The 49,496-nt window shown below is 64.4% G+C and carries 49 protein-coding genes, 1 tRNA gene and 1 pseudogene; 18 read left to right on the top strand and 33 right to left on the bottom strand.

Translation table 11 applies throughout. The annotated features are described in order from the left end of the window. Nucleotides 1-590: 590 nt before the first annotated feature. On the top strand, nucleotides 591-2,444 hold the full coding sequence (locus IVA92_RS27115) for a nucleotide pyrophosphatase/phosphodiesterase family protein (RefSeq protein ID WP_247276238.1): 1,854 nt from the start codon (nucleotides 591-593) through the stop codon (nucleotides 2,442-2,444). Nucleotides 2,445-2,499: 55 nt separating this feature from the next. Here the strand turns inward: IVA92_RS27115 and IVA92_RS27110 are convergent, their stop codons facing one another. After that, on the bottom strand, nucleotides 2,500-3,072 hold the full coding sequence (locus tag IVA92_RS27110; protein WP_247276237.1) for a hypothetical protein: 573 nt from the start codon (nucleotides 3,070-3,072) through the stop codon (nucleotides 2,500-2,502). A 382-nt stretch (nucleotides 3,073-3,454) separates the two neighbouring features. On the opposite strand from IVA92_RS27110, the gene IVA92_RS27105 reads away from it, so the two are divergent. After that, a complete protein-coding gene (locus IVA92_RS27105; protein ID WP_247276236.1) occupies nucleotides 3,455-4,114 on the top strand; it encodes a peroxiredoxin in 660 nt (219 codons plus the stop codon). A 138-nt stretch (nucleotides 4,115-4,252) separates the two neighbouring features. Here the strand turns inward: IVA92_RS27105 and IVA92_RS27100 are convergent, their stop codons facing one another. Beyond that, nucleotides 4,253-5,983, bottom strand: a complete 1,731-nt coding sequence (locus IVA92_RS27100; RefSeq protein WP_247416858.1) for a Cache 3/Cache 2 fusion domain-containing protein — start codon at nucleotides 5,981-5,983, stop codon at nucleotides 4,253-4,255. Between the two features lie 323 nt (nucleotides 5,984-6,306). Between IVA92_RS27100 and IVA92_RS27095 the strand changes: the two genes are divergently transcribed. Continuing rightward, a complete protein-coding gene (locus IVA92_RS27095; RefSeq protein ID WP_247276234.1) occupies nucleotides 6,307-6,600 on the top strand; it encodes a hypothetical protein in 294 nt (97 codons plus the stop codon). Nucleotides 6,601-6,619: 19 nt separating this feature from the next. On the opposite strand, the gene IVA92_RS27090 is transcribed toward IVA92_RS27095, so the two are convergent. After that, nucleotides 6,620-7,492: a DMT family transporter gene (locus IVA92_RS27090; protein WP_247276233.1), complete on the bottom strand. Its 873-nt coding sequence runs from the start codon at nucleotides 7,490-7,492 to the stop codon at nucleotides 6,620-6,622. A 97-nt stretch (nucleotides 7,493-7,589) separates the two neighbouring features. After that, on the bottom strand, nucleotides 7,590-8,036 hold the full coding sequence (locus IVA92_RS27085) for a hypothetical protein (protein WP_247276232.1): 447 nt from the start codon (nucleotides 8,034-8,036) through the stop codon (nucleotides 7,590-7,592). A gap of 288 nt (nucleotides 8,037-8,324) precedes the next feature. On the opposite strand from IVA92_RS27085, the gene IVA92_RS27080 reads away from it, so the two are divergent. Further along, on the top strand, nucleotides 8,325-8,588 hold the full coding sequence (locus IVA92_RS27080; protein ID WP_247276231.1) for a hypothetical protein: 264 nt from the start codon (nucleotides 8,325-8,327) through the stop codon (nucleotides 8,586-8,588). A gap of 417 nt (nucleotides 8,589-9,005) precedes the next feature. Then, nucleotides 9,006-9,278, top strand: a complete 273-nt coding sequence (locus IVA92_RS27075) for a hypothetical protein (RefSeq protein WP_247276230.1) — start codon at nucleotides 9,006-9,008, stop codon at nucleotides 9,276-9,278. A gap of 240 nt (nucleotides 9,279-9,518) precedes the next feature. Here the strand turns inward: IVA92_RS27075 and IVA92_RS27070 are convergent. The 3 genes from IVA92_RS27070 to IVA92_RS27060 all read right to left on the bottom strand — a co-directional run bounded on the left by IVA92_RS27070 (nucleotide 9,519) and on the right by IVA92_RS27060 (nucleotide 10,708). Further along, nucleotides 9,519-9,595 (bottom strand) — tRNA-Arg (locus tag IVA92_RS27070). 152 nt (nucleotides 9,596-9,747) lie between these two features. Continuing rightward, on the bottom strand, nucleotides 9,748-10,251 hold the full coding sequence (locus IVA92_RS27065; protein WP_247276229.1) for a hypothetical protein: 504 nt from the start codon (nucleotides 10,249-10,251) through the stop codon (nucleotides 9,748-9,750). 160 nt (nucleotides 10,252-10,411) lie between these two features. Beyond that, nucleotides 10,412-10,708 carry a hypothetical protein gene (locus tag IVA92_RS27060; protein WP_247276228.1) on the bottom strand — a complete coding sequence of 99 codons (297 nt, stop codon included), beginning with the start codon at nucleotides 10,706-10,708 and terminating at the stop codon, nucleotides 10,412-10,414. A 457-nt stretch (nucleotides 10,709-11,165) separates the two neighbouring features. On the opposite strand from IVA92_RS27060, the gene IVA92_RS27055 reads away from it, so the two are divergent. Beyond that, complete coding sequence (locus IVA92_RS27055; protein WP_247276227.1) at nucleotides 11,166-11,549, top strand: VOC family protein; 384 nt, start codon at nucleotides 11,166-11,168, stop codon at nucleotides 11,547-11,549. 55 nt (nucleotides 11,550-11,604) lie between these two features. Here IVA92_RS27055 and IVA92_RS27050 read toward each other — a convergent pair whose 3' ends face one another. After that, nucleotides 11,605-12,102 (bottom strand): hypothetical protein, encoded by a 498-nt coding sequence (locus IVA92_RS27050; RefSeq protein WP_247276226.1) that lies wholly within the window; start codon nucleotides 12,100-12,102, stop codon nucleotides 11,605-11,607. A gap of 259 nt (nucleotides 12,103-12,361) precedes the next feature. Between IVA92_RS27050 and IVA92_RS27045 the strand changes: the two genes are divergently transcribed. The 3 genes from IVA92_RS27045 (at nucleotide 12,362) to IVA92_RS27035 (ending at nucleotide 14,018) form a co-directional block, all read left to right on the top strand. Further along, entirely contained in the window at nucleotides 12,362-12,712 is a 351-nt protein-coding gene (locus IVA92_RS27045; protein ID WP_247276239.1) for a GrlR family regulatory protein, read from the top strand. A 234-nt stretch (nucleotides 12,713-12,946) separates the two neighbouring features. Then, nucleotides 12,947-13,498, top strand: coding sequence for an AraC family transcriptional regulator (locus tag IVA92_RS27040; RefSeq protein WP_247276225.1), 552 nt, complete (start codon nucleotides 12,947-12,949; stop codon nucleotides 13,496-13,498). A 79-nt stretch (nucleotides 13,499-13,577) separates the two neighbouring features. Beyond that, on the top strand, nucleotides 13,578-14,018 hold the full coding sequence (locus IVA92_RS27035; RefSeq protein ID WP_247276224.1) for a DMT family transporter: 441 nt from the start codon (nucleotides 13,578-13,580) through the stop codon (nucleotides 14,016-14,018). 42 nt (nucleotides 14,019-14,060) lie between these two features. On the opposite strand, the gene IVA92_RS27030 is transcribed toward IVA92_RS27035, so the two are convergent. The 9 genes from IVA92_RS27030 to IVA92_RS26990 form a co-directional block, all read right to left on the bottom strand. Next, nucleotides 14,061-16,748, bottom strand: coding sequence for a PAS domain S-box protein (locus tag IVA92_RS27030; protein ID WP_247276223.1), 2,688 nt, complete (start codon nucleotides 16,746-16,748; stop codon nucleotides 14,061-14,063). A 125-nt stretch (nucleotides 16,749-16,873) separates the two neighbouring features. Next, nucleotides 16,874-17,788 (bottom strand): EamA family transporter, encoded by a 915-nt coding sequence (locus IVA92_RS27025; RefSeq protein WP_247276222.1) that lies wholly within the window; start codon nucleotides 17,786-17,788, stop codon nucleotides 16,874-16,876. 79 nt (nucleotides 17,789-17,867) lie between these two features. Further along, nucleotides 17,868-18,683: an NUDIX hydrolase gene (locus tag IVA92_RS27020; RefSeq protein WP_247276221.1), complete on the bottom strand. Its 816-nt coding sequence runs from the start codon at nucleotides 18,681-18,683 to the stop codon at nucleotides 17,868-17,870. Between the two features lie 4 nt (nucleotides 18,684-18,687). Then, nucleotides 18,688-19,641 carry a dihydrodipicolinate synthase family protein gene (locus IVA92_RS27015; protein ID WP_247276220.1) on the bottom strand — a complete coding sequence of 318 codons (954 nt, stop codon included), beginning with the start codon at nucleotides 19,639-19,641 and terminating at the stop codon, nucleotides 18,688-18,690. Between the two features lie 112 nt (nucleotides 19,642-19,753). Then, on the bottom strand, nucleotides 19,754-20,632 hold the full coding sequence (locus IVA92_RS27010) for an SDR family oxidoreductase (RefSeq protein WP_247276219.1): 879 nt from the start codon (nucleotides 20,630-20,632) through the stop codon (nucleotides 19,754-19,756). 155 nt (nucleotides 20,633-20,787) lie between these two features. Beyond that, the gene (locus tag IVA92_RS27005) at nucleotides 20,788-21,648 is read right to left on the bottom strand and encodes a MaoC/PaaZ C-terminal domain-containing protein (protein ID WP_247276218.1); all 861 of its coding nucleotides are present in this window, start codon (nucleotides 21,646-21,648) and stop codon (nucleotides 20,788-20,790) included. A 252-nt stretch (nucleotides 21,649-21,900) separates the two neighbouring features. After that, nucleotides 21,901-22,290 carry a Zn-ribbon domain-containing OB-fold protein gene (locus tag IVA92_RS27000; protein WP_247276217.1) on the bottom strand — a complete coding sequence of 130 codons (390 nt, stop codon included), beginning with the start codon at nucleotides 22,288-22,290 and terminating at the stop codon, nucleotides 21,901-21,903. Continuing rightward, the gene (locus IVA92_RS26995; protein WP_247276216.1) at nucleotides 22,290-23,447 is read right to left on the bottom strand and encodes a thiolase domain-containing protein; all 1,158 of its coding nucleotides are present in this window, start codon (nucleotides 23,445-23,447) and stop codon (nucleotides 22,290-22,292) included. The genes IVA92_RS27000 and IVA92_RS26995 overlap by 1 nt, the downstream gene beginning before the upstream one ends. Nucleotides 23,448-23,743: 296 nt before the next feature. Next, nucleotides 23,744-27,235, bottom strand: a complete 3,492-nt coding sequence (locus tag IVA92_RS26990; RefSeq protein WP_247276215.1) for an indolepyruvate ferredoxin oxidoreductase family protein — start codon at nucleotides 27,233-27,235, stop codon at nucleotides 23,744-23,746. Between the two features lie 281 nt (nucleotides 27,236-27,516). Between IVA92_RS26990 and IVA92_RS26985 the strand changes: the two genes are divergently transcribed. After that, nucleotides 27,517-28,743 carry a c-type cytochrome gene (locus tag IVA92_RS26985; RefSeq protein ID WP_247276214.1) on the top strand — a complete coding sequence of 409 codons (1,227 nt, stop codon included), beginning with the start codon at nucleotides 27,517-27,519 and terminating at the stop codon, nucleotides 28,741-28,743. Between the two features lie 145 nt (nucleotides 28,744-28,888). Here the strand turns inward: IVA92_RS26985 and IVA92_RS26980 are convergent, their stop codons facing one another. Continuing rightward, entirely contained in the window at nucleotides 28,889-29,533 is a 645-nt protein-coding gene (locus IVA92_RS26980) for a trimeric intracellular cation channel family protein (protein ID WP_247276213.1), read from the bottom strand. 157 nt (nucleotides 29,534-29,690) lie between these two features. Here IVA92_RS26980 and IVA92_RS26975 point away from each other — a divergent pair, with 157 nt between their 5' ends. Beyond that, nucleotides 29,691-30,080: a hypothetical protein gene (locus IVA92_RS26975; protein ID WP_247276212.1), complete on the top strand. Its 390-nt coding sequence runs from the start codon at nucleotides 29,691-29,693 to the stop codon at nucleotides 30,078-30,080. Nucleotides 30,081-30,265: 185 nt separating this feature from the next. On the opposite strand, the gene IVA92_RS26970 is transcribed toward IVA92_RS26975, so the two are convergent. The 3 genes from IVA92_RS26970 to IVA92_RS26960 form a co-directional block, all read right to left on the bottom strand. Then, the gene (locus tag IVA92_RS26970; RefSeq protein ID WP_247276211.1) at nucleotides 30,266-31,075 is read right to left on the bottom strand and encodes an isocitrate lyase/phosphoenolpyruvate mutase family protein; all 810 of its coding nucleotides are present in this window, start codon (nucleotides 31,073-31,075) and stop codon (nucleotides 30,266-30,268) included. Nucleotides 31,076-31,187: 112 nt separating this feature from the next. Then, nucleotides 31,188-31,538 carry an antibiotic biosynthesis monooxygenase gene (locus IVA92_RS26965; RefSeq protein WP_247276210.1) on the bottom strand — a complete coding sequence of 117 codons (351 nt, stop codon included), beginning with the start codon at nucleotides 31,536-31,538 and terminating at the stop codon, nucleotides 31,188-31,190. A gap of 28 nt (nucleotides 31,539-31,566) precedes the next feature. After that, on the bottom strand, nucleotides 31,567-31,875 hold the full coding sequence (locus tag IVA92_RS26960) for an NIPSNAP family protein (RefSeq protein ID WP_247276209.1): 309 nt from the start codon (nucleotides 31,873-31,875) through the stop codon (nucleotides 31,567-31,569). A 256-nt stretch (nucleotides 31,876-32,131) separates the two neighbouring features. On the opposite strand from IVA92_RS26960, the gene IVA92_RS26955 reads away from it, so the two are divergent. The 3 genes from IVA92_RS26955 (at nucleotide 32,132) to IVA92_RS26945 (ending at nucleotide 34,477) form a co-directional block, all read left to right on the top strand. Then, on the top strand, nucleotides 32,132-32,830 hold the full coding sequence (locus tag IVA92_RS26955) for a winged helix-turn-helix domain-containing protein (protein ID WP_247276208.1): 699 nt from the start codon (nucleotides 32,132-32,134) through the stop codon (nucleotides 32,828-32,830). Between the two features lie 195 nt (nucleotides 32,831-33,025). Then, on the top strand, nucleotides 33,026-34,036 hold the full coding sequence (locus tag IVA92_RS26950) for an alpha/beta hydrolase (protein WP_247276207.1): 1,011 nt from the start codon (nucleotides 33,026-33,028) through the stop codon (nucleotides 34,034-34,036). 189 nt (nucleotides 34,037-34,225) lie between these two features. Beyond that, the gene (locus IVA92_RS26945) at nucleotides 34,226-34,477 is read left to right on the top strand and encodes a hypothetical protein (protein WP_247276206.1); all 252 of its coding nucleotides are present in this window, start codon (nucleotides 34,226-34,228) and stop codon (nucleotides 34,475-34,477) included. 138 nt (nucleotides 34,478-34,615) lie between these two features. Here IVA92_RS26945 and IVA92_RS26940 read toward each other — a convergent pair whose 3' ends face one another. Continuing rightward, entirely contained in the window at nucleotides 34,616-34,900 is a 285-nt protein-coding gene (locus IVA92_RS26940; protein WP_247276205.1) for a twin-arginine translocation signal domain-containing protein, read from the bottom strand. Between the two features lie 119 nt (nucleotides 34,901-35,019). Next, complete coding sequence (locus tag IVA92_RS26935) at nucleotides 35,020-35,334, bottom strand: hypothetical protein (RefSeq protein WP_247276204.1); 315 nt, start codon at nucleotides 35,332-35,334, stop codon at nucleotides 35,020-35,022. Nucleotides 35,335-35,463: 129 nt separating this feature from the next. Here IVA92_RS26935 and IVA92_RS26930 point away from each other — a divergent pair, with 129 nt between their 5' ends. Continuing rightward, complete coding sequence (locus IVA92_RS26930) at nucleotides 35,464-36,117, top strand: glutathione S-transferase family protein (protein WP_247276203.1); 654 nt, start codon at nucleotides 35,464-35,466, stop codon at nucleotides 36,115-36,117. Between the two features lie 94 nt (nucleotides 36,118-36,211). Further along, nucleotides 36,212-36,364, top strand: coding sequence for a hypothetical protein (locus tag IVA92_RS26925; RefSeq protein WP_247276202.1), 153 nt, complete (start codon nucleotides 36,212-36,214; stop codon nucleotides 36,362-36,364). Nucleotides 36,365-36,382: 18 nt separating this feature from the next. Here IVA92_RS26925 and IVA92_RS26920 read toward each other — a convergent pair whose 3' ends face one another. Continuing rightward, on the bottom strand, nucleotides 36,383-36,730 hold the full coding sequence (locus IVA92_RS26920) for a hypothetical protein (protein ID WP_247276201.1): 348 nt from the start codon (nucleotides 36,728-36,730) through the stop codon (nucleotides 36,383-36,385). A gap of 98 nt (nucleotides 36,731-36,828) precedes the next feature. Further along, nucleotides 36,829-38,361 (bottom strand): acyl-CoA carboxylase subunit beta, encoded by a 1,533-nt coding sequence (locus IVA92_RS26915; RefSeq protein ID WP_247276200.1) that lies wholly within the window; start codon nucleotides 38,359-38,361, stop codon nucleotides 36,829-36,831. A gap of 427 nt (nucleotides 38,362-38,788) precedes the next feature. On the opposite strand from IVA92_RS26915, the pseudogene IVA92_RS26910 reads away from it, so the two are divergent. Then, nucleotides 38,789-39,782: pseudogene (locus tag IVA92_RS26910) on the top strand (dienelactone hydrolase family protein). 152 nt (nucleotides 39,783-39,934) lie between these two features. On the opposite strand, the gene IVA92_RS26905 reads toward IVA92_RS26910, so the two are convergent. The 8 genes from IVA92_RS26905 to IVA92_RS26870 all read right to left on the bottom strand — a co-directional run bounded on the left by IVA92_RS26905 (nucleotide 39,935) and on the right by IVA92_RS26870 (nucleotide 48,504). Next, the gene (locus IVA92_RS26905; protein ID WP_247276199.1) at nucleotides 39,935-40,591 is read right to left on the bottom strand and encodes a carboxymuconolactone decarboxylase family protein; all 657 of its coding nucleotides are present in this window, start codon (nucleotides 40,589-40,591) and stop codon (nucleotides 39,935-39,937) included. A 63-nt stretch (nucleotides 40,592-40,654) separates the two neighbouring features. Beyond that, nucleotides 40,655-41,473 (bottom strand): class D beta-lactamase, encoded by an 819-nt coding sequence (blaOXA, locus tag IVA92_RS26900; RefSeq protein WP_247276198.1) that lies wholly within the window; start codon nucleotides 41,471-41,473, stop codon nucleotides 40,655-40,657. Between the two features lie 149 nt (nucleotides 41,474-41,622). Further along, nucleotides 41,623-41,886 carry an EscU/YscU/HrcU family type III secretion system export apparatus switch protein gene (locus IVA92_RS26895; RefSeq protein WP_247276197.1) on the bottom strand — a complete coding sequence of 88 codons (264 nt, stop codon included), beginning with the start codon at nucleotides 41,884-41,886 and terminating at the stop codon, nucleotides 41,623-41,625. Continuing rightward, the gene (locus tag IVA92_RS26890) at nucleotides 41,883-43,508 is read right to left on the bottom strand and encodes a flagellar hook-length control protein FliK (RefSeq protein WP_247534496.1); all 1,626 of its coding nucleotides are present in this window, start codon (nucleotides 43,506-43,508) and stop codon (nucleotides 41,883-41,885) included. Before IVA92_RS26890 ends, IVA92_RS26895 begins: the two co-directional genes overlap by 4 nt. 56 nt (nucleotides 43,509-43,564) lie before the next feature. Further along, a complete protein-coding gene (locus tag IVA92_RS26885) occupies nucleotides 43,565-44,359 on the bottom strand; it encodes an ATP12 family protein (RefSeq protein WP_247276195.1) in 795 nt (264 codons plus the stop codon). A gap of 139 nt (nucleotides 44,360-44,498) precedes the next feature. Further along, a complete protein-coding gene (locus IVA92_RS26880; protein WP_247276194.1) occupies nucleotides 44,499-45,713 on the bottom strand; it encodes an RluA family pseudouridine synthase in 1,215 nt (404 codons plus the stop codon). A gap of 56 nt (nucleotides 45,714-45,769) precedes the next feature. Next, complete coding sequence (locus IVA92_RS26875; protein WP_247276193.1) at nucleotides 45,770-47,101, bottom strand: replication-associated recombination protein A; 1,332 nt, start codon at nucleotides 47,099-47,101, stop codon at nucleotides 45,770-45,772. Continuing rightward, on the bottom strand, nucleotides 47,098-48,504 hold the full coding sequence (locus tag IVA92_RS26870) for a DegQ family serine endoprotease (protein WP_247276192.1): 1,407 nt from the start codon (nucleotides 48,502-48,504) through the stop codon (nucleotides 47,098-47,100). Before IVA92_RS26870 ends, IVA92_RS26875 begins: the two co-directional genes overlap by 4 nt. A gap of 311 nt (nucleotides 48,505-48,815) precedes the next feature. On the opposite strand from IVA92_RS26870, the gene IVA92_RS26865 reads away from it, so the two are divergent. Continuing rightward, the coding region (locus IVA92_RS26865; protein WP_247276191.1) for a porin at nucleotides 48,816-49,496 on the top strand (681 nt) is incomplete at its 3' end.

The following is a 49,496-nucleotide window of genomic DNA, read 5'->3' as shown; positions in this document are numbered from 1 at the left end:
CGCTATGCATGAAGCACACGCAACCTGCTCTTGGCATGGCGGTCCATCGGAGCCAACCGGCTCCCGGCCTTCCCTGCGCCCTCGGCCGTTTTGAGGGTGGAGCGACGAAGCAAAGCTCGGGCGAACAAGCCGCGAGGATGCGAAGATGTGTCTGCCACCACACATTCGCTGTCATCGCCCGGCTTGCCGCCTTCGCCAAGGCTTCGGCGGGCCGAGCACTCCTGTGGGCCTCGGCGTAGCCTTGGCGGAGCCGGGACCGGGCGATCCGGTACGCCGAGACGGCAGTGCTTGAACAGAGACGCCGCGGCGTATTGGATTCCCCGCCGGAGCCTGTCATCGGGCTCGCCGAAGGCGAGACCCGGTGGCGGGGAATGACGGCGTCACCTGGAGAATCAGGCCGCCGCCTCTTGATCGTCATCGCGAGGAGCCCTTGCGACGCAGCGCGTCCGGGACACGAGATTCATGCATCGCCACCCTTCCCCGCCTCCTGCATCGCCAACGGCACTTGTAACGAAAGTGTCATGCAGCGAAACTAAACGAGCCTGGGGCCGCGGTCGCGGCCAAGCCGCCTCACCGCAGGGAGAGATTTGATGCGCCGCTCACTGGTGTTGCTGTCCGCCGGACTGACATTCCTGTCCACCGGACTTGCCTCCTCCCAGAACAACACGCCCCGCAACTTGATCCTGTTCATTCCGGACGGTCTTCGCGCGCTGAAGGTCACACCGGAGACGGCCCCGGCGATGGCCGAGGTCCGCGACAAGGGCGTCAACTTCAAGAACCCGCATTCGTTGTTCCCGACCTTCACCATGGCCAACGGCTCGGCGATGTCGACCGGACACTATCTCGGTGATACCGGCGTTTTCTCCAACACGATCTGGACCAACTACACCTCCGTCCCCGCCGGCGACACCGTGGTCCCCTTTATCGAAAACGATGCCGTGCTCGGCGACATCGACGAGCATTTCAAGGGCGACTATCTGAACGAAGAGACCATCCTGAAGATGGCCCGCGACAAGGGGTTCAGCACCGCGGCGATCGGCAAGGTCGGCCCGACCTACCAGTTCGACCACACGGACAAGCCCGACAGGGCTGGTCTGCACTCGGTCGTGTTCGACGACTCCACCGGCGGCAAGAACGGTGTCGCGCTGTCGGACGAGGTGAAGGACGCGCTGACCAAGGCCGGCCTGCCCACCGCCACGCCACCACGCGGCGACAATTCCAAGGCGGGCGACGCCAAAACCCCTGGCACCACCGTCGCCAACGTCGCGCAACAGGCCTATTTTGCCGATGTCGCCACCAAGGTGGTGCTGCCGATGTTCAAGGCGCGCAACAAGCCGTTCGTGCTGGTGTTCTGGTCGCGCGACCCCGACGGCAGCCAGCACAATACCGGTGACAGCCTCAATCAGATCATGCCTGGGATCAACGGTCCCACCTCGATGGCTGGCATCAAGAATGCCGACACCAACCTCGCCCAGCTCCGCAAGGCGCTCGACGAGCTCGGGCTCGCCACATCGACGAACATCATCGTTTCCGCGGACCACGGCTTCTCGACCATCTCCAAGGAGAGCAAGACCAGCCCCTCGGCCAAGATCAGCTATGACGACACGCCGAAGGACTTTTTGCCGATGGGCTTCCTGGCGCTCGACCTCGCCAAAGCGCTCGACCTGCCGCTGTTCGATCCCAACGACAAGAATGCAAAGATCGAAGGCAATAAGCATCCCAAGGCCGGTAACGGCGTGCTCGGCAAGGATCCGACCAAGCCCGATCTCGTCGTCGCGACCAATGGCGGCTCCGACCTGATCTATCTGCCCAACAAAGACAAGACGCTGGCGGCGAAGACGATCAAGGCGCTGCTCGAGCAGGACTACGTCTCCGGCCTGTTCGTCCACGACTCGCTCGGCCGCTTCCCCGGCACGCTGCCACTGTCAAGCATCAATCTGCGCGGCAAGGCGGCGACGCCGACGCCGTCGATCGTCGTCAACTTCCGCTCCTATGCCAGCGATTGCGGCGAGGCGCCGACCAACTGCTCGGTGCAGGTCGCCGATACCGTCCTGCGCCAGGGCCAGGGCATGCATGGCAGCTTCAGCCGCGGCGACACCATGAACTTCATGGCCGCCATTGGTCCGGACTTCAAAGCCGGCTATGTCGACGAGATCCCGGTCAGCAACGCCGACGTCGGCATGACCGCGGCCCGGCTCCTGGGCCTGCGCAGCGCGCAGAACGGCGTTCTCGTCGGCCGCGTGATCTCGGAAGCCCTGCTCAATGGCACGATGCCGAAGGCCTATGCCGGCACGCTGAAGTCCAAACCGGCCGAGGGTGGCCTGATGACCGTGCTGAACTTCCAGCGCGTCGGCAGCCAGCGCTATTTCGATGCCGCCGGCTTCCCCGGCCGCACGCTCGGGCTCGAGCTTGAGGGCGGTAAACAAAAAACGGCGGGGAAATGACCCCGCCGCTCGATCGCGTCTGCATGAGGCGCGTCGATGTTAAATGCTCAAAATCTTACATGCCAATGTCGAACACGTTGGGCAATTGGCCCGCCAGAGGCAGTGCGGTAGCGCCCAGGAAGGTCGCCACCATCGCCATTAGGCGACGGTTGTTCTGGCGCTTGCCGCGCATCTGGCCGGCGATCCACTCCAGCATCTCGCTGTTGACCTTGGAGGCATAGGACGGTGCCCAGCTCTCGATCTCGGTGTCGGCCGATAGCGCAACGCTTCGCGGCGGCACCTTTAGGCCCGAGGCGCTGGCTGCATAATGGGCAACGGACTTGGCGAGCAGGTCGTCGAACCGGCCACCGTCAGTACGTTCGGTCGCGGCCTCGTTGATCTCGAACAATACTTCGGCCTCGGTGCGGCTCACCGGCTGGTCGTTGACGGCAGTGGCCGTCAGGATGCGTACGCACCAGGCGGTGTCGTCGGCATCGAGCGAACGGGAGAAATGCACCCTTCCTTTGGTGGTCGGGCCTTCGCCCGTGATCACGCCGTCGCGCACGATGCTCAGCGCATGGGCCGCCGTATCGCGGCAGGACGGTTCGAGGGACGACGGCTCGGTAGGCTTAGGCGCAGCGGCAGACATAGTTCACTTCCAGACTTCTTCTGATCGGCCAGCATTTTCATGCCGACGTAAAGGGGTGGTTAACGATTCGATACGGGGATCGCGACTTTTCTAGATGGTTGCCAATTGGTCGCTGTCAGGACCATTTTGGTTCTAGGAAGCGCCGGGCGAGCGTGATGGAAGTCATAAACGGCATTATCGGGGCAATCGGCACCGTGTCACCCCGGGTGGAGATGTTTCGCCGCAGGCGCCGCGGTAACAGAAAGGTGCTAGAAAATCGGTCTTTCGAAGAAGGAATTCACATTTTACTTGAGCCGGTTCACTTGGCTTCGCCAAAACCCTATACTGATGATGACGGCCCGAGATGAATTCCATAGTAAATTCAAAGAGATGAGGTAGAACCATGACACTTCCGATCGGCGCCACCGCCCCCGACTTCGAAGCTGAGACCACCGAAGGGAAGATCAAGTTCCATGACTGGATCGGCAACAGCTGGGCCCTGCTGTTCTCGCACCCCAAGGACTTCACGCCGGTTTGTACGACCGAACTCGGCGCGCTGGCCAAGCTGAAGCCGGAATTCGACAAACGCGGCGTCAAGCTGATGGGCCTGTCGGTCGATCCAGTCGACCGCCATTCCAAATGGTCGGAGGACATCAAGGAGACGCAAGGCGCCGCGCCGAACTATCCGATGATCGGCGACACCGATTTCAACGTCTCCAAACTCTACGGCATGCTGCCGGCCTCGACCTCGGGCGATCCCCTCACCCGCACGCCGGCCGACAACCAGACCGTTCGCAACGTCTTCATCATCGGCCCGGACAAGAAGATCAAACTGGTGCTGGTCTATCCGATGACCACAGGGCGGAACTTCCAGGAGATCCTGCGCGTCATCGACTCGCTCCAGCTCACCGCCAAGCATCGTGTCGCGACGCCGGCCGACTGGACGCAAGGGCAAGACGTCATCATCGCTGGCTCGGTCTCCAACGACGAGGCCAAGACGATCTACCCGCAGGGCTGGAAGGAGCCGAAGCCCTACATTCGCATCGTGCCGCAGCCGAAATAACCCAACTTCCATCCCGGGATGGTCCGACCGACCAGACCTCTGGTGCGCAATTGCGCACCGGGGGATCTCGAGATTCTCTGGTGCGCAATTGCGCACCAGAGTTCGGTCCTTTGAACGGCCCGCAATGACCGCGTTGGATCAGGCCGCGTGGACGCGGTCGAGGAAGCCGTCAACCTCGGCCTTCAGATGCAGGCTCTCGCCCGACAGCGCCTGAGCGGAGGCAAACATCCGGCTCGAGGTCTCGCCGGTTTCGCTCGCGCCCTTGGCGGCGTGACGGACATTGACGGCGACATCGGCCGTGCCCGACACCGCCGCCCGAACGCTGGCCACGATGTTGTGGGTCGCGCTTTTCTGCTGCTCGACCGCAGCCGAGATCGAGCCGGCGATGCCGCTGATGCGCTCGATGGTCTGGCTGATCGCCTTGATGGCGGCAACCGATTCCTCGGTCGCGAGCTGCATGCTCTCGATCTGGTTCGAGATCTCGTCGGTCGCCTTGGCGGTCTGGCCGGCCAGCGTCTTGACCTCCTGGGCCACCACGGCGAAGCCGCGGCCGGCGTCGCCCGCGCGGGCGGCCTCGATGGTAGCGTTTAGCGCCAACAGGTTGGTCTGCTCGGCGATCGAGGTGATCAGCTTGACGACGTCGCCGATACGCGCGCCGGCTTCCGAGAGCTGCGCGATGCGCTGGTCGGTCGCCTCGGCCTGCCGCACCGCTTCGGCGGAGATCTCGTTGGATTCCTGCACCCGGCGGGTGATTTCGGAGATCGATTGGGACAGCTCGTCGGAGGCCGACGCTGCCGAACGCACGTGCTCGGAGGCGTTTTCGGAAGCTCCGGCCGAGTGCGCCGACAGTTCGGCGGTGGAGCGCGCAACATCGGTGAGTTGCCGTGCCACGCGCTCGAATTCGCCCGACGATGCGAGCACCTTGTCGAGAATGCCGCCGACGCTGCCGCGGAACTCCTCGACGAAGCTGCGAAGCTCCGCCTTGCGCTGCTCGGCCGCGGCAGTCGTTGCCGCCGCCTGCTCGCTGCGCAGGCGCGCCCGCTCCAGCGAATTGCTCTTGAAGACCGCGACGGTGCGGGCGATCTCGCCGATCTCGTCGGCGCGATCTTCGCACTCGATCGCGACGTCGCTCTGGCCGTTGGCAAGCGCCGTGAGCGAGTGCGTGACCGAGGTGAGCGGTTTCGTGACACGGCGGACGATCACCAAGGTAAGGATCAGGACCAGGAGCGCCGCGAGACCGGCCGCCGCGGCCATGCTCGAGATCGCCTGGGACAGCATGCTCTCGAACTGGGCCATGGGGATGCCGACATAGAGAATGCCGGCGACCTTGCCGGTCGCGTCCAAGATCGGGAAATAGGCGGTCATGAACGACTTGCCGAACAGCGTCGCCGGCCCCTTATAGGCCTCGCCACGACGCAGCGGCGCCTGTCCCGGATGATCGGCGGCAAGCTGGGTGCCGACCGCGCGATCGCCATTCTCCTTCTTCACATTGGTCGAGCGTCGCACGAATTGTCGGCTCGCCTCGTCGAACACGAACAGGGTCGCATTGCCGCCGACATAGGACACTGCGCGATCGACGATGGCGTGATCCCTGAGCTCGGGCATCTTGGGAATCTCGGCGCGTGCGACTGCGCCGTCCCTCACCGTGATCTTGACGTCTGGAACGGTCTCGGCAAAGGCCAGCGCCAGCGTGCGCAGATTGACCTCGATGTCGCGGAGAGCACGATCATTGAATGCGGATGTCAGCGACCAATAGCCGGCGCCGACCACGAGCGCCGTGTTCACGGCGATCAGCAGCACGGCGCACAGGACTGCCTTGGTGCCGAGCTTGAACTGCGGCAGAAGTTTCGCCGGTAGAAAGTTGGACATGAATCGAGTGACCCCCGTAGCTCCTGCATATTGATGCAATCGGCTTACGGCCCCATTAACGACCGTTTGCACCGCCGGGCGCGGGCATCCTTTCCAAATCGTAAAGAAGCCCCCTCACCACGCCAAGCGCTCCGCCCCTCATCGTCTCGCTCGGCGGCGATCTCCGCCTGTCCGGCCACCCGCCACTCCGCAGCCGGTCAGCGATCACGCGAGCGGGACGCCGCGCTCGCAGCCTACGCAAGATCCGCATAGGTTGAGCGTTGCTTTGACACAATCTTGAAACCCGCTATCGTCATCGCTCCGTTCAAACAATGGGGGACGATATGGACAACGAGAAGCCGATCACCGAGCTGGCGATGGAGACGATCACCACCGCCGTGGAAGCGACCAAGGACGCCGCAGTCGCCGCCGTCAAGCAGGTGAAGGAAGCCGCAAAGAAGGTCGCGGCGAAGAAGGCTGCCAAAAAGACGGCCAAGAAGGCTGCCAACAAGACCACGAAGAAAGCCGCGAAGAAGTCGTCCAAGAAAGCCGCAAAAAAGGCCACCAAGACATCTGCGAAGAAGGCCGCCAGGAAAGCCACCAAATCGAAGAAGAAGGCCAAGAAGGCCAAGCGCTGACCGCAACGCTCGGAAACTGCTAGAAGCGTCGATTGACCACAAAGACCGCTGTGGCACAGAGCGCCATGCCGGCAATGGCAATTGCGTCCAGCTTTTCTCCGAACAGCAGGTAGGCCATCAGCGCCGTCACGGCCGGCACCAGGTAGAACAGGCTCGCGACCGAGGTTGCCGCGGCGTGGCGGATCAGCCAGTACAACAGCCCGATCGATCCGATCGAGAGCGCCACGGCCAGCCAGGCGAGCGCGAGCACGAATTCGCGCGTCCAGTGCACCACGCGGTCTTCGAACAGAAAGGCGCCGATCGCGAAGAAAATGGTGACGGACAGGTATTGCACGAGATTGCCGGCGCGCCAGTCGATGTGATTGCAGTAGCGGCGCTGATAGAGCGTGCCGAGGGTGATGCTGATCAGCGAGACCACCGAGGCGAGCCAGCCGAGCCCGGCTTCGCCGCTCATCGGGCGGTTGTGCAGGATCAGCACGACGCCGCCGAGGCCGAGCACGAGGCCGGCCCATTGCACCGGCGTCACCTTCTCGCCGAGCCAGCGATTGGCGATGGTCGAGGTCAGGATCGGCTGCAAACCCGGAATCAGCGCGGAAAGGCCTGCCGGAATCGAATGCGCGATCGCGATCGCGGTGCCGCCGAGATAGAAGCCATGGACCAGAATGCCGGCGACCGCGCTGTGCGCAATGCCGGTGCCATCAGGCCATTTCGGCCGCGCGATCGCCGCGATGATCGCCATCAGGCCGACCACGATCGCCATGCGGATGGCGAGATAGGTCAAGGGATCGGCATTGTCGACGACGTATTTCGTGCCGATGAATCCGGTGCTCCAGAGCAGGACGAACAGGATCGGCGCCGCGCGGGCGGTCAGGGCTTCCGGATTGTGCTTCATTGCCGCCTCCTTGCCCGATGGGGCCCCATGCGGCAATACGAATTTCCGGACGAGCGATGCTGCGCTGCGACGACAGCGGGAGCCGCGGCTCAGCCGCTCACCACTCTTCCGGACAGGGGTCGATGATCTTCCAGAGCTCGACCCCGTTCTTGATTTTCTTCATATCAGTGGTGAGCCCGCCATTGCGGCGGATCCAGTCCTTCACCTTGTCGGGATAGTAGGACATCAGATCGGAGGTGCCTTCGGCGCTCGTAACCTTGATGCCGAAGGTGAAGGCCTTGTCGTAATAGGCCTGATGGAAGCCGAGGCTGGCGCGCGGCGTTACGCAGATCTTGTTCATCGGGACGATGCCAAGCACGAGCGTGCACGCCGAATTGCAGATGCCGTCGATAATGACGCGCTCGCCCTTCTCGCGCACGCGCTTGTACTTGGTCTTGTACTCCTCGACATAGCCGCCGTGGTCGCGGGTGATGTGCAGCTCGGCGCGCGCCGGCATGGCGGCGGCGAGGCACAACAACAGCAGGCTCGGAAGCATGATGCGCATGGCGACGTGACGGCGAAAGCCTTCAGGAATGGACCGGCCTCGAAGGAGCCCCCAAAAGGCCGGCGAGGGATTCTAAACCGATACTATTTGGTCACACTTGTGTGGGGAATTCGTTAAGCATCCCGAAAAGGCCAAAAATGGGCAGCTTTCGACCGCATGTCGGCAATTCTGTCGCACCCACCCGGAAATCTGCGGTTTGGGCGTGATTCCGAGCCTCCGGACCGATGTCCTGACCACCCGAAATTGCTATAAATAGCGGACCCATTCGCGCAGGTTCCGGAGAATCAGATGAGCAAGTTGAAGCTTGTAGCCGCAGTTGCTGTCCTGTCGGCTGCAATCCTAGCCCCCGGCCTCGCGGAGGCGCGGGGACACCACCGCTACCACCGCTCCTACGTCAACCCGCTGCCCTACCCGATCAGCTATCTGCACAATTACGGACCCGGCATCACCCCCGGCACCTTCGCCTATTACGACGGCCCGTCGACCAACCACTGCTACCGAAGCGCAGCCGCTTATATCGGCCAGGACGGTCGCCGGCACCCCTGCTACTGAGGGGCGCCGCTCCTTCCCGCGGGCGTTCTTATTTCGCGGCGCCCGAGAGCAGCAATTGCTTCTCGATCTCGTAGACCGATACGCCTTGTGCACGAGTCAGAATAATCGGCGCGGATCATGCCAGCGCGCGCGGTGAGGCCACCATGGTCGGGGCCGAGGTCTCGCCCGCGCTGACGTCAACATCGAGACGGCCGCCCCGTGCCCCGCAAAATTGCGCAGGATCAAGGCTGGCGGCAAGTCGTGCGAGCACCTGCCGGCGCACGCGCAACACTGAATCAGAGATGGTTTGGTGCCGTTAAGATCATCCCTGACGCTCGGCTGACCGAAGATTTGTTCATCAGCATTACATTTCGGGTCCGCCACAATTTGATCAGAACATCATCGATATCCTGCCTCGCGTCAGCGGAGGAAGACATCATGAAGCTCAAGATTGGCCTCGTCGCCGCATCCTTGTTCGGTGCCCTCGCGGTATCGCCGGCGGCGTCCGCCATGCCCATCGCGCCCGCGCCTGCAACTTCGCAGGTCTCCGACGTCGAGCAGGTCCGCATGGTCTGCAACGCCTGGGGACGCTGCTGGTGGCGTCCGAACTATTATGGGTATTACGGGCCGCGGCCGTACTACGGCCCCCGGTATTATGCGCCGCGCTACTACGGCCCACGCTATTATGGTTACGGCTATCGCCGCTGGTAATATCAAAGGGGGCCCTCGGGGCCCCTTCGCTTTTGCGAGAAGACGCATCTGGAAGCCCGCAGGGGCGCGCCCTTGGCGCGCGGGGTTGACGGTGAAAGCGCGGGCCGAGCAATAATGGGCTGTGCCATCAATGCATGGCGTAAACCCTGCAACCCTCGACAACCCGTTCGGCACGAGGTTGTCACCCATGTCTCAGGTACGACCTGCTACCTATGTCTCCGGGCTGGACAAACATAAGCGTGGCGCGCTCGGAAGGATTCGAACCTCCGACCCTCGGAATCGAAATCCGATGCTCTATCCAGCTGAGCTACGAGCGCCCTGGCCCAAAGATTGGGCCGCAACCGAGACGCGCCTGACCACTGTTGGCGAGCCCGCACAGCGGGCGGCGTTCGGATGGGTTCGAATTAGCAGAGAGGCTGCCCAATATAAAGCCCCACCCGTCGCCGTTCGAGACGAGTCGAAGGCTCTCTCACCAGGTCGTGTTGAAAAGACCGAAATGCGGCTGCTGGGCCACCAGCATCGGCCGGCCAAACTGTTGTGGCCCACCATACTGCGGCCCACCATATTGCGGGGCCGTGTGCGCTCTGGCGACCTTACGCTTGGGCTGAGCCTGGGCCTGCGGCTTCTTGGCGGCGCTGTCGGCCTTCGAGCCAGGGGTAAACTGGGCAAAGGTCTCGCGCACCCGCGCCTTGGCCGACATCTCCGCGAGGGCCGCTGCCGACGCGGTATCCGGCGGCTGCGGCGCCGCGACGGTGGCGGTCTTCATCGCAGGCGCGGCAATCGTCGGCTGGCTGGTATCGAGCACCACGCGCTCAGGCAAATGGCGATCGGACCGGATCCGGATCAGTGGCTGGTCGTTGCTCGCCGTCGCAACAGTTTGCGTCACTGGTGACGCCGGCAGAACGAAGTCCACGGCAAATAACAGTGCGAGCAAAGCTCCACCGACAAAGATGAAATACCGAAAGATGGGCATAGCCGCGCTCCGCCCCCCGCATCCCCGCGTGGGCTCTCCGCCTCAACAGGCGATCTTCTAATTGGTTCCTAGCCCAGCCGTACGGTTCAAATGGCGACGCGAAGTTTTTTGGCCAAGTCTTGCGGACGGTAACTTTTCCGCTATCGGAAAATGCAGCGCTTTACGCGCGGCGCGCTGCAACCAGCGAACACTTCGCCTGATCGGCGTTCACATTGACGTAGCCGACGGGGATCTGCGCATAGGTCTTGCGGCTCTTCATGCTGACGGGGTCCGCCAGCACACGGCTGCGATCGGTGAGATGACTGCCGTCGCGCCGCGCGAAAGCGCAGACGATCTCGACATCCTTTACGGCATAGTCATTGTCGTTTCGCAGCGTGAACGTCACCAGCGCCTTCGAGCCGAGGCCGCCGCGGCGCCAGGTCTGCGATGAAATCCTGAGACGACCGAGTTCTGCCATTGCCGGCGCCCGAGCTTCGGGGGCCGGCGCGCCCGCGCCGGCCGAATCGCCCGAAGGAGCCGTCTCGACGGCTGCCAGCTCCGACGTCCCCGACTCAGCGCTATTGCTTTTGGAGAGAGGCAGCAGCATCCAGATTCCGCAGCCGACGATGATCGCTGCCAGCAACCACAGCAAACTTCGGCCAAACGAGACGCTCGCAACCGTCACGGTCCGCGCCAATCGCTCGCCGATTCCGGCGAAACGCCTCAACCCGATCCGGTCAAGCCCAGCGTTCATGGTTTTCGTCACCGACAGCGGCTTACGCCCGTCCGACGACGGACCGAGCCGCTGGATACCTTAATCGGGAACACGAACCAAGGTTCCCGGCCGTTGCGAATCGGCAACGACGGTGGTGATCACCGGCAGGGGCCGTTAACATGCGGCGCAACATCCGAAGGTCCCATTGGGAGAGAATGAAATGCCAGTCGTCACTTGGGATCACGTCCATCTGCGCAGCCCTGATCCGGAGGCCACGGCGGCCTGGCTGCGCGACATCCTCGGTGGCGAGATCGTGCGGGCGCCCGGACGGATCGACGTGAACCTTGGCGGGGCCAGGATATTCATCGCGCCGCTCGAAGGCGACAGCGCCGTCAGCCCGCCGCCCGCGCATCCGCATCAGGGCCTCGACCATTTTGGTCTGACGGTAAAGGACATCGACGCCGTCGCCGCCGAGATCAAGGCCAAGGGCGTCACTTTCACACGCGAGCCGACGACGATCAGGCCCGGCGTACGCATCTGCTTCATCCGCGGCCCCGAAGGCATCTCCATCGAACTGCTCGAGCGCGACACCAAGTATACGTGACGCGGCGCGGGCGGCATCAGGCATCAGCCCTCCGGGCGAAGCGTCGCTTGGTGGCCTATGTCATGCTACCAGGCATAAAGCAGCGGATGGTGACGCCCATGGGGCCGTAGATCGGCCAGACCATGGTTCGTCCGACCCGGTTGGGCTCCGAGATCACGGCCTCCTCGGGCACGTCCACCCAGACGAGCTCTTGCGGCTGGCCGTCGATGCCCGAGCCGTAGCGCGGGATGCGGACACGATAGTGCCCGTCCTTGCTGTCCCAGTCGGAATCCGAGACGGCCGAGCCGTCGGCGTCCGAGCAGCAAGGCCCCTTGCCGCTTCGCAAGCCGTCGAACCAGGCCTTCAAGTCCGGATTGGTGTTCGCGAATTGGCCACGGTCACGCGCGTGCCCGAAGGAGGCCGCAAGCGCACTCAGGCCCAAGGCGCACGCGAGCCTTATCAAGCTTCGCCAGCGTGTCGCGGTGCCGCTCCGCCGTCGTTCGCTTTTGCAATTCGCGGGACGCACACTGTACAGACGCGGCTCAACGCCGCCGGAATCGATCCAGTTGCTCACGTTCGTCTTGCTCCAGCACTCCGCGGCCAGTGCGATAATGGCTATGCATTTCGCGGGCCAACTCCAATGCGCAACGTCCGGCCTCGCCTCATCATCAGAGCGTCATGACGGCGTCACGCACAAGCCGGAACAATCACGGCTCGCGACGGCGATGCCCCTGCCGCCCGCTAAACTGCCGCGTTGCGCGTGCGGATGCGCTTTGGCATAAATGCTCTACCGGTTACGCCGTTGGGCGATGGCGGCCGGCCTGCGGGACGTGATGAAGAACGGCCTCTATTCGATTCACGTGAGCCTGCTCGACGGTCGGGTCGGCAAAGGCAGCGGCGTGATCCTTTTCCGCGACGGCAAGATTCTTGGCGGCGACGCCTACCTCTATTACACCGGCAGCTACACCGTGAAGGACAACACCTTCAAGGGCGAAGTGCTGGTGCAGCGCCACACCTCGCCGCGGGGCGACGACAATCCGCTGTTCGGCGGCCCCGCCCCGGTCGGCATCGGCGTCAGTGGCACCTTCACGGAGACGCGCGGGGAGATGACCGGCACGGCGCTGGTCGGCAAGGCCAGCCAGATCTTCGGCGCGACGCTGCACAGGCTCGCCGACGTCGATTAGGGCGTGCCAATAAGTCACGACGCACGGCTCAAAACCAGTCTGCAGCAGCCTCCTGACATCCTGAGCAATAGATCGTATGCAGTGAGGATGCCTAGATCGTGGACATATCGCCCATGGGCACGTGACTCGGCGATCGAGTTCGGCCACCTCGCGGCGGCACAGGCGGTCGCGCTCGCCTGTCACCTTCACCCGAATGTCCAGGTCGCCGCCGTCCACAAGGGATGGCGCATGTACATGACCACATTCGGAGAGTTTCTCGCCATCGCGGGCGATATCGTCGTCATCCCGGCGGGCGTACCGCACGCCTCGCAAGGCGGCGCGGGCTCGATCGTCAACCATCTCTATTTACCGGGCGTTCATGCGGCGGTGAGAAGGATCTCGGGGCCGTTCTGCATCCGTAACTCGCGGGCAACCTTGCCAGAGGAGATGCTCGACGCGATCGGCTCGCATGATCCGTGCCCGAGACGTCTGACGCTGCCGGCCAAACGTGCCGCGCTGACGGAGCTGGTTTCGTGCGACGATCTCGACATCCGCACGATCGCGGCACGCCAGGGCCGATCGACCGACGGCTTCATTCGGCAGTTCAAGCGAGAGATTGGAATGACCCCTGCCGCCTATCGTCTTGCGCTGCGACTGGCAGCGGCACGCTCACGTTTGAAGTGCGGCGACACCGTCGCGGACGTGGCTTATGCCGGCTCGTTCTCCGACCAGAGCCACCTTGGTCGCCTGTTTCGGCGCGCTTACGGCGCAACGCCTGCCGCCTACCGCTGCGCGTTCGCAGATTGAGGCGGTCGATTTCGTTCCAGACGTGAATTGGCTCCAGGCGCTAAGCTGGCGCCACTTCCCATGCCATTACGAGCCGCGCATGAACCTTCTGGCAGCCTTCGTCGTCCTCTCCGCGGGCCTGAGCCTCGCCTTTCAGCAGGTGCTGAACGCCAGTCTTGGCAAGGCCATGCAATCAGGGAGGTGGGCGGCGTTCGTGAGTTATCTTGGCGGGACAATCGCATTACTGCTGGTCCTGATCGTCGTGCGCGAGCCGATACCCGCTGCCGCCCTGGCCGGACGAGCGCCTTGGATCGCATGGACCGGGGGAATTTTCGGCGCGATCTTCATCGCGACCAGCATCCTCATGGTGCCGCGCCTCGGCGTGGCGACGGTGTTGACGTTGATCGTCGTGGGTCAGTTGCTTGGTTCATTGGCGTTCGACCACGTCGGCCTGTTCGGCCTGCCGCACCATCCGATCACGTTGACACGGGCGTTGGGCGCCGGGTGTCTCATCCTGGGCGCGGCTCTCGTTCGCGGGTAACGATCGCCGGCAGCGCGGCGCGCTAGCGAGTCCGCGACCTGATCATTCCGCCGCTTGCTCGAGCGGCGCTGTGCGCGGCAGGATCATCTGGATGCGCGTGCCACCGCCCGGCTCGGAATCTAGGTCGAGCCGGCCGCCGAGCCGGTTGGTGACGATGCTGTAGACAATGTGCAGGCCGAGGCCGGTGCCGCCCTGATCGCGCCGCGTCGTGAAGAACGGATCGAAGGCACGGCGGCGGACGTCGAGCGACATGCCGCAGCCATTGTCGGAGAAGACGATCTCGACATTGTCCTTGCCGGACTCGCGCACCTGGATGTCGATGGTCCCCGGCCGGCCGTCCGGAAAGGCGTGCGCCACCGAATTGAGAAACAGATTGGTCAGCACCTGGCCGTACGGGCCGGGATAGCTGTTCATGGTGAGATCCGGCTGACACTCGACATTGAGCGTCAGATTGTGCTTTCGCAGACCGGGCCGCAGGCTCATCACCACCTGCTCGGTGAGGTCGCCAAGGTCGAAGCTGCGCTGGTCCGAATAGTTGCGGTCGGCCGCGACCTGCTTGAAAGACTGGATCAGCTCGGCGGCGCGGTTGAGATTGGAAACGAGCTGCGAAGAGGCATCGCGGCTGGTGTTGAGAAACTCGTTGAGCGTGGAGCGGCGGAGCTCGCCGCGCTCCACCTCGGCGGTGAACATCGCGGTCTTGCGCTCCAGCGCGGACGCGACCGTGAGGCTGATGCCGACCGGATTGTTGACCTCGTGCGCGACGCCGGCGACCAGGCGCCCGAGCGCGGCGAGCTTCTCCGCCTCGATCAACGAGGCCTGGGTCTCGCGCAGATTGCGCAGCGCGGTCTCGGCAGCTTCCTTGGCTTTGCGCATCTCCTGCTCGCCGCGCTTGCGCTCGCCAATGTCGAGCGCGACGGTGACGATGCGTTCGATCTCGCCTTCGGCGTCGAGCAGCGGCAGCTTGTTGACCAGCCATTGCCGCATGTTGCCGGAGGCGTCCTTGTACTCCTCCTCATAGAAGCCGAGCCCCTTGCGGAGCTTGAGCACGCGCTTGTCGCTCTCGTCAGACTTGGCTGCGCCGTAGCGCGACATCAGGTCGGCCGTGGTGCGGCCGAGCGCGTCGCTCGGCTCGATGCCGAAGATACCGGCCATGTAACGGTTCATCAGCACATAGCGCAGGTCGCGATCCTTGACGTTGATCACCGCCGGCACGGTGTCGATGACCTGCTGGAGCAGGCGCCGGCCTTCGGCGATGGCATCTTCCGCCCGCTTCTGGTCGGTGATGTCGCGCAGCGTGCCCTCGTAGCGGACGATGTTGCCCTGCTCGTCCCGCACGCCCGTGGCGCTGTCGGAGAGCCACAGGATGTTGCCGCTGCGCTGGCGAACCTGATACTCGAACTCGCGTACCATGCCGTCGCGCGCCATTAGCCGCTGATATTCGGCACGCGCCTCCGGGTGGACGTAGATCGTGTGGGCGATGTCGTTGATGCTGTCGATGAGGTGCTGCGGGCTGTCGTAACCCATCATCCGCGCCAGCGCCGGATTGGCGTTGAGGAGGTCGCCGGCCGGCGTCGTCACGTAAATGCCATCGACCGAGCCCTCGAACAGTTTTCGGTAGCTCTCCTCCGCGAGGCGCTGCTCGGTGAGCGCGCGCACCGCCGCCTCGCGCGCCGTGTCGGCCTCCTCGAGCGCGCGGCGGAACACTTCGGCCGCGCGCGCGATATCGCCGATCTCGTTGTCGAGGTCGGCCGAAGGGATCGACGTGTCCTTCTGGCCCGCTGCAAGCGCGCGAATGGAGCGCGCGATCTGGGCGAGCGGACGGACCGTCCTTCGCACCACGAACAACGCGGCGCCGATGCCGATCAGCACGCCGACCGTGCCGAGCACGATGCTCTGCCACCGCGCCTCGGTCAGCGTGCGGGCAAAATCGCGCGACAGCACGTGGCCGCGGCGCGAACTGACCTCGCGCAGCAATTCGGTGACGCGGCCGATCAGGCGGCCCTCGGTGCCCAGCACCTCGCGGTCGATGTCGGCGATCTGCCGCTCGCGGACGGCGACCGCCATGATTGCCTCGGCGTAATCGTTGACAGCCGACCTCAGCTTGCTATCGGCGGTGTCCATCGCCCGCATTCCCTCCGCGGCCTGCTCGGCCGCGGAAGGGTTGCGCGCCAGCAGCCCGAGCGCGATCCGGCTCTGCGCCTCGGACAGGCGGGAGGCCAGCTCGCGGTCCGCGGTGCCGGCGACGGCCGCGTCGAAACGGTCGCGCAGCGGTGGCAGGCCGGCGAGCAGCTGGGCGCGGCGGTCGATCAGGGTCGAGATCCGCTCCAGGCCGGTCCGATAGGTCGCAAGCCGCTCGGTGACCCCGTCGATCATGTCCTGCTGCTCGGGCGCGAGCTCGATGCGGGTCTTCTTCAGGATATCGCTTAAGGCGGAGGCCGCCTCGCCCACCTGCTGGAACTGGATGCCGGCGCCGGGATCGGTGACGAAGTCGCGCGCGGCAAGGCGCAATTCGTTCATGCGGCGATCGATGTCCTCGGCAAGGTCCCCGACGCTCTGGAGCCGCTGCAGCTCGGCGAAGGTGGTGTCGATATGCCGGATCGCAATCACGCTCGCGGTCGAGGTGACGATGATCACCGCCAGCACCAACAGGAAGCTGCCGAAGGTGAGCTGGCCGATGGAGAGCGAGAAGGTTCGCTTTTTCTCTGGGGTCGGCATCAATTCGGCGGACATTGGGGCTTTTGAGGACCAGGCTGCTGGAGGCCCAATATACGACGTATTGCGCCCCCGGGGGAACATGCCTCTGGCCGCCGAATATCCTTAATATCCGGAGCCTGCCGCCCCTTCTTCGTCTCGGACTAAGAGCTCTTGACGCTTGCCGGCCGCCCGGCCGGGATCGTCATGGCGGCAACGCCGAGGACGACGCAGGCCAGACCGATCCAGGCGGTGTGGCTCAAGGTCTCGCCGAGGAACGCGACGCTGATGGCAACCCCGATCGGGACGCGCAGATAGGCCTGCGCCGTGGTCCCGACCGAGCCCAATGTCTGGATCAGGCGGAAGTAGATCGCGAAAGCCGCCGCAGTCGAGAACACGGCCAGCGCGAGCAGCGCCAATACGGAAGTCGGCGAAGGCGACAGCCTCCAGGGCTGTTCGATCGCGAGCGAGGCCGGAATCAGCACGGCTGCGCCCGCCAGCAGCGAGCCGGCGGCCGGCGCCATGGGGTCGAGCCCCTTAAAACTGCGGCCGAAGATCGCGGCGCAGGCATAGCAGATCGTCGCGGCGACGATCGCCGCCTCCGCCAGCAGGCCGCTGTCGATGTCATGGAAGGCATTGACGCCGACGATCAGCAGGATGCCGGCCATGCCGGCGATCACGCCAAACAGCTTTCGCGGCGTCGTCGGCTCGTGACGGGTGATCAGCGCCGTGAGCAGGAAGGTGAAGATCGGTCCGGCCGAATTGAGGATCGTAGCAAGCGCAGCATCGACATGGCGCTCGCCCCAGGCGATCAACGTCCAGGGGATGACGCTGTTGAGCACGGCCTGGAAGGCGAAGCGCTGCCAGGTCTCGCGGTCGGTCGGCATCCCGATGCCGCGCGCCCGCATGACGGCCAGCAGCAAGAGGCCTGCGATCGTGGTGCGCGCCGCGATCAGCGTGACCGGCGGAATGGTGGCAACGCCCAGCTTGATGAAAGTGTAGGAGCCGCCCCAGAGCGTTGCGAGCGCGACCAGCAACGCCAGCTCGACGGCGATGTTGGTACCCTGCCGGTTGTCCATGACTTGCGTCCCATCCATTCGCGATGGACAGAACCTAGCGTGTCCGCGGCCGCCGATACTTCGTTTGGCGTCGAAGTATCTAGCCGACCGCGCCGACCTCGAACACCTCGCCATCGTAGCCGGCCTCGCGGGGGATGCGGAGCTGGCGGCCGGTTTCGGTCTTGGTCATCACAGGCATGACCGTGACGATCGACATCCCGCGGGCGTGCTCCAGTGCAGCACTCACGCTGCCCTGCTTGGCAAGCCGGATCAGATTGCGGGTGGTCGGGAACGGCAGCTTGAAGCGGCCGCTCGCCCCGCCCTCCACCGCCTCGCGCGGCGAGACCCAGATGGAATCGGTGGACTCGCGACCATCATGGGCGCCGAGCTGATCGGGCGGCGCGGCCGCAAGGAAGAACCAGGTGTCGAACCGCTTCGGCATGCCCTCTGGCGTAATCCAGTGCGCATACGGCACGAGCGTGTCGAGCGCGAGCTGAAGACGGTTATCGGCAAGGATATCGAGGAAGCTGACCTTGTGCTCGTTGAGCGCGACGCGATGCGCATCGGCGATCTCGCCGGCACGCTTGGCATCGACCGGTGCGCCCGAATCCTTCGATCGCGCCAGGAGGATGCCGCTCTCTTCAAAAGTCTCGCGGATTGCCGCGATCCGAAAGCCGCGGTCCGCCTCGCTTAAGCCCTCGCCGCCCGAATAGAGGTCGGCGCGGACCACGATCTCCTTGTCGCCTGCATCGACGCTGCCGCCGGGAAATACCAGCGCGCCCGAGTTGAACTCGATCTGATGATGGCGGACCATCATGAAGACCTCGATCTCGCCGCGGTTCTTGCCGTCGACATCCACGCCGTCGCGCAGCAGGAGGATCGTCGAGGCAGGGCGTGATGCGGCGGCTTCAGGCATGCGGCTAACCTGCGGCGCTGGATTGCGGGCCGAGATTGGCGCGCTTGTCGATTCGGGCGACGCGCGACAGCAGGTATTCGACCTCCGCCTTCGCCGCCGGCGTGATTGTCGCGCCGGGCTTGCGCTGCGCGCTGGAGGCGATGATGCCGCGCTTCTGGAGCACGTATTTGCGCACGGCAAGGCCGGCGCCCGGCTGCTGCTCGTAGCGGATCAACGGCAGATGCGCGTCGAACAGATCATGCGCGGCATCGCGCTTGCCTTCCTTCGAGAGGCGCACGACATCGATCAGGAGCTCGGGGAAGGCATAGCCGGTCATAGCGCCGTCGGCGCCGCGCTCCATCTCGAAATCCAAAAAGAGCCCGCCATTGCCGCAGAGGATCGAGAGCGGACGGAGCGAGCCGTCCTTCTGGAAATTGCGCAGCGTCGAGATCTTTTCCAGCCCCGGCCAGTCCTCGTGCTTGAGCATCACGCAGTTCGCATTGTCCATAACGATCTTGCGGATCACGGCGGGGGTGAACACCACCGAGAGCGTCAGCGGATAATCCTGAAGCACCCAGGGCACGTCAGGCCCGATCGCCTCGGCAGCCTGCTTGAAATAGCCGACGATCTGGTCGTCGGTGCGGAGCGATGGTGGCGGTGCGATCATGACGCCGGCCGCGCCGGCGTCCATCGAGGCCTTTGCCAGCGAGCGCATGGTGGCAAAACCCGGCGCCGAGACGCCGACGATCACCTGCATCTTCTTGGCCCGCTTGACGAAGCGCACCGCCACCTGCTCGGCCTCGGCGGCATCGAGCTTCGGCGCCTCGCCGAGAATGCCCAGCACCGTCACGCCGTCACAGCCGACCTCCTCGTAGAAATCGGTCAGGCGGTCGATCGAGCGCTCGTCGATCCGGCCGTCGTCATGGAACGGCGTCGGCGCGATTGCGAAAGTGCCCTTGGCGTCGGCGGTGAGTTTCATGTTCGTCTCGTCTCTCTTTCTTTTGTCATTCCGGGATGGTCCGAAGGACCAGACCCGGAATCTCGAGGTTCCGGGTTCGATGCTTCGCATCGCCCCGGAACGACAACTCAGCCTAAAACCGCCGCGCCCCCATCTTGATCTGCTCATCGGAGAAGAAGATCTCCTTGGCATGATCAACGATGTCCTGGGCCTTCCAGCCCGAGTGCGGCGGTTTCCAGCCTTCCATCTCCATCATCCGCATCTCGCGCACGCCGCGGGGCCCGGACACACCCAGCACCTTGCCGGTCTGGCCGCCCGACAAGTCGCTGACCATGTATAGCACGGCCGGCGCGATGCCGTCCGGCCCCAGCGCCGCGCCGGGGTTCTCCTTATAGCGGGGCAGGTCTGCTGTCATGCGGGTCAGCGCGCCCGGCGCCAGCGTCCATATCCGGATGTTGTACTTGCGGCCCTCGATCGCCAGCACGTTGGACAGGCCCCAGATGCCGCCCTTGGCCGCACCGTAATTGGTCTGGCCGAAATTGCCGATCAGGCCCGAGGTCGAGGAGGTGTTGACGATGACGCCGCCGCCGTTTTCCCGCATCCAGCGAAACACCGGCAGGGTGCAACAGAAGGTGCCCTTCAGATGCACCTTGATGACCTTGTCCCAATCCGCCTCGGAGGCTTTTGCGAAAGTCTGGTCACGCAGGATACCGGCATTGTTCACCAGGATGTCTGCTCGGCCAAAGTGCTTGATGGCGTCGTCGAACACCGATTGGCCGCCCTCCATGGTGGAGATGTCGGCGCCGTTGGCGACGGCCTTGCCGCCCTCGGCCTTGATCGCGTCCACCACCTTCTGGGCCATCGAGGTGTCGGCGCCGGAGCCGTCGCGGGGCCCGCCAAGGTCGTTGACGACGACCGAGGCCCCTTCCCGCGCGAACAGCTTTGCATAGGCCTCACCGAGCCCCCCGCCCGCACCAGTGATCAGCGCAACCTTGCCGTCGAGTAGTCCCATGGTGGCGTCTCCCTGTTTTGTTTTCGTGTTCCGGACAAGATGCAGCGTGAACGCTGCATCGCAGAGCCGGGACCCAGTTCTTCGTCGAGCATTCCCTGCCCCGGCTCAGCAGCGCATCACTGAGTGCTGCGCTGCGCCCGGGGCACGAGACCGACCTAACCCAGCACCGTCTTGCCGTTCTTGATCACGGTGACCCCGCGCGACTTCACCTTGGCTTCAAACGAGATCACGTTGCCGTCCTTCCAGAGGTCCATGGTTACGGTCTCGCCGGGATAGACGGGCGAAGAGAACCGGGCAACGTGCTGGCGGAAGGCCGAGGCGTCGTAATCGGCATAGGTCTGGAGCACACCGCGACAGGTGATGCCGTAGGTGCACATGCCGTGCAGGATCGGGCGCGGGAAGCCGGCCTTCCTGGCGAACTCGGGATCCGAGTGCAGCGGGTTACGGTCACCGCAGAGGCGATAGACCAGCGCCTGGTCTGGGCGCGTGGTGATGTCGATGGTCTTGTCGGGTGCGCGCGATGGAATCTTGTGCGGATCCGGCTGCGTCAGGTTCGGCCCGCCGAAGCCCCCGTCGCCACGGGCGAAGCGCGAAGCGACCAGCGTTGCCAGTTTCTCGCCCTTCTCGTTCTTTAGCACCGTCTGGTGGCTGATCACGACGCCCTTGTCCTTGCCCTTGTCGTAGACCTCGAGCACGGAGGAATCGGCGGTGATGTTCGCGGCGACCGGCAGCGGCTGGTGGAAGGTGATGTCGCGCTCGCCGTCGACCACCATCACGCGGTTGAGGTTCATCTCGCCGGGACCCGAACCCCACGCTGCGACGGACGCAAACGTCGGCACTACCTTGAGCGGCCGCGGCGTCAGCGTGCCCTCGTTGACGAAGGCAAGCTCCTTCTCGTCCATGGGATCGGCGCCTAGGCCGATGCCATAGGCGTAGAGCATTACGTCGCGGTCGGTGTAGGCGTATCTCTGGCCGATGTTTTTCAGGCATTTGAGTTCTTCGTATCTGGCGGACATGTTGTTTGTCTTCCTCCCGAATGTCTTCGGCACCGCCAGTTGAAGTGCCCTCTCCCCTTGTGGGAGAGGGCAGCGAGGACGGTGCGGCAAACTCGTTTGGGTGAGGGGTTGCTTCCGCATCGAGCAATCTCTTCGCGGAGCGATACCCCTCATCCGGCGCCAAAGCCGAAGCTTCGCTTCGGCGTCTTTAAGGGCGGCCGCCGGAGGCGGCCTATGCCACCTTCTCCCGCAAGGGGAGAAGGAAGAAAGCAATCAGGCCGGCGTGAAGAACGGCAGCGGTGCGCCGTCGGTCGGCTTGAACACCACCTTCACCTTTTGACCGATCTTCAGCTTATCGAGATCGCAGTCGACGAAGTTGGTCTGCACCGACGGCCCCTCCTTCAGCGTGACGTAGCCGATCGCGTAAGGACCGCTCGGCGACTTCCGCATCAGGCTGTAAGTGTAGATCGTGCCCTCGCCCGAAGCCTCCTCCCACACCGTCTTGTCCGAATAGCAGAACGGGCAGATCGCGCGCGGGAAGTAATGCGCTTCGCCGCAGGCGGTACAGCGCTTGATCATGAACTTGCCGCGGCCAGCGGCGTCCCAGAACGCTGCGGTCTCGGGATTGGTCACCGGGGCCGGGTATTTTTTTGCTTCGCTCATCACACGCGCTCCAGAATGGCGGTCGAGGCGGCGTGGCGAACACCCAAAAGGCCGCCCGTGCCATGGGCGATGGCGAGATCGCAATTCTTGACCTGCACCTTCGGATGCGCCTCGCCGCGCAGCTGCCTGACGGCCTCGATGATCTTGGTCATGCCGCCGCGGTTGACGGGATGATTGCTGCACAAGCCGCCGCCGTCGGTGTTGAACGGCAGCTTGCCGACGCCCGAGATCAGATTGCCATCGGCGACGAACTTGCCGCCCTCGCCCTTCTTGCAGAATCCGAGATCTTCGAGCTGCATCAAGACGGTGATGGTGAAGCTGTCGTAGATCGAGGCGTATTTGATGTCCTTCGGCGTGATGCCGGCTTCCTCGAAGGCGCGCGGGCCGGACCAGATACCCGCGGAATAAGTGAGGTCGAGATCCTTGCCGCCGCGCGGGCCCTTCATGGCCTCGCCATGGCCGATCAGGCGCACCTGAGGCTTCTTCAGGCTCTTGGCAATCTCTGGCGTCGTCACAATCAGCGCGCCACCGCCGTCGGAGACGACGCAGCAATCCATGCGATGGAGGGGATCGGAGATCATCGGCGAGTTCAGGACGTCCTCGACGGTGACGACGTCCTTGAGCATCGCATGCGGATTGTATTGCGCATGATGCGAGGCCGCGACCTTGATCCAGGCGAGCTGCTCGCTCGTGGTGCCATAGTCGTGCATGTGGCGCATGGCACACATGCCATAGGCATTGTGCGTGGTCGCGCCGTAAGCGGATTCGAAATCAACCTCTGCGCCGGCCGCGCGCGGCGGCATCACGCCGGTGCGTGGCTTGCCGGCCAGCGTGATCAGCGCGATCGAGCACTTGCCTGCCGCGATCGCTTCGGCGGCGTGGCCGAGATGGATGATGTAGGAACAGCCGCCGGTCTCGGTCGAATCGATATGGCGGAGTTTTTTGGTGTTCAGGCCGAGATAATCGACCATCGGCCAAGCGCCGCCGGGCGCATCGCCCGCGCAGAAATAGCCGTCGACATCGTCTTTGGAGAGCCCGGCATCCTCGATCGCGCCCTTGGCGACCTCGGCGTGGAGCTGGGCGGTGGATTTGTCCGGCGCATGCCGGGTCGGGTGTTCAAAAATCCCGGCAATGTAGGCCTTGCCCTTGATGGTCAAACTTCAGGTCTCCGCTCGCGTTTTTTCTTGCTCCGTTTTTCTGAACCGCGGTGGCCTGCTTGGCAAGCGCGGAAATATTCCGCCCTGCGAGAGGGTAGCGGGTGGGCCCAAATGGGGTCCGCCTCTTGTGCTGGATTGCGTCGTCGCAAGAGCTCCTCGCCAATGATGCAGGCGACAGCAGAATCCTAAAGCTGCTTTGCCCGACCGCGCAAGCGATTTTCTTTTTTAACGAAAACAACCCCATGCACAGTAGAACGGGGTTGATTTCAAAGAGGAAAATCGCAGAGCTAGGAGACCTACTCCGCCGCGATCTGCCTTGGCGCGGGCGGCGGGTTGGCGAGGTCAGCGGCGAGCTGGGCGTAGCGGGCCTTGGCGTCGTTTACGGCCTTCTCCTTCACCGGGCCGTAGCCGCGAATGCGGTCGGGCAGCGACAGCAGCTCCACGGCGGTGTCGTGCGTGACCGGCGACAGCAGGCCGAGCACGGTTGAAACGTCCTTCTCGTAGCCGGCGATCAGGTCGCGCTCGAGCTTGCGGTCGGCGCTGCGGCCGAAAATGTCGAACGGCGTGCCGCGCAGGAATTTGAATTTGGCCAGCACGCGGAAAACGTTCAGCATCCACGGGCCGAAGGCGCGCTTCTTCGGACGGCCGAGCGCATCAACGCCGCGGCTGAGGATCGGCGGCGCCAGGTTGAAGTTGAACTTGAACTCGCCCTCGAACTGGTCGCGGAGCTGCTGCTCGAAGGCGCCGTCGGTGTAGAGGCGCGCGACTTCGTATTCGTCCTTGTAGGCCAACAGCTTGGCGTAGTTCACCGCGACCGCGCGCGGCAGCGCTTCGCCATAGCCACCGTTCACCGCAACCTCGCGGACCTGGTCGACCAGCTTGCGATAACGGTTTGCCAGGCGAGCATTCTGATAGGCGGTGAGGTGCTTGGCGCGATGCTCGATGACCTCGTCCAACGTCATCGCCTCCAGCGTCTTGGGTGCAACGACCTCGTCCGTCCCCTTCAGCATGTCGGCGAAGCGCTTGGGATCGGCGACCGCGAGGCGGCCGAGGCGGAAGGCCTCCTTGTTCATCTTGATCGAGACGCCGTTGACCTCGATAGCTTGCTCGATCGACGCCGCCGACAGCGGGAACAGCCCTTTTTGATAGGCATAGCCCATCATCATCATGTTGGTGGCGATAGCATCGCCGAGCAGCTGCTCGGCCGGCTTGGTGAAATCGAAGAACACGGAGTCCTTGTGCAGCGCCGTTTCCAGCACCGCGTTGAGCTTGCGGGTCTGGAAATTGAAGTCGCGGTTGAGGACGAAGTCGGCGGTCGGGATGACGTGGCTGTTGATAATGCCGCGGGTGCGGCTGGAGTCGCAGAGCGAGATCGTGTCCTTGGCAACCGCGACCACCTCGTCGGCTGCGAGCACAAGATCGGCCGTTCCAGTGACGATGCGCGAGCAGGTCACCTCGGCCGGATGATCGGACAGGCGGACGTGGCTGAGCACCGCCCCGCCCTTCTGCGCGAGACCCGACATGTCGAGGATCATCGAGGCCTTGCCCTCGATATGGGCGGCCATGCCGAGCAGCGCGCCTATGGTGAGCACACCGGTGCCGCCGACACCGCCGACCGCGATGTTGTACGGCTTGTCGAGGATCGGGCGTGAGGCCGGCTCCGGAAGCTCGCCGATCTCGCTGAGCTCCGCCGGCGCGCGATGGCGCGGCGCACCGCCGTCGATCGTGACGAAGGACGGACAGAAGCCCTTCAGGCAGGAATAGTCCTTGTTGCAGGAGGACTGGTTGATAGCCCGCTTGCGGCCGAACTCGGTCTCGAGCGGCTCGACCGAGATGCAGTTCGACTGCACCGAGCAGTCGCCGCAGCCTTCGCAGACCGCCGGGTTGATCATGACGCGGCGCGGCGGGTCTTCCATCAAGCCGCGCTTGCGGCGGCGACGCTTCTCGGCCGCGCAGGTCTGCACGAATACGATGGCAGACGTGCCCTTGTATTCGCGGCACATCTTCATGACATTGTCGAGCTCGTCGCGGTGATACTTCTTCACGCCGGGCGCGATGGTGCCGGCCGGGTAAGCATCGGGGTTTTCCGAGACCAGATAGAGCTCGCGGATGCCTTCGGCGTAAAGCTGCTGGGTGATCTGCTGCGGCGAGAGATCGCCGTCATGGCGCTGACCGCCGGTCATGGCAACGGCGTCGTTGTAGAGGATCTTGTAGGTAATGTTCGCCTTGGAGGCGATCGCCTGGCGGATGGCGAGAATGCCCGAATGGAAATAGGTGCCGTCACCGAGATTCGCGAAGATGTGATTCTCCTTGGTGAAAGGCGCGATGCCGACCCAGGGCACGCCCTCCCCGCCCATATGCGTAAACGTTTCGGTCGAGCGGTCCATCCACAGCGCCATGAAGTGACAGCCGATGCCGGCCATGGCGCGGCTGCCTTCGGGGACTTTCGTGGATGTATTGTGGGGGCAGCCTGAGCAGAAATACGGGGTACGGGAGATGGGCGCGACCGCCTGCATCTGCGTGGCCTGGCGGCCGTTGAACCAGTCGGCCTTGACGCGGAGCATCTCCGCAATTTCAGGGTTGAGATTAAGTCGAAGCAGCCGCTCGGTCAGCGAGGTCGCAAGCGAGGCGACGCTGAGCTCGGCGGCGAAGGTCAAAAAGCGCTTGTCGTGCTCGTCCATCTTGCCGACGATGCGTGGGCGGACGTCGTCACGCCAGTTGAACAGCTCCTGCTTGACCTGGTTCTCGACGATCTCGCGCCGTTCCTCGACGATGAAGATTTCTTCGAGCCCCACAGCGAACTGCCGTACGCCCTCCGGCTCCAGCGGCCATGGCATGCCGATCTTGTAAAGGCGAAGGCCGATCTTGGCGGCGACCTCCTCGGTGATCCCGAGCTCGCGCAGCGCTTGGCGGACGTCCTCATAGCTCTTGCCGGATGCCATGATGCCGAAGCGGGCGTTTGGCGAATCCATGGTGACGCGGTTGACCTTGTTGGCGCGCGCAAAGGCGATCGCCGCAAAGCCCTTGTAGTCCTGTAAGCGACGGTCCTGCTCGAAGCGGTCGTCGGGCCAGCGCAGATTGAGGCCGCCGGGCGGCAGCTCGAAATCGGAGGGGATGATAAAGGGCTTCATCTCGTCGGTGAGGTCGATCTCGGCCGTGGTCTCCACCGTCTCCGTGATCACCTTCATGCCGACCCAGCAGCCGGAGTAGCGCGACATCGCGATGCCGAGCAGGCCCATCTCGATCATCTCGTGGATGCTCGAGGGATAGAGATACGGCATCAGCGCCGAGATGAAGGCATGGTCGGACTGATGCGGGACGGTGGAGGATTTTGCGCCATGGTCGTCGCCGGCAAGGCAGAGCACGCCGCCGTTCTTGGCCGAGCCGGCGGCATTGCCGTGGCGGAAGACGTCACCGCAACGGTCGACGCCGGGGCCCTTGCCGTACCAGATGCCGACCACGCCATCATATTGGGCGCCGGGCGAGAGGTTGAGCTGCTGCGAGCCCCACACGGCGGTCGCCGCGAGATCCTCGTTCACGCCGGGCTGGAACTTGATGTTGTACTGTTCGAGATGCTTCCGCGCGGCGAAGAGCTGCTGGTCATAGCCGCCGAGCGGCGAGCCGCGATAGCCGGAGATGAAGCCCGCGGTGTTGAGGCCGTTGGCGCGGTCGCGCCGGATCTGGGCCATGGGCAGGCGCACCAGCGCCTGGATGCCCGTGGTGAAAACGTGTCCGGTTTGCTGGGTGTATTTCTGATCGAGACTGATCGGACCCTGGTTGATGCCCATGCTGTCCTCTTCCGCCCTTCTTGGCCTTTGGCCACTTAAGCCGTTGCCTGCCCGTCATTTTTAGCTAGGGCGCGCCGACCATCTCCGCCACTCTATGTCGGAAATTTCACGCTCCGCATCACAAATCTGGAGCAAAGGGAGCGCCGGGTAAAAATAGCAATTTCGTGGCCTGAAACACGCTGGGCGTTTTCAATTTGTGTCACCATACCCCCGCCGTCGCGAAATGACGTGAGGCCCCTATACTGCGGGACGACGTCGATTGGTCGCAGGAGAGGCTTTCGATGCGGACGATTCTGGCTGGCTCGGCTCTCGTGGGTTTGGCGTTGTGCAGTGCAGTTGAAGGCGCAGCCCGCGCCGCCGAGCCCTCGCCGGAGCTGATCGCCTACGGCAAGACGCTGGTCGAAGCCGGCAACTGCGCGGGCTGCCACACCGCCGATCCGGCAAAGCCGTTCGCCGGCGGAAAGCGCATCGATACGCCCTTCGGTGCGATCTACGCGCCAAACCTGACGCCAGACCGCGACGTCGGGATCGGCGCCTGGACCGATGCCGACTTCACGCGCGCCTTGCGCTATGGCCTCGCGCCTGACGGTTCGAACTACTACCCGGCGTTTCCCTATCCCTATTTCACGCGGATGACGAAGGACGACACGCTGGCGATCCGGGCCTATCTGGGAACGCTGGCGCCCGTCGCCAACCGCAACAAGCCGCCGGAGCTGCGCTGGCCGTTCGGTTATCGCGGGCTGATGCGGGTGTGGAACTATATGTACTTTAAGCCCGGCCTGTTCGAGCCGGACCAGAGCCAGAGCGCCGCGTGGAACAGAGGCGGCTATCTCGTCACCGGTCTCGGCCATTGCGGCGCCTGCCACACGCCGAAGAACTATTTTGGCGCGGACAAGCAAGCGCAGGCGCTGTCCGGCAACGAGGTCGGCGGTTGGTATGCCCCAAGGCTCGACGGCGCCGCGCGCACCGGGCTGAAGTCGTGGAGCGCCGACGATATCACCGAATATCTGCAAAGCGGCCGCAACGCCAAAAGCCATGCCGGCGGGCCGATGGCGGAGGTGATCGTCAACTCGACCTCGAAGATGAGCGATGCCGACGTGCGTGCGATCGCGGTCTACCTGAAGAGCCTGCCGCCGGCGCGGCGCGAGACCATCGTGACGCCGGCTGACGTTGCCGAGATGAAGGCCGGCCAGGCGGTCTACGCAAAGCTCTGTGTCGCCTGCCACGAGGCCGACGGCACAGGCAGCCCACGGATCTATCCGCCGCTGCCCGGCAACGCCCTGCTGCAATCGGTCAATCCGTCCTCCACCTTGCGCATCATCCTCGATGGCGCCCACACCGTGACGACGGCGCGCGCGCCCAACACCGCCGAGATGCCGGCCTATGCCAAGCAATTGTCCGACGACGAGATCGCGGCAGTGACGAACTACATCCGCAATTCCTGGGGCAATGCGGGCCCAATGGTGACGCCGGCGCAGGTGGCAAAGGCGAGGAAGGAAGAGCCGTAAATCCGCGCCGTCGCCTTCTCTCGGTCATTGGCGAGCAATCCAAAGTCTTTCGCGGAGGGATTCTGGATTTGCTTCGCGGAGCCTGTCATCGGGCCGCGCTTCGCGCGTCGGCCTCTCGCAAGCGGAGCGAGGCGAAGAAAGCGCGCTATTTCTTTTCATCCCCGGTGAACACGAATTTCGGCATCTCCCATCTGTAGCGGACCGCGAGCAGACGGAAGCTGAGGCCGAGCACGAAGGTCAGGATCGTCCAGAGCTCGGCATTGAGATTGAGAGCGAAGGCGGTGGCGTAGAACAGCCCGGTCACGACCGAGACGCTGGCGTAGAGTTCGGATCGGAACAGGAGCGGCACGTCGTTGCAGAGCACGTCGCGCAGCACGCCGCCGGCGCAGCCTGTCACCATGCCCGAGACGATCACGATCGGCAGCGAGGCATCCATCTGCCAGCCGACATTGCAGCCGATCATGGTGAAGACGACGAGGCCGATGGCATCGAGAACGATGAAAGCGAGGTGCAGCCGATGCACCAGCCGCGCGATCAGGATCGTCAGCAGCGCTGCCCCGCCCGGCAGCGCGAGGTAGATCGGGTTGGCGACCCACACCAGCGGATAGTGACCGAGAAACAGGTCGCGCAGTGTGCCACCGCCAAGCGCGGTCACGCAGGCGAGAAGACAAACGCCGACATAGTCCATGCTCCCTCGACCGGCGGCCAGCGCGGCCGTCATGCCCTCCGCCGTCAAGGCGACCAACGCCAGAAGATGCAGGACGCCGTCCGTCGGCGGCAGGCTCCACATGGATTTGTTCTCCCTCTGTGGAACCTGGTCCACGGTTCCCGTAGACAAGGTCCTGATTCCCGCGGCGGGAGCAACATGCGACGAAAGCATAAAGCGCCGGGAACGGAATCTCGCATCCACGGGTTGTCCCGCGGCAATAACCCGAGGAGACCAATCGATGGCTGACGACCGTTTTCCCAACGATCCGTACCGCCCGAACCTCGCCGACGATGAGTATCTTCGCGCGGCGCGCCGGGATGCCGACCTTCAGGCCGATCCCGAGCTTGGCGAAGGCCCCGCCTCCAGCGGCAAGGTTGCGCTGTTCGCCGTTGCGATTGCGCTGGTGCTGGGTGCCGTGTTCTACGGCCTGAACAATACCAGCACGACCAACCAGGCCAGCAACGCGCCGACGTCGCAGACCGCGCAGACGCAGCCGACCAATCCGACCGCGCCTCCCGGCATGCGCGACGTGACGCCGCGCAACAACACCGGGCCGGGCGTGACCACGGGTGCAGCACCGAGCAAGCCGGCGCCCGATACGCAGACGCCGTCTGACGGCGCGAAGTAAAAGTAACACGATAGCTCGCCCGCTGACCTGGCGGGACCCAGCACTCCGAGACCGTCGTGGCCAAATCAAAAGCCGCGGCGTACTGGATGCCCGGCCCGTGCGCAATTGCGCACTAGGCGGGGCAGGACACCGAGAGGCTACGAGAGCGGCGGGACCCAAAAAGGTCCCGCCGCTTTTCCTTTGGGTCAGCTGAACATCTTGTTGAGCTCGCCGCCGGAATAGCCATTGCCGAGCTCGGTGAAGGTCCCCTGCTCCGCCATTTCCTTGGCCGCGCGCATGAAACCGCCCCAGGCGGCGCGGGCGAGCGATCCGCCGACGCTGATGCGACGCACGCCGAGATCGGCCGCCTGCTGCAACGACAGGCCGGAGCCGCCGACCAGGAGATTGAACGGTTTTGGATGCACCGCCTTCACCACCGCCGCAATGTCCTCGCGGCTCTTCAGGCCCGGCGCATAAAGGCAATCAGCGCCGGCGTCCGCGTAGGCGGTGAGCCGGTCGATGACGAGCTTGAGATCGGTCGCGCCCCAAAGATAAGCCTCGCAGCGGCCGACCAGCAGCGTGCCGCTGTCGCCGATCGCCTTGCGCGAGGCCTTGATCCGCTCGACCGCGAGCGCGCGGTCGTAGAGCGGCTTGGCCTTGTCACCGGTGGAATCCTCGATCGACAGGCCGGCAACGCCGGTGCGGACACAGCGCTCGACATTGTCAGCGACCTTGTCCGGCTCGACGGCAAAGCCGCCCTCGAAATCCGCATTCACGGGAATGTCGACGGCGGAGCTCAATGCTGCCAGATGCTGACAGACCTCCTCGACGCTGACGTGATTATCGGCCTTGCCGATGGTCCAGGCAAAGCCCGCGCTCGATGACGCAATCGCCTTGAAACCGAGATGCTGCAACGCCTTGGCGCTGCCGACGTCAACCGGATTGGGCAGGATGAAGCAGCCGCTCTCGTGCATCTTCCTGAACGTCGCGCGCTTGTCAGCGGTTGTCACGTGCATGTTTCTCTCCCTTATTGGCCGCGAAGACATAGGCGCGCATTCAGGGCAGCGCTAGTGCGCGCCCGGCAGCACTAGTGCGCGCCCGGCAGCGCAAGTGCGCGCCCGGGCAGCGCTAGTGTGCATCGTGCACGGCGCGGCTGTCCTTCGGCGCCTGCTCGCGATCATTCATGCCGTAGTCACGGATGACGCTGGCGATGCGCAAATGATAATCGGCGAAGATCTTCGCCCTGCCTGTGGCCTGGGTACGGCGATGCTCCATCGTGTTGCGCCAGGCTTGCACGGCCGCCTCATCCCGCCAGAACGATACCGACAGGATCTTGCCCTTCTCGGTCAGGCTCTCGAAGCGCTCGACCGAGATGAAGCCGTCGATGGTTTGCAGGATGGGCTTCAGATCGGCCGCGAGGTCGAAATAGTCCTGGCGGTGTTCCGGCTTCGGCCAGACTTCGAAGATCACGGCGATCATGGGCGTCTCCTGCTAACGATGTCGTGGCCTACAATACCACCTTGCGCAGGAAGGTGCGCTCTTCCGCGAGGATGAACTTGTTCTCCTCGGCGAAATGGAAGTTCGCCATGCCTTCGGCGTCCTGCCGCAGCCGCGCCCGATAGGCTTCATAGGCGGCCAGACTCTCGAAGGTGATCAGCGCGAAGGCGATGTTGTTGGTGCCCTCATGCGGCATGAAGTAGCCGATCAGGTCGCCGCCGCATTTCGGGATGATGGTGAGCCAGCGTTTCGAATATTCCTCGAATTGGGCGCGCTTGAATGGATCAAGCTGGTAGCGGATGAAGACGGTGATGGACATGATGGGCTCCTGTGTTTCCGTCGTCGTTGCGAGCGCAGCGATCACCAAAGTCAGCCCCTCACCCTGAGGAGCCGCGTGCGCGGCGTCTCGAAGGGCGAGGCCACCATCCGGGCCTTCCTCCTTCGAGACGCGCGCAAAGGCGCGCTCCTCAGGATGAGGGTTAAGTAGTGAGGATCGCTTCGCCGTCGTTCGCAATGACGATTTGGTGAAAACCTACCTCCTTGCCGGACGTTGATGCTTCGGCTACCATCGAAGCATGAAATCAGGTCCTGACATCGCCATGGTCGCCTCCCTGGTCGGCGATCCCGCGCGCGCCAACATGCTCACCGCGCTGATGAACGGCCGTGCGCTGACCGCGAGCGAATTGGCACAGGAGGCCGGCATCACGCCGCAGACTGCGAGCTCGCACCTGTCGAAGCTCGAGGCCGGCGGCCTCGTCGAGCCGGAGAAGCAGGGCCGGCATCGCTACTACCGCCTCACCGATGACGACGTCGCCGGCGTGCTCGAGGGCCTGGCGGGGCTTGCCGCGCGGACCGGCCACATGCGCGTGCGCACCGGGCCGAAGGATCCGGCGTTGCGGCGCGCGCGGATCTGCTACGACCATCTCGCCGGCGATCTCGGCGTGCAGATGCTCGACACCATGCGCGCGCGGCAGCTGGTCAGGCAGAAGAAGCAGGAGATCGAGCTGACGGCGGAGGGCGAGCGCTTCCTCGCCAAGCATTTGCAGATCTCGCCCGACATGCTGACCCATCCGCGCCGCCCGGTGTGCAAGGCCTGTCTCGACTGGAGCGAGCGGCGGCATCATCTCGCCGGCACACTGGGGGCGGCCATGATGCAGCGCTTCGCCGAACTCAAATGGGCCGCACGCGACGCCACGCCCGGAAGCCGCGTTGTGAATTTCACCCGCACCGGCGAGAAACAGTTCGCTGCGCTGTTCGGGAATGGCAAGGACTGATCACGAAGCTGCGTGACGGCACACAATGCCGTGTGAACTCCCATTGTTGTCATGGCCGGGCTTGACCCGGCCATCCATCACTTTATGCGCACTGTCGTCCCGGGGCGATGCGGTGCAGCGAACTCGGAACCTCGAGATTCCGGGGTCGCGTCGTCGACGCGCCCCGGAATGACGGCTCCAAACACGAGACCCCCAATGAACCGCTTCCTCCGGGCCGCGCTCTGCGCCGCCCTCCTCGCATTCCCGCTCACATCCGCCCGCGCCGCCGACACCGCGCCGCGCGAGCCCTATGGCGCCGCGCTCGAAGGCTTTGCCTATCCCTATCCCGTGCACCTCTTGCCGCTCGTCAATGACGGCGAGCAGCTCAGCATGGCCTATATGGACGTGTCTGCCGCGGAGCCGAACGGCCGCACCGTGGTGCTGCTGCACGGGCGTAATTTCCCGTCAAGCTACTGGGCCCCCGTGATCAAGATGCTGAGCGAGGCGGGTTATCGCGTGGTCGTGCCGGACCAGGTCGGCTTCGGCAAATCCTCCAAGCCGCAGGGTGAACTCCATTTCGACACGCTGGCGCGCAACACGATTGCGCTGCTCGATCATCTCAAGATCGACAGGGCCGAGATCGTCGCTCATTCGCTCGGCGGCATGCTCGGTGTGCGCCTCGCCCGCGCCTATCCCGACCGCATCGCCCATCTGGTGCTGACCGCGCCGATCGGACTGGAGGACTACCGCCTCTACGTGCCGCCGACGCCGACCGAGAAGATGATCCAGACCGAGGACAAGCTCACGGCGGACGGCTATCGCAAGCAGCTCCAGACCAACTATTCGATCAAGCTGCCGCCGGAGGCGATCACCCCGTTCATCGATGCCCGTTTCAACATCAAGGGCAGCCCCGATTATCCGCGCTGGCTGCGCGCCTTCGTCAGCTCCGGCCAGATGATCTATCGCGAGCCGGTGGCACACGAGATCCCGCTCATCACACTGCCCACGCTGTTTGTGATGGGCGCCGACGATCACAACGCGCCGGGACGAGTGAGCGCGCCGGAGGCGCTGCGCGCCAAGATGGGGCAGAATGCCGAACTCGCGAAAGCGTTCGCCGCAAAGATGCCGAATGCGCGGGCCGAGGTGATCCCGGACACCGGCCATCTCGTCTTCCTGGAGGCGCTGGAGAAGTATCGGGAGCTGGTGCTGGAGTTTCTTGGCCGCTAGTGCCGTCGCCATCGCGTGAAGCGGCATGCGGAGCAATGTTCATGCCGCATTCAGGTCATGATTGGCAGGCTTGGATCGCGATGTGTCGGCACGTCCCCGATTTAACGTGTCGAATCGTGTCTGTTGATTCATTGTTCGCCGCAAGCGCCATCCCCTAAGCCTCTCCCGAAGGACCAGAAGGAAGATCAAATGAAATACCTGTTCGCCGCCGTCATGCTCGCCAGCGCGGTCGTCGGTTTCAGCGAAGCGGCCAGCGCCGCCGGCGGCTGCGGCCCCGGCTGGTATCGTGGCCCCTATGGCGGCTGCCGTCCGATGCGCGGGGCAGTCGTTGTGCGCCCCGCGCCCGTAGTGGTCGCCCCGGCGCCGGTCGTCGTGGTGCCCCGCGCACGCGCGTGCCCCTATGGCTTCCGCTGGTACGCCGGCCGCTGCCGTCCGTTCTGATCCTTTCGCATTGCAAAATGGCCGCGCGGGACCGCCTGCGCGGCCAATTTCGTTTTGGCGCTAGTCGACGGTGTCCCTTGAGCGCGAGACGGGGACCGCCAGCGGCGATCCCCGGTCCAATTCGCGGTTGCCGCGGGCTTACCAGTAACGGCGGCGGTGCCAGCGCCGGCGACGCCAGCCCCAATGGCGGTGGCGCCAGCCCCAATGCCGGCCGCGCCCACGCCAGTGCACCTGCTCAGGTTTCGCCTGCCCGGCTTCTTCGCTGGTAGTGACTGCGGGATGAGCGTCTGAGTGACCTTGCGGCATGCGGGTGGGATCAGCGAGTGGCTGCGGTGACAGCGGCGCGGCCTGCACGGTCGCAGCGAAGGCGGCGGCTCCCGCCGTCACCCCCAGTGCAAGTTTCAAAAAATTTCGGCGCTCCATGACTTCTTCCTCTTGGATCATCGTGCCCGTGATGCCGAGTAAGTCTCGCGGTGACGACATGAACCGAAGCTGAATCATGCGTTCAGTTTCGATGAGAAGCGGACGGTATCGCCTGTCGCCTACGTCGCGAACTCCTGCGCCAGCACCAGCGTCTCGCGCGTGCGCCTCACTTCGGGCCAGTCGCGGTTGAAGTCGGCCGTCAGGCGCTTCAGCGCATCACCTTTCAGCATCGCCGCGAGCTTCGCCTCGTCATCGAACTGATACATGGCCTGATGCAGCGAGGGATCGTCCAGGCTCCAGAACCGCCAGGCCTTGGCTACGCCGAACGCCCTCACCGCATCGGGCAGATGTTCCGTCTCGTACCATCTGTCGAAGGCGGCGCGCTTGCTCGCGTCGGTGAGGGTGGCGCGGACGACGAAGAACGCTGATGGCATCGGGTTTCCTCCCATTGTTTGAGCGAAGACTAGCCGCTTCACTCGCCGGCGACAAAAACAGTTGTCACCGGTGTCGGAATGCGTGCCCTTTGCTCGTCCTTGGTCTGAGCCAAGATACGGAGAGACGACATGGCCGACCTCACGCTGACCACCTTCGACTGGGTTCCCGAGATGCCCAGGGGTTTCGTGCGCGACCTCCGTGTGCGCTGGGCGCTCGAAGAAGCCGCTTTGCCCTATCGCGTCGCGAGCGTGCCGTTCGAGGACCGCGGCGCCGCACATCTCGCGCACCAGCCCTTCGGCCAGGTGCCGTGGCTGACCGATGGCGACCTCTCGATCTTCGAGAGCGGCGCGATCCTGCTGCATCTCGGCGAGCGCAGCGACAAGCTGATGCCATCGGATCCGCGCCGCCGCAGCCAGGCGACGAAATGGGTGTTCGCCGCGCTCAATTCGGTGGAGATGGCGAGCCTGCCCTGGGCGATGCTGAACTTCATGGGCAATGCGGACGGCACGCCGGGATGGAAATTCCTAGACGGGTTCCTTACGGTTCGTCTCAAGCATCTCGAACCGGTGCTGGCCCGCCGCGAATGGTTGGCGGGGTCCTTCTCCGTCGCCGACATCCTGATGTCGGACGTGCTGCGCCCCGTCGACCGTTTCGAGGGACTTGCGAACCACCCGGCCTGTCGCGCTTACCTCGCCCGGGCCACGGCCCGCCCGGCCTTCCTCAAAGCCCGCGCGGACCAAATGGCGCATTTCGCCGCGGGGGATGCGGCCCGCCGAGCGTGACCTGCCGCACATCATTAACCCGGTGGTAAGCGTACGCTCATAGCCATCGGAACGAAGCAATTTGCCTCAAATTATTCGAGGCGAAAGGTGACCCATGGCCCGTATCGCGTATCTCAAAGAACAGATTGCCCGCGCCGAGCGCTTGGCAAAGGCGATCCTCGACCAGCAAACCGCGGAACGCCTTCAGGCCTTCGCAGCCGAATGCCGCGCGGAGTTGCAGGTGCTGACGCTCAGGACTGCGGCGTAGGGCGTGCGACGCGTCGCGTCACACCAGCTTCAGCGGCGTATCGGCAACGACGCGAAGATCGATGCTTCCGATCAGCGCCGAACGACGCGCCTCCGCAGCACTGATGGCCTCGTCCGTCTGCCGCAACGTGCTGACGTTCGAGCCGAGCGAGACGATCCCACCCAACACCAGAGCGATCGATCCGAGCGCGGCGGTCTGGCCTAATCCCAACAGACCGAGGATCGTGACGAGCAGCAGCGCGGTCCCGCCGCCGATGGCGATCTTGGACGCCAGAATGTATTTCCGGCACCGCTCGGCAATCTCGGCGAGCGCTTCGATCCGCGCCTCGATATCGGAGATCTCATCGATCGGATCGTCTTCGGTCATGCGAATTCAGAAGATATTGGTAACCCGCATCAGCGAAGCGAGATGCGGGGCTTAGGCAAAGATCCGGATGTCGCTGCGCGCATCCGGGCTGTGTGCGCTCACAACGGCAAATTGTCGTGCTTCTTCGCCGGCATTTCCGTCTTCTTGTCCTTCAGCATCGCCAGCGCCCGGGCGATCCGCTTTCTTGTCGAATGCGGCATGATGACGTCGTCGATGTAGCCGCGCTCGGCGGCGATGAACGGCGATAAGAACCGGTCTTCGTATTCCTTGGTTCGCGCCGCGATCTTGTCGGGGTCGCCGATGTCACTGCGGAAGATGATCTCGACCGCGCCCTTGGCGCCCATCACCGCGATCTGTGCGGTCGGCCAGGCGTAGTTCATGTCGGCGCCGATCTCCTTGGAGGCCATGACGTCGAAGGCACCACCATAGGCCTTGCGGGTGATGATGGTCACCAGCGGCACGGTGCATTGCGAATAGGCGAACAGCAGCTTGGCGCCGTGCTTGATCAGGCCGCCATATTCCTGCGCGGTGCCCGGCAGGAAGCCCGGCACGTCGACGAAGGTGACGATCGGGATGTTGAAGGCGTCGCAGAAGCGGACGAAGCGCGCCGCTTTCCGCGACGCATCAGAGTCGAGCACGCCGGCCAGCACCATCGGCTGGTTTGCGACGAAGCCAACGGTGCGGCCCGCGATGCGGCCAAAGCCTGTGACGATGTTCTTGGCGAAGGCCTCCGCGATCTCGAAGAAGTCGCCCTCGTCCACGACCTTCAGGATCAATTCCTTCATATCGTAGGGCTTGTTCGGATTGTCGGGGATCAGCGTGTCGAGCGACATGTCGATGCGGCCGATGTCGTCGAAGCTCGGCCATTCCGGCACGCCGTCGGTGTTGTTGGATGGCAGGAAGTCGATCAGACGGCGCATCTGGAGCAGCGTCTCGACGTCGTTCTCGAAGGCGCCATCCGCGATCGAGGAGCGCGTGGCGTGCACCGAGGCGCCGCCGAGCTCTTCGGCCGTGACGACCTCGTTCGTTACCGTCTTCACGACGTCGGGGCCGGTGACGAACATGTAGCTGGTGTTCTTCACCATGAAGATGAAGTCGGTCATTGCGGGTGAATAGACGTCGCCCCCGGCGCACGGGCCCATGATGACGGAGATCTGCGGGATCACGCCCGAGGCGAGCACGTTGCGGCGAAACACGTAGGAATAGCCGGCCAGCGCGGCGACTCCCTCCTGGATACGGGCGCCGCCGGCGTCATAGAGGCCGATGATCGGCGCCCGCGCCTTCATCGCCATGTCCTGCAGCTTCGTGATCTTCAGCGCGTGGGTCTCGGACAGCGAGCCGCCGAACACGGTGAAATCCTTGGCGAAGACGAAGGTCTTGCGGCCATTGACGGTGCCCCAGCCGGTGACGACGCCATCGCCCGGGATCTTGTTCTTCTCCATGCCGAACTCGGTGGAGCGATGCTCGACGAACATGTCGAATTCCTCGAACGATCCCTTGTCGAGCAGGAGCTCGATGCGCTCGCGCGCGGTCAGCTTGCCGCGGGCGTGCTGCGCCTCGATGCGCTTCTCCCCGCCGCCGAGCTTGGCACCGGCACGACGATCTTCAAGGGCGTCCAGGATGTGTTTCATTTGCTCCCGCCAGTTCTTAAGCCTTAAGCGATGCCGGGTTCTAACACGGCATTTTGCGGCCCGGAAAGCGCCTTTCGGCGCCGCAGGGCTGCCCTGCCGCAGCGTGAAAGCGCAAGGAATTACAAAGTTTTGCCTGGGAGGCGAGCATGGCCAGGGGCATCGCCAGGACAGGCCGGGTTCGGCTTCGCCCCTCTCGGCGGGAGCGCCCGATCCTGGCCGTCGCCCGCAAATTGCCGTCCAGCCCGGTTGACCAGGCCAGCCGATTCAGGCTTGCTCCGAACCCACGATCAGGCGCCAATGTTGCGTGAGCCGAGTTGGTACGGCGGCGGTCCTCATGTCTGGCGCAAGCATCGCGCAATGTCCACGATGATCGTCCCAGCGCGCGAGCCTGTTGTTGCACCCGATCAAAATCCTGAGAGGAGATCCGATGCCGAGGGCATTCCGCGTTGCTGTGGCGCTCTTTATATCGACTCTGTTCGCGGGCATTGGCGCCAACGCACAATCGCTTCCGAAAGAGGTCGCCACCCGCGCCGAGATCTACCCGATCCCCTCGCTCACCCTCTCCGACCAGCAATTCCTCAGTGGTGATGCGGCGGCCGGCAAGCCGGTGACGGTCGCGGGCGAACTGCGTGTCGCGCAAGGGACCGGAAAACTCCCCGTCGTGGTGCTGATGCACGGCTCGAGCGGCGTCGGCGCCACTACGGAAGCCTGGGTGCACGCGTTCAACGCTATGGGCATCTCCACCTTCGTGATCGACGGCTTTACAGGGCGCGGCCTGACGGTGGTCGGGCCGAACCAGGCCTTGCTGGGCCGACTCAATTTGATCGTGGACATCTACCGGTCGCTGGAGATTTTGGCGAAGCATCCCCGCGTCGATCCTGACCGCATCGTGCTGATGGGCTTTTCACGCGGCGGACAGGCGACGCTCTATGCGAGCCTCGAGCGCTTCAACAAGCTGTGGAATAAGTCAGGCATCCAGTTCGCGGCCTATATCCCGTTCTATCCGGATTGCTCGACGACCTATGTTGGCGATAGCGAAGTCGTCGCGCGACCGATCCGCATCTTCCACGGCGCGCCCGACGACTACAATCCCGTGAAAAGCTGCAGGGCTTTCGTCGAGCGGCTCAAGGCGGTCGGGCGACGTGGTGCTGACCGAATATCCTGACAGTGCACATGGGTTCGACAGCGGCCTGCTCGGCCTCAACACCGTCACTGTGTCCGCCAACGCGCAAACCGTGCGCAACTGCCATATCAAGGAAGGTGACGGCGGCGTGTTGATGAACGGCGATACCAACGCGCCCTTCTCCTACAAGGACGCCTGTGTCGAGCTCAACCCGCATGTCGGCGGCAATCCGAAGACAGCCGCCGAAGCGCGCAAGGCCGTGGAGGAGTTTTTGCAGGTGCTGTTCAAATTGGGGTGAGACTGTTTGCTCCGCCCCAGCTCTCGTAGGGTGGGCAAAGCGGAGCGTGCCCACCAATCACAGTCATGAGACGAAGGTGGGGCACGGCGCTGCGTGCCTTTGCCCACCCTACGGTACTGCAGTTTGTCGCGAGCTCCTCGCAATGGCGAGCCTTACGGCTCCCCTGGCTTGAACGGCTCCTCCTTGCCAGGCGGCACCGTCTCCTCGGCCATTGCCAGCAGCATCGCGACCATCACGTAATTGCCGGCAACTGCAGTGAGATCGACAATCTGCTGGTCGTTGAACACCTTCTTCGCGCGCGCATAAGTCTCGTCGGTGACTTTCTTGGTGGTGGTGAGCTCGGTGACGAAGTCGTAGACCACCGCCTCGTCATCGGCCATCTTCGACGGCCGCTTGTTGGCCTTCAGCTCCGCGATGATGTCGGCCGACAGCCCTGCCTTCGCCGCCAGCGGCGCGTGCGCGTACCATTCCACCTGCGACCGCCATTGACGCCCGATGATCAGGATCGCGAACTCGTTGAGCTTGACCGGGACCGAGGTCTCCCAGCGCAGATAGTGGAACAGGTCGAACAGGCGCTGGCCGAGCACGGGGCTGCGGATCATCGAATTGTAGGGTCCGCCGATGCCGACGCTCGACACCTTCATGATCTGCTCGCCGAGCGGCTTCTGCCTGGCGTCGAGCTGATCCATGGTGAGCTGCGGAAACCGTGGCTCCTTGCTGGTGGCGGGGCCGGCAAACATCGTGGCAGCGAACCAGCCGCTTGCTGCGGCAAGCGTGAGCGACGACAGCCAGAGCGGCGTTGCATTCATTTTCCATCCTCCCGGTTTTCTTTGGCGGGAGGATGCTAGTCGAGCGGCACCAGCGCGGTAGCGCTAGATCGCACCAATATCGGCAAGGCAGGCTTGCGTCAGCGTCATGCGGGCTTCGATGTGGCGTGGCTCGCGGCAGTCGATGTTGAGCGCGAACACGGTGTGCGCTTCGCCTTTCTCGGCCCAGCCCACCATCCAGCCGAGCGACGGCTCGCCGCGCTCAGCACCAAGCAGGCCGGACTTGGCGCGAATGACGCTTTCGCCCACCTTGGTCACCGGCAGGATGTCGCAGACGAGATCCTGGCTGCGCTTGCTGATCGGCAGCGCGCGCCGGCGCAGCCGGTCGACGAAGTCGATCTGCTCGACGGCATCGATGCGCAAGGCCCCGGTGAGCCAGAACTGGTCGATGCCGCCGCCGATGTCGCGGTTGCCGTAGTCGAACTCGTCAACATACTTTTGCATGCGCTGCTGGCCGATGCGGCGCGCGATCTCCTGATAGACCGGCACCGCACTGACTGCAATCGCAGTCCGCAGCGTGTGATCCTTGTTCCAGGCCTCGATCGGACGCTTCACGCCGTCCCAGGGAAACACGTCCTTGTCGGGGTCAGTGACCACACCGGTCTCGAGCGCAATCAACGAGTTTGGAATCTTGAAGGTCGAGGCCGGCAGCTTCCCCTCGCCCGAGCGCTCCTTGTCGCTGGCGACGATCAGATAGTCCTCGACCTTGTAGCCGACGAAGGTGCCCGATGTGCCGAGATCGGTGAAGCGTTTGGCCAAGCTGTCGCGGATTTCGTTGCGCGGCGGCGCGACGTGAGCGAGCGCGCGTGACGGCACGGTGGCGGCTGCGGCAAGCAGACCGAGGGTGGAACGACGGGTCAGCAAGAGCGGTATCCAATGATGATGAGAGTGGTCGCGACAATGCCGCCGATATCTGGTGAAACGATGACAGGTTATTTCTTGAGCACGATGTTTTTTCGGAAGACCGCTCCACACTTTGCGCTAACGCGGTCCTCCGGGGTCCGGATCATGCTCTACCGCCCGCGACCCGAAAGCCGCAGCACGAACACCAGCACTTCGGCGACGGCCTTGTAGAGGTCTGGAGGGATCTCCTCGCCGAGCTCGAGCTTGGAGAGCGCGCCGGCCAAGACCTCGTTCTCCTCGATCGGAATGTCATGGGCCTTGGCGATCTCGACGATCTTTTCACCGATCGTGCCCTTGCCCTTGGCGACGACGACGGGGGCGTTGGTGCCCTTCTCGTAGTGCAGGGCAATCGCAAGCTTGGAGGCGTCGCTCATGTGGCCCGATCCAGGAAATGTCCGGCGCGGGCCGGCGCCGGTTGCGGCGGGGTGCCCTCGCGCACCACGATATCACCGGGCTTGAGCTCGGCTCTCGTCAGTGCCTGGTTGAGTTCACCGATTCCGGCGCGGAGCTGCTGCGCCGTCGCCGGCCGCTCCGCCCACATCCGCACAAAAGTCTTGTCGCCGCTCAGCGTGATCAGCGCATGCACGGGACCTGCCGGCTCGACATTAAGTGAGAAGCGCGCGCGCCAGGCACGCGTGGCGGGATCGGCGGATTCGTTGCCGCCGTCGCGCGAGATCTCGAACTGCGCCATCGCGGTGCCCTGTTGGGTTGCGAAGGGAATTTCGAAACTCCATTGCGGCACGGCCGGGTCGATGCGGTGGCCGGAGGCATCGGCGCGATCAGGGAGCGAGGCGATCTGAAGCAATGTCTGCCGCGCGATCGCGGCATCGGTGTCGTCGAGCAGACGGTGCACGGTTGCAGCGAGCGGGGTATCGGGCGCGAGCGATGGCGAGGCGATGGGTTGGGGCACCGGCAATGCGCCGGGGAACGGTGGTGGCGCGGTCGCATGGGTGGCCACCTCGAAGATGTGGCCATCCGGTACGGCCTTGTTGGAGCCGGGCACGTTGCCGATGATCCGCGGCAGGTTCTGCGTCATCTCCTGCAAGAGGCTGGCGGCAAGGCCGGCCGTCACGGTTCGCGGCATCGCCATTTGTGGCGCCTTGGCAGCCATGTCGGCGAGGACCGCGGCCGCGAGATTAGCGCCGCGCGGATGTTGCGCCGTTTGGGCAATATCGGGGGCCGCTGACGACAATGCGGCCTGCGCGGCCTCACCTGCTGCCTGCGCCGGCGCGGCGTTGACCTGCGGTGTGCCCGTGGCGCTGGCAGGAATGGCGGCGCCTTGCGTCTGAGGCGAGGTTGTCCCGAGCGCGGCCAGCGTCTGGCGCAGCACGAGCAACGCCGCTTTCAAATCGGGCGTTGCGCCGGACGCCGGCGTGCGGCCGGCGGCCAGCGAGGCTTCGAGGAAGAGGCCAGACTTTTGGAAGGCAGTCTCGATATCGCCGCCGTCGAGCCCGGCGTTGAGCGGCGTCTGCTGCGCCAGCACGTCCAGCACGGCCTGCTTCAGCCCCGCCGGCAAATCGCTGCCGACGACGACCGCGGCGAGATTGGCGAATAGCGGCGCTTGGCTGCCCTGCCTGGTCACGGCCTCGGCGGACGCCGCAGTGACGGCAATCTGCTCCGCTGGCGTCAGCGTATTGCGCGCAGCGCTCGTCGACGGCGCAAGCGGCGGGCTATCCATCAGCGAGGCCGCAGCCGGCGTCAGCGTAATCTGATCGGACGCCGCCCCGTCTGCCCCGCCCACGACGACGGCGAGCCGGATGGTGCCGTCGTTCTGCGACACCGCGAGCTGGAGATTCTGCCCCGGCGACAACGCCACTTCCGACATCACGTCCATCGAAAGGTTGGCGATTGCGATCCGCACGAGATTGTCGGCGAGCACGCTGACCACTTTGGCGTCGACAACGCTGCCGGCCTGAAGCACGAGATCGGGCGTCGCCGCGTCAGCCACAGGGCTGGCGGCGCTGATCGGAACGATCGAGCTTATCGGCGTCGGCATCTCGAAGGGCCCAGGGAATGCTGGCGCCACCCTAAGGCCGCCTCGTAAACCTCTCGTTAAGGACCTTCCGGTGCTTGCGGCTTTACCGTCGCCAAGACCGTCACGGCGGCCTCGAAATCCCGCAGGCGCGTGGCGCGGCGAGCGGCCGCTTCCTCGTCCACGCCCCATTGGTCGATGTTCCAGTCCTCATCGACATGGGCGGCGACCCAGACCTGCCCAGCATCGCGCACGCCATGGGCCAGGGCCAGCGCCAGCAGCGCCGAGCCGGTCAACGTTGTCACCATATGGAGCGCCGCGACCGACCAGGCATCCCCCGGCAGCGCGGCGCGCGCGGCCCTGACCGCCTCGTCCGGCTGCTTCACATGCATGATGCCTTCGGACAGGATGAAATGCGCGCCCAGCGTCTCTGCGGCCCAAAACAGCACGGGGTCCCAATGCGCGGCCTCGCGGGCAACCAGCCCTTCGGGGTGGCCGGCGCGATAGAACAACAGGTCGGTCTCGAAGTATTTTGCGAGGTCGTCGCTGACGAGATCGATCCGGTCGATCACACCCTCGACTACACTGTTGGCGATCCGCGTCAGTGGCATGGTCACGGGATCGATCGTCTCGCCCTGTGCCGCCCATTCGGCAGCAACCGCATCGGCGAGCTCGCGCGAGGGAATCAGCACCTGGCGGCCGGAGGGCGTGCGGATCGGCTTGCCGTCGAGGGCGATGGCGAAACCGCCCTCGGCCTCGACTGCGCCGGCATCCTTGTAGAAGCGCTTGCGCAGGGGCGCGCGCGCGGAGGCGCGCGCCGATTCCTGCGGATCCGACGCGGGTTGCCCCGCAGCTTCTTCGAACAATTCGCGCATGTGAGTCTTCGGTCCCGGTCGCTGAGTGCTAAGCTTTCAAAGATAAGGGCGGCGGGCGACAAAGCGAGCGGCAGGCATAAGGGAACTTGCGGGCATTGCGGCCCGTTCGCCGGGCTTTGGCTGGCCCCGGCGCCTAGCCCTACTCCTCCGGCGCGTTCTCGATCGGATCAAACCGGGTTGCGTCGAGCCCGAGCAGATTCCACGATTGCTGCATATGCGGCGGCAGTGGTGCCGTGGCGTCGATCACGCCGCCGCGCGGATGCGGAATGACGATCCGGCGTGCCAGGAGATGCAGACGGTTTTGCAAGCCACCCGGCAGCTGCCAGTTCTCGATGTTGAAATATTTGGGGTCGCCGACGATGGGATGGCCGATATGGGCCATGTGGGCGCGGAGCTGGTGGGTGCGTCCCGTCACCGGCTTCAGCGACACCCAGGTCAGCTTGTTGCCGGCGGTCTCGACCATCGCATAGTAGGTCACCGCGTGGCTTGCACCCTCATCGCCATGCTGGGCGATGCGCATGATAGTGTCGTCCTCGCCCTCCTCCTTCGCGAGAAAGGTCGAGATGCGGCCCTGCTTCGGCTTCGGCAGGCCCGGGACCAGCGCCCAATAGACCTTTCGCGCCGACCGCGAGCGGAACGCGCCGGTCAGATGCGAGGCGGCAAAGCGCGTCTTGGCGATCAGGAGACAGCCCGACGTCTCCCGGTCGATACGGTGCACGAGGCGCGGCTTCTGGCCTTTGGAATCGCGCATCACCTCCAGCATCTGGTCGATGTGCCGCGTCATGCCCGAGCCGCCCTGCACGGCAAGTCCGGCGGGCTTGTTGAGCACGAGCACGTCATCGTCCTCCCAGATCGTCATCTCCTTCAGCGCGGCCAGCGTCTTCTGCGCGGCTTCCGAGAGTGGGCCGGCGGCCTTCGGCGTGTCGAGCTTCAGCGGCGGAATGCGGACGCTCTGGCCCTCCTCCAGGCGGTCCTTGCTGTCGACGCGCTTGCCGTCGACGCGCAGCTCGCCTTTGCGCACGACGCGCTGGATGTGGGAGAACGACAGGCCGGGAAAGCGTGCTTCGAGAAAGCGGTCGACGCGCATGTTGTTCTCGTCGGCCGTGACGGTGACAGTCTGCACCTTGGTCGGCAGCAATGCCTCGACGGACTTTTCCGGCGCGGTCTTTTCCAGCGCAGCTTTGGGTGCGCGCCGCTCGGCGCGCTCGCCTGCAAAGCGCGGCGGCTTGCTCGCTGCCTTGCCGCCCGGCCGCGGCCCCGCTTTCTGCGCGCTGCGCGCCTTGAAGGGACGCGCGTCACCGCGCTCGTCGCGCGAACGGGGCTTTGGGTTCATTCTCTTGATGCGGCGGCTCATGGCTGCCTGCCTATCCCAAAAGAGCCCTTTCGTCACGACGAAATGGCGATTGGGCCTCAGCCACCCCGCTCCTTGCGCAGCTTGGCCCAGTAATCCAGCCGTGTTCTGATCTCGCGCTCGAAACCGCGCTCGGGCGGGTCATAAAAAGTCTGGCGGCCCAGGGCTTCCGGGAAATAATCCTGGCCGGAGAAGGCTTCCGGCGTGTCGTGGTCGTATTCGTAAGCTGCGCCGTAGCCTTCCGACTTCATCAGCTTGGTCGGGGAATTGAGGATGTGTTTTGGCGGCAGGAGCGAGCCGGCCTGTTTTGCCACCTGCATCGCCGTGCCGAAGGCAGTGTAGACCGCGTTCGATTTCGGCGCGGTGGCGAGATAGACCACGGCCTGCGCGATCGCGAGCTCCCCCTCGGGATGGCCGAGAAAGTCGAAGGCGTCCTTAGCCGCATTGGCGATGACGAGCGCCTGTGGATCGGCAAGCCCGATGTCCTCCACGGCCATGCGCACGACGCGGCGGGCCAGGAACAGCGGATCCTCGCCGGCATCGAGCATGCGCGCGAGGTAATAGAGCGCGGCATCGGGATCAGAGCCGCGCACCGATTTATGCAGCGCCGAGATCAGGTTGTAATGGCCATCGGCCGACTTGTCGTAGATCGGGGCGCGGCGCTGCAAAATCTCCTGCAGCTGCGCGGCGTCGAAAATCTCGTCCTTGCGCGCGGCGCGCCAGACTTCCTCGGCGAGCGTCAGCGAGGCACGTCCGTCGCCGTCGGCCATGCGCACCAGAACCGCGCGTGCCTCGGCATCGAGCGGCAGCTTCTTGCCCTCGACCGCCTCGGCATGGGCGAACAGCTTTTCGATCGCGGCAGCATCGAGCGAGCGAAACACCAGGACGCGCGCGCGAGAGAGCAACGCCGCGTTGAGCTCGAACGACGGATTCTCGGTGGTGGCGCCGACCAGGACCACCGTGCCGTCTTCCATCACAGGCAGAAACGAATCCTGCTGGGCACGATTAAATCGATGCACCTCATCGACGAACAGCAGCGTGCCCTTGCCCGTCTCGCGGCGGGCGCGCGCGGCATCGAAGGCCTTCTTCAAATCGGCGACACCGGAGAACACCGCGGAAATCTGCTCGAAATGCAGGTCGGTTGCATCCGCCAGCAGCCGCGCCACCGTGGTCTTGCCGGTACCCGGCGGCCCCCAGAAGATGAGCGAGCCGAGCGTGCGCGTCTCCAGCATGCGCGTCAGCGCACCGTCCGGACCGAGGATGTGGTCCTGGCCCACAACCTCCGACAGCGCGCGCGGACGCAGCCGGTCCGGCAGCGGATGTGGAGCGTCGTGATCGAGCCCCGCCGCGGCGAAGAGAGTTGGCGTCTCCTGTGGTCGCTTCGAACTCATCCGCCTAGCGTGACGTTGATCTGCTGGCCGCCGCGCACCAGCGTGATGCGCCAGATCCGCGACCGCTCGCCGGCAGCCTTCTCGAGGTCCCCGGTCTTGCTGATCTTTTGGTTGTTGACGGCCAGGATGATGTCGCCTTTCTGAAAACCGACATTTGCGGCCGCGGTATCGCCGCCGATATCGGTGATCACGACGCCTTCGGTGTCGGCATCCAGATGCAATTCGTCGGCGAGCGCCGGCGTGATGGTCGAGACTTTCGCGCCCTGGAATGGCGAGCGCGCGGTCACGACGAGCTCGTTGCGGCCGGTGTCGGGGGCAGTCTCCAGCGCCACCGTCAGCTTGACCGGCTTGCTGCCGCGCTGCACGTCGATCTGCGCGGTACCGCCCAGCGGACGGGTTGCGAAGCGGTAGTCGAAGGCATTGGGATCGTCCACGATCTGGCCGTCGATCCCGGTGATGAGGTCGGAGGATTTCAGGCCGGCCTTCGCCGCGGGGCCATTCGGCACCACGCTTGCGACCAGCGCGCCGGTCGGCGAACGCAAGCCGAGGCTTTCGGCGATCTCGGGCGTCACCGCCTGCAATTTTGCCCCCAGCCACGGCCGCTTCACTGCCTTGCCGCCACTCTTGGCGGAAGCGACGACGACGCGCACCATGTTGGCGGGAATGGCAAAGCCGATACCTTGCGAGCCGCCGGAGCGCGAATAGATCGCAGTGTTGATGCCGGCGAGCTTGCCGCTCATGTCGACCAGCGCGCCGCCGGAATTGCCGGGATTGATCGCCGCATCGGTCTGGATGAAGAACTGGTAATCGGTGATGCCGACCTGCGTGCGCGCCAGCGCCGAGATGATGCCGTGGGTCACGGTCTGGCCGACGCCGAAGGGATTGCCGATGGCGAGGACGACGTCACCGACCAGCAATTCGTCGGAATTGGTGAAGTCCAGGGTCGGGAATTTCTCCTTGGAGTCCTTCAGGCGGAGCACGGCGAGATCGGTGCGGGAATCCTTCAGCAGGATCTCGGCCTCGAATTCGCGCTTGTCCGACAATGACACTTTCACCTGGTCCGCGCCCTCGATGACGTGGACGTTGGTGACGACGAGGCCGGAGGCATCGACGATGACTCCGGAGCCGAGCGAACGCTGCATCTGCTCGGGCTGCTGGCCCGGCACGCCGAAGAAACGGCGGAAGATCGGGTCGTCGAGCAGCGGATTGCGGTTCTGCACCACCTTGGCGGCATAGACGTTGACGACGGCCGGCTGCACACGCTGCACGATCGGTGCATAGGACAGCCGCAGCTCGGCCGGCGACGATGGCACCCGACGGTCCTGCGCAGCAGTCGGATTGAAGTGGGCTGAAAACGCTATGCACAGGGCCGCGACGACGGCGCTCCAGGTCGATCGAAACATTCCTACCTCTTGGAAAAGACGCCGGAATATAGGCGCGTTCGCCCGCCAATAGAAGGGCGCCGGGCGGCAATATTCGGCCTCTTCCCCGTGGTGTCCGAGATGCAAGCACAGCGTACTAAGCGGCAATTTGCCAGAGTGATGGATTGGCATGATGCGCGTCATCCACCATTGTAGTGTCGAGCGGATTCGGTTGCGGCGAATTGGCATCAGTGGGAACCGCGCAACCGGGCGCAGCGTCGCGGGGCAGTCATCGATCACACCTAGGCTCCGCCAGCGACTTGGGGAAGTTCGTCAAACGATGGAGTCATGACATGAGCAGAACAAGGATTGCGGCCACGGCGATCGGTCTCGCCGGCGCGCTGGCGGCCTCGCAGGCCCAAGCCCAGACCCAAACGGTAAGCAGCAGCGAGCAGGAGATCGCGCTGTTGAAGCAGCAGCTGAAGATGCTGGAGCAGAAGCTCGACAAGCTCCAGAGCCAGACCGCGGCGAACACGGCGGCTACGGCGAAGGCCAGAGCCGAAGCGAAGGCTGAAGCCAAGGCCGAGGCGCGCTCGGAGGCAAAGGCCGTCGTTGCCAACGCCAATGCGGCAATCCCCGTCAAAGGACCGGCGCCGGCCTCCGGTGTGGTCGTGACGATGCCGAACAACCGGCCAACTGTCTGCACCGCCGACCAGGCCAATTGCGTCGCCATCACCAGCCGCCTGCACTGGGATGTCGGTGGTTATGACTATCGTCCAAACACCGCGGCGACCGTGCCGCAGAAGCTCGACAGCGGCCAGAACGTTCGCCGCGCGCGCATCGGCCTGACCGGCAAGTTCTTCAACGACTGGAACTTCGCGCTGGTCTACGACTTCGGCGGCTCGTCCGATGGATTTGGCGGCGCGGCGCCGGGATCCCTTCCGGGCGGTGGCGTCTCCGGGGTCGAGAACGCCTATCTCAGCTACACCGGCTTGAAGCCGTTCGGCGGACGGATGGCGATCGAGGCCGGCATC

It is taken from the genome of Bradyrhizobium sp. 154, from assembly GCF_023073875.1.
Taxonomy (GTDB): Bacteria; Pseudomonadota; Alphaproteobacteria; order Rhizobiales; family Xanthobacteraceae; genus Bradyrhizobium.
Note: the sequence above shows the minus strand (reverse complement) of the source record. Positions and strands in the feature narration are given on the sequence as shown.

Bases quoted from the DNA above. Each gene is read 5' to 3' on its own strand.
- IVA92_RS27115 (WP_247276238.1), top strand. From the start codon at position 591: ATGCGCCGCTCACTGGTGTTGCTGTCCGCCGGACTGACATTCCTGTCC.
- IVA92_RS27110 (WP_247276237.1), bottom strand. From the start codon at position 3,072: ATGTCTGCCGCTGCGCCTAAGCCTACCGAGCCGTCGTCCCTCGAACCG.
- IVA92_RS27105 (WP_247276236.1), top strand. From the start codon at position 3,455: ATGACACTTCCGATCGGCGCCACCGCCCCCGACTTCGAAGCTGAGACC.
- IVA92_RS27100 (WP_247416858.1), bottom strand. From the start codon at position 5,983: ATGTCCAACTTTCTACCGGCGAAACTTCTGCCGCAGTTCAAGCTCGGC.
- IVA92_RS27095 (WP_247276234.1), top strand. From the start codon at position 6,307: ATGGACAACGAGAAGCCGATCACCGAGCTGGCGATGGAGACGATCACC.
- IVA92_RS27090 (WP_247276233.1), bottom strand. From the start codon at position 7,492: ATGAAGCACAATCCGGAAGCCCTGACCGCCCGCGCGGCGCCGATCCTG.
- IVA92_RS27085 (WP_247276232.1), bottom strand. From the start codon at position 8,036: ATGCGCATCATGCTTCCGAGCCTGCTGTTGTTGTGCCTCGCCGCCGCC.
- IVA92_RS27080 (WP_247276231.1), top strand. From the start codon at position 8,325: ATGAGCAAGTTGAAGCTTGTAGCCGCAGTTGCTGTCCTGTCGGCTGCA.
- IVA92_RS27075 (WP_247276230.1), top strand. From the start codon at position 9,006: ATGAAGCTCAAGATTGGCCTCGTCGCCGCATCCTTGTTCGGTGCCCTC.
- IVA92_RS27065 (WP_247276229.1), bottom strand. From the start codon at position 10,251: ATGCCCATCTTTCGGTATTTCATCTTTGTCGGTGGAGCTTTGCTCGCA.
- IVA92_RS27060 (WP_247276228.1), bottom strand. From the start codon at position 10,708: ATGGCAGAACTCGGTCGTCTCAGGATTTCATCGCAGACCTGGCGCCGC.
- IVA92_RS27055 (WP_247276227.1), top strand. From the start codon at position 11,166: ATGCCAGTCGTCACTTGGGATCACGTCCATCTGCGCAGCCCTGATCCG.
- IVA92_RS27045 (WP_247276239.1), top strand. From the start codon at position 12,362: ATGAAGAACGGCCTCTATTCGATTCACGTGAGCCTGCTCGACGGTCGG.
- IVA92_RS27040 (WP_247276225.1), top strand. From the start codon at position 12,947: ATGACCACATTCGGAGAGTTTCTCGCCATCGCGGGCGATATCGTCGTC.
- IVA92_RS27035 (WP_247276224.1), top strand. From the start codon at position 13,578: ATGAACCTTCTGGCAGCCTTCGTCGTCCTCTCCGCGGGCCTGAGCCTC.
- IVA92_RS27030 (WP_247276223.1), bottom strand. From the start codon at position 16,748: ATGTCCGCCGAATTGATGCCGACCCCAGAGAAAAAGCGAACCTTCTCG.
- IVA92_RS27025 (WP_247276222.1), bottom strand. From the start codon at position 17,788: ATGGACAACCGGCAGGGTACCAACATCGCCGTCGAGCTGGCGTTGCTG.
- IVA92_RS27020 (WP_247276221.1), bottom strand. From the start codon at position 18,683: ATGCCTGAAGCCGCCGCATCACGCCCTGCCTCGACGATCCTCCTGCTG.
- IVA92_RS27015 (WP_247276220.1), bottom strand. From the start codon at position 19,641: ATGAAACTCACCGCCGACGCCAAGGGCACTTTCGCAATCGCGCCGACG.
- IVA92_RS27010 (WP_247276219.1), bottom strand. From the start codon at position 20,632: ATGGGACTACTCGACGGCAAGGTTGCGCTGATCACTGGTGCGGGCGGG.
- IVA92_RS27005 (WP_247276218.1), bottom strand. From the start codon at position 21,648: ATGTCCGCCAGATACGAAGAACTCAAATGCCTGAAAAACATCGGCCAG.
- IVA92_RS27000 (WP_247276217.1), bottom strand. From the start codon at position 22,290: ATGAGCGAAGCAAAAAAATACCCGGCCCCGGTGACCAATCCCGAGACC.
- IVA92_RS26990 (WP_247276215.1), bottom strand. From the start codon at position 27,235: ATGGGCATCAACCAGGGTCCGATCAGTCTCGATCAGAAATACACCCAG.
- IVA92_RS26985 (WP_247276214.1), top strand. From the start codon at position 27,517: ATGCGGACGATTCTGGCTGGCTCGGCTCTCGTGGGTTTGGCGTTGTGC.
- IVA92_RS26980 (WP_247276213.1), bottom strand. From the start codon at position 29,533: ATGTGGAGCCTGCCGCCGACGGACGGCGTCCTGCATCTTCTGGCGTTG.
- IVA92_RS26975 (WP_247276212.1), top strand. From the start codon at position 29,691: ATGGCTGACGACCGTTTTCCCAACGATCCGTACCGCCCGAACCTCGCC.
- IVA92_RS26970 (WP_247276211.1), bottom strand. From the start codon at position 31,075: ATGCACGTGACAACCGCTGACAAGCGCGCGACGTTCAGGAAGATGCAC.
- IVA92_RS26965 (WP_247276210.1), bottom strand. From the start codon at position 31,538: ATGATCGCCGTGATCTTCGAAGTCTGGCCGAAGCCGGAACACCGCCAG.
- IVA92_RS26960 (WP_247276209.1), bottom strand. From the start codon at position 31,875: ATGTCCATCACCGTCTTCATCCGCTACCAGCTTGATCCATTCAAGCGC.
- IVA92_RS26955 (WP_247276208.1), top strand. From the start codon at position 32,132: ATGAAATCAGGTCCTGACATCGCCATGGTCGCCTCCCTGGTCGGCGAT.
- IVA92_RS26950 (WP_247276207.1), top strand. From the start codon at position 33,026: ATGAACCGCTTCCTCCGGGCCGCGCTCTGCGCCGCCCTCCTCGCATTC.
- IVA92_RS26945 (WP_247276206.1), top strand. From the start codon at position 34,226: ATGAAATACCTGTTCGCCGCCGTCATGCTCGCCAGCGCGGTCGTCGGT.
- IVA92_RS26940 (WP_247276205.1), bottom strand. From the start codon at position 34,900: ATGGAGCGCCGAAATTTTTTGAAACTTGCACTGGGGGTGACGGCGGGA.
- IVA92_RS26935 (WP_247276204.1), bottom strand. From the start codon at position 35,334: ATGCCATCAGCGTTCTTCGTCGTCCGCGCCACCCTCACCGACGCGAGC.
- IVA92_RS26930 (WP_247276203.1), top strand. From the start codon at position 35,464: ATGGCCGACCTCACGCTGACCACCTTCGACTGGGTTCCCGAGATGCCC.
- IVA92_RS26925 (WP_247276202.1), top strand. From the start codon at position 36,212: ATGGCCCGTATCGCGTATCTCAAAGAACAGATTGCCCGCGCCGAGCGC.
- IVA92_RS26920 (WP_247276201.1), bottom strand. From the start codon at position 36,730: ATGACCGAAGACGATCCGATCGATGAGATCTCCGATATCGAGGCGCGG.
- IVA92_RS26915 (WP_247276200.1), bottom strand. From the start codon at position 38,361: ATGAAACACATCCTGGACGCCCTTGAAGATCGTCGTGCCGGTGCCAAG.
- IVA92_RS26905 (WP_247276199.1), bottom strand. From the start codon at position 40,591: ATGAATGCAACGCCGCTCTGGCTGTCGTCGCTCACGCTTGCCGCAGCA.
- IVA92_RS26895 (WP_247276197.1), bottom strand. From the start codon at position 41,886: ATGAGCGACGCCTCCAAGCTTGCGATTGCCCTGCACTACGAGAAGGGC.
- IVA92_RS26890 (WP_247534496.1), bottom strand. From the start codon at position 43,508: ATGCCGACGCCGATAAGCTCGATCGTTCCGATCAGCGCCGCCAGCCCT.
- IVA92_RS26885 (WP_247276195.1), bottom strand. From the start codon at position 44,359: ATGCGCGAATTGTTCGAAGAAGCTGCGGGGCAACCCGCGTCGGATCCG.
- IVA92_RS26880 (WP_247276194.1), bottom strand. From the start codon at position 45,713: ATGAGCCGCCGCATCAAGAGAATGAACCCAAAGCCCCGTTCGCGCGAC.
- IVA92_RS26875 (WP_247276193.1), bottom strand. From the start codon at position 47,101: ATGAGTTCGAAGCGACCACAGGAGACGCCAACTCTCTTCGCCGCGGCG.
- IVA92_RS26870 (WP_247276192.1), bottom strand. From the start codon at position 48,504: ATGTTTCGATCGACCTGGAGCGCCGTCGTCGCGGCCCTGTGCATAGCG.